This is a genomic window from Marinomonas gallaica (assembly GCF_001639745.1).
Classification (GTDB): Bacteria; Pseudomonadota; Gammaproteobacteria; order Pseudomonadales; family Marinomonadaceae; genus Marinomonas; species Marinomonas gallaica.
Genome location: NZ_LTAX01000007.1, coordinates 115,343 through 173,013, shown reverse-complemented (window position 1 = coordinate 173,013; position 57,671 = coordinate 115,343). Strand labels below are relative to the sequence as shown.

54 protein-coding genes (2 of these 54 running past the window's edge) are annotated in these 57,671 nt (G+C 44.3%); 25 read left to right on the top strand and 29 right to left on the bottom strand.

The features are described from left to right. On the bottom strand, window positions 1–575 hold the beginning of the coding sequence (gene aceE, locus AYW76_RS09150; RefSeq protein WP_067038228.1) for a pyruvate dehydrogenase (acetyl-transferring), homodimeric type. Its footprint begins 2,092 nt before the window's first position; the window shows 575 of its 2,667 coding nt (coding positions 1–575); its start codon is at window positions 573–575; its stop codon lies beyond the left edge, outside the window. Window positions 576–1,359: 784 nt separating this feature from the next. Between aceE and nadC the strand changes: the two genes are divergently transcribed. The 12 genes from nadC (at window position 1,360) to AYW76_RS09085 (ending at window position 12,369) form a co-directional block, all read left to right on the top strand. Next, window positions 1,360–2,214 (top strand): carboxylating nicotinate-nucleotide diphosphorylase, encoded by an 855-nt coding sequence (gene nadC, locus AYW76_RS09140; protein WP_067218807.1) that lies wholly within the window; start codon window positions 1,360–1,362, stop codon window positions 2,212–2,214. A 2-nt stretch (window positions 2,215–2,216) separates the two neighbouring features. Continuing rightward, window positions 2,217–3,416, top strand: coding sequence for an acetate/propionate family kinase (locus AYW76_RS09135; RefSeq protein WP_067218804.1), 1,200 nt, complete (start codon window positions 2,217–2,219; stop codon window positions 3,414–3,416). Between the two features lie 22 nt (window positions 3,417–3,438). After that, entirely contained in the window at window positions 3,439–5,535 is a 2,097-nt protein-coding gene (pta, locus tag AYW76_RS09130; protein WP_067218801.1) for a phosphate acetyltransferase, read from the top strand. A 77-nt stretch (window positions 5,536–5,612) separates the two neighbouring features. Then, window positions 5,613–6,365 carry a putative metalloprotease CJM1_0395 family protein gene (locus AYW76_RS09125; RefSeq protein ID WP_067218798.1) on the top strand — a complete coding sequence of 251 codons (753 nt, stop codon included), beginning with the start codon at window positions 5,613–5,615 and terminating at the stop codon, window positions 6,363–6,365. Between the two features lie 67 nt (window positions 6,366–6,432). Continuing rightward, a complete protein-coding gene (locus AYW76_RS09120) occupies window positions 6,433–6,882 on the top strand; it encodes a pilin (RefSeq protein ID WP_197467795.1) in 450 nt (149 codons plus the stop codon). Between the two features lie 9 nt (window positions 6,883–6,891). Beyond that, window positions 6,892–7,821, top strand: coding sequence for a GspE/PulE family protein (locus AYW76_RS09115; RefSeq protein WP_067218795.1), 930 nt, complete (start codon window positions 6,892–6,894; stop codon window positions 7,819–7,821). Then, window positions 7,818–8,858 carry a type II secretion system F family protein gene (locus AYW76_RS09110; protein ID WP_067218792.1) on the top strand — a complete coding sequence of 347 codons (1,041 nt, stop codon included), beginning with the start codon at window positions 7,818–7,820 and terminating at the stop codon, window positions 8,856–8,858. Before AYW76_RS09115 ends, AYW76_RS09110 begins: the two co-directional genes overlap by 4 nt. Continuing rightward, window positions 8,836–9,648 carry a prepilin peptidase gene (locus tag AYW76_RS09105; protein WP_082866173.1) on the top strand — a complete coding sequence of 271 codons (813 nt, stop codon included), beginning with the start codon at window positions 8,836–8,838 and terminating at the stop codon, window positions 9,646–9,648. The genes AYW76_RS09110 and AYW76_RS09105 overlap by 23 nt, the downstream gene beginning before the upstream one ends. Continuing rightward, window positions 9,645–10,250 (top strand): dephospho-CoA kinase, encoded by a 606-nt coding sequence (gene coaE / locus AYW76_RS09100; RefSeq protein ID WP_067218786.1) that lies wholly within the window; start codon window positions 9,645–9,647, stop codon window positions 10,248–10,250. Before AYW76_RS09105 ends, coaE begins: the two co-directional genes overlap by 4 nt. After that, window positions 10,250–10,465 carry a DNA gyrase inhibitor YacG gene (gene yacG / locus AYW76_RS09095; protein ID WP_067038238.1) on the top strand — a complete coding sequence of 72 codons (216 nt, stop codon included), beginning with the start codon at window positions 10,250–10,252 and terminating at the stop codon, window positions 10,463–10,465. Before coaE ends, yacG begins: the two co-directional genes overlap by 1 nt. A gap of 22 nt (window positions 10,466–10,487) precedes the next feature. Continuing rightward, window positions 10,488–11,705 (top strand): response regulator, encoded by a 1,218-nt coding sequence (locus AYW76_RS09090; protein ID WP_067218783.1) that lies wholly within the window; start codon window positions 10,488–10,490, stop codon window positions 11,703–11,705. Between the two features lie 4 nt (window positions 11,706–11,709). Continuing rightward, on the top strand, window positions 11,710–12,369 hold the full coding sequence (locus AYW76_RS09085; protein WP_067218780.1) for a sensor histidine kinase: 660 nt from the start codon (window positions 11,710–11,712) through the stop codon (window positions 12,367–12,369). A 27-nt stretch (window positions 12,370–12,396) separates the two neighbouring features. Here the strand turns inward: AYW76_RS09085 and AYW76_RS09080 are convergent, their stop codons facing one another. The 11 genes from AYW76_RS09080 to AYW76_RS09030 form a co-directional block, all read right to left on the bottom strand. After that, the gene (locus AYW76_RS09080) at window positions 12,397–13,080 is read right to left on the bottom strand and encodes an ATP-binding protein (protein ID WP_067218776.1); all 684 of its coding nucleotides are present in this window, start codon (window positions 13,078–13,080) and stop codon (window positions 12,397–12,399) included. Window positions 13,081–13,090: 10 nt separating this feature from the next. Continuing rightward, complete coding sequence (locus AYW76_RS09075) at window positions 13,091–14,761, bottom strand: tetratricopeptide repeat protein (RefSeq protein WP_067218773.1); 1,671 nt, start codon at window positions 14,759–14,761, stop codon at window positions 13,091–13,093. Window positions 14,762–14,785: 24 nt separating this feature from the next. Then, entirely contained in the window at window positions 14,786–15,409 is a 624-nt protein-coding gene (locus tag AYW76_RS09070; RefSeq protein WP_067218769.1) for a GntR family transcriptional regulator, read from the bottom strand. Between the two features lie 7 nt (window positions 15,410–15,416). Further along, window positions 15,417–16,589, bottom strand: a complete 1,173-nt coding sequence (locus AYW76_RS09065) for a benzoate/H(+) symporter BenE family transporter (RefSeq protein WP_067218766.1) — start codon at window positions 16,587–16,589, stop codon at window positions 15,417–15,419. A 71-nt stretch (window positions 16,590–16,660) separates the two neighbouring features. After that, a complete protein-coding gene (locus tag AYW76_RS09060) occupies window positions 16,661–17,374 on the bottom strand; it encodes a ZIP family metal transporter (protein WP_067218763.1) in 714 nt (237 codons plus the stop codon). A gap of 84 nt (window positions 17,375–17,458) precedes the next feature. After that, window positions 17,459–18,232 (bottom strand): ectoine/hydroxyectoine ABC transporter ATP-binding protein EhuA, encoded by a 774-nt coding sequence (ehuA, locus tag AYW76_RS09055; RefSeq protein WP_067218761.1) that lies wholly within the window; start codon window positions 18,230–18,232, stop codon window positions 17,459–17,461. Further along, window positions 18,229–18,906, bottom strand: a complete 678-nt coding sequence (gene ehuD / locus AYW76_RS09050) for an ectoine/hydroxyectoine ABC transporter permease subunit EhuD (RefSeq protein ID WP_082866172.1) — start codon at window positions 18,904–18,906, stop codon at window positions 18,229–18,231. The genes ehuA and ehuD overlap by 4 nt, the downstream gene beginning before the upstream one ends. Further along, window positions 18,906–19,565 carry an ectoine/hydroxyectoine ABC transporter permease subunit EhuC gene (gene ehuC, locus AYW76_RS09045; protein WP_067218758.1) on the bottom strand — a complete coding sequence of 220 codons (660 nt, stop codon included), beginning with the start codon at window positions 19,563–19,565 and terminating at the stop codon, window positions 18,906–18,908. Before ehuC ends, ehuD begins: the two co-directional genes overlap by 1 nt. A gap of 21 nt (window positions 19,566–19,586) precedes the next feature. After that, window positions 19,587–20,432 carry an ectoine/hydroxyectoine ABC transporter substrate-binding protein EhuB gene (ehuB, locus tag AYW76_RS09040; protein ID WP_231872581.1) on the bottom strand — a complete coding sequence of 282 codons (846 nt, stop codon included), beginning with the start codon at window positions 20,430–20,432 and terminating at the stop codon, window positions 19,587–19,589. A gap of 149 nt (window positions 20,433–20,581) precedes the next feature. Further along, window positions 20,582–21,976 carry an ATP-binding protein gene (locus AYW76_RS09035; protein ID WP_067218755.1) on the bottom strand — a complete coding sequence of 465 codons (1,395 nt, stop codon included), beginning with the start codon at window positions 21,974–21,976 and terminating at the stop codon, window positions 20,582–20,584. 2 nt (window positions 21,977–21,978) lie between these two features. Then, window positions 21,979–22,647: a response regulator gene (locus AYW76_RS09030; protein ID WP_067218753.1), complete on the bottom strand. Its 669-nt coding sequence runs from the start codon at window positions 22,645–22,647 to the stop codon at window positions 21,979–21,981. Window positions 22,648–22,861: 214 nt separating this feature from the next. Here AYW76_RS09030 and AYW76_RS09025 point away from each other — a divergent pair, with 214 nt between their 5' ends. Further along, on the top strand, window positions 22,862–23,659 hold the full coding sequence (locus tag AYW76_RS09025) for an ATP-grasp domain-containing protein (RefSeq protein ID WP_067038250.1): 798 nt from the start codon (window positions 22,862–22,864) through the stop codon (window positions 23,657–23,659). A gap of 86 nt (window positions 23,660–23,745) precedes the next feature. Here AYW76_RS09025 and cysB read toward each other — a convergent pair whose 3' ends face one another. Next, window positions 23,746–24,720, bottom strand: coding sequence for an HTH-type transcriptional regulator CysB (gene cysB / locus AYW76_RS09020; protein WP_067038251.1), 975 nt, complete (start codon window positions 24,718–24,720; stop codon window positions 23,746–23,748). 113 nt (window positions 24,721–24,833) lie between these two features. Between cysB and AYW76_RS09015 the strand changes: the two genes are divergently transcribed. Together AYW76_RS09015 and AYW76_RS09010 are read left to right on the top strand one after the other, a co-directional pair. Then, the gene (locus AYW76_RS09015; RefSeq protein ID WP_067038252.1) at window positions 24,834–25,595 is read left to right on the top strand and encodes a sulfite exporter TauE/SafE family protein; all 762 of its coding nucleotides are present in this window, start codon (window positions 24,834–24,836) and stop codon (window positions 25,593–25,595) included. A 184-nt stretch (window positions 25,596–25,779) separates the two neighbouring features. Beyond that, window positions 25,780–26,856, top strand: coding sequence for a 3-deoxy-7-phosphoheptulonate synthase (locus AYW76_RS09010; protein WP_067218750.1), 1,077 nt, complete (start codon window positions 25,780–25,782; stop codon window positions 26,854–26,856). Window positions 26,857–26,935: 79 nt separating this feature from the next. Here AYW76_RS09010 and nfuA read toward each other — a convergent pair whose 3' ends face one another. Further along, window positions 26,936–27,517 (bottom strand): Fe-S biogenesis protein NfuA, encoded by a 582-nt coding sequence (gene nfuA / locus AYW76_RS09005; RefSeq protein ID WP_067038254.1) that lies wholly within the window; start codon window positions 27,515–27,517, stop codon window positions 26,936–26,938. Between the two features lie 232 nt (window positions 27,518–27,749). Between nfuA and AYW76_RS09000 the strand changes: the two genes are divergently transcribed. Beyond that, window positions 27,750–29,411, top strand: a complete 1,662-nt coding sequence (locus tag AYW76_RS09000; RefSeq protein ID WP_067218747.1) for a nitrite/sulfite reductase — start codon at window positions 27,750–27,752, stop codon at window positions 29,409–29,411. Further along, entirely contained in the window at window positions 29,395–29,874 is a 480-nt protein-coding gene (locus AYW76_RS08995) for a DUF934 domain-containing protein (RefSeq protein WP_067218745.1), read from the top strand. The genes AYW76_RS09000 and AYW76_RS08995 overlap by 17 nt, the downstream gene beginning before the upstream one ends. A gap of 63 nt (window positions 29,875–29,937) precedes the next feature. Here AYW76_RS08995 and AYW76_RS08990 read toward each other — a convergent pair whose 3' ends face one another. Continuing rightward, on the bottom strand, window positions 29,938–31,032 hold the full coding sequence (locus AYW76_RS08990) for a DUF748 domain-containing protein (protein ID WP_067218741.1): 1,095 nt from the start codon (window positions 31,030–31,032) through the stop codon (window positions 29,938–29,940). Window positions 31,033–31,387: 355 nt separating this feature from the next. Here AYW76_RS08990 and AYW76_RS08985 point away from each other — a divergent pair, with 355 nt between their 5' ends. Next, entirely contained in the window at window positions 31,388–32,044 is a 657-nt protein-coding gene (locus AYW76_RS08985; protein ID WP_067218738.1) for an START domain-containing protein, read from the top strand. Between the two features lie 91 nt (window positions 32,045–32,135). On the opposite strand, the gene AYW76_RS08980 is transcribed toward AYW76_RS08985, so the two are convergent. Then, on the bottom strand, window positions 32,136–33,287 hold the full coding sequence (locus AYW76_RS08980; protein WP_067218735.1) for a M14 family metallopeptidase: 1,152 nt from the start codon (window positions 33,285–33,287) through the stop codon (window positions 32,136–32,138). A 36-nt stretch (window positions 33,288–33,323) separates the two neighbouring features. Here AYW76_RS08980 and AYW76_RS08975 point away from each other — a divergent pair, with 36 nt between their 5' ends. Both AYW76_RS08975 and AYW76_RS08970 read left to right on the top strand, forming a co-directional pair. Next, on the top strand, window positions 33,324–33,839 hold the full coding sequence (locus tag AYW76_RS08975; RefSeq protein ID WP_067218732.1) for a hypothetical protein: 516 nt from the start codon (window positions 33,324–33,326) through the stop codon (window positions 33,837–33,839). Window positions 33,840–33,936: 97 nt separating this feature from the next. After that, on the top strand, window positions 33,937–34,422 hold the full coding sequence (locus AYW76_RS08970) for a putative 4-hydroxy-4-methyl-2-oxoglutarate aldolase (protein WP_067218729.1): 486 nt from the start codon (window positions 33,937–33,939) through the stop codon (window positions 34,420–34,422). Between the two features lie 122 nt (window positions 34,423–34,544). Here the strand turns inward: AYW76_RS08970 and AYW76_RS08965 are convergent, their stop codons facing one another. The 4 genes from AYW76_RS08965 to AYW76_RS08950 are packed head-to-tail and all read right to left on the bottom strand — an operon-like array spanning window position 34,545 to window position 41,502. Further along, on the bottom strand, window positions 34,545–37,247 hold the full coding sequence (locus AYW76_RS08965) for a hsp70 family protein (RefSeq protein WP_067218726.1): 2,703 nt from the start codon (window positions 37,245–37,247) through the stop codon (window positions 34,545–34,547). Further along, on the bottom strand, window positions 37,247–38,995 hold the full coding sequence (locus AYW76_RS08960) for an Hsp70 family protein (protein ID WP_067218723.1): 1,749 nt from the start codon (window positions 38,993–38,995) through the stop codon (window positions 37,247–37,249). Before AYW76_RS08960 ends, AYW76_RS08965 begins: the two co-directional genes overlap by 1 nt. Then, on the bottom strand, window positions 38,996–39,589 hold the full coding sequence (locus tag AYW76_RS08955) for a DUF2760 domain-containing protein (protein ID WP_067218719.1): 594 nt from the start codon (window positions 39,587–39,589) through the stop codon (window positions 38,996–38,998). 5 nt (window positions 39,590–39,594) lie between these two features. After that, window positions 39,595–41,502, bottom strand: a complete 1,908-nt coding sequence (locus AYW76_RS08950; RefSeq protein ID WP_067218716.1) for an ATP-binding cassette domain-containing protein — start codon at window positions 41,500–41,502, stop codon at window positions 39,595–39,597. 253 nt (window positions 41,503–41,755) lie between these two features. Here AYW76_RS08950 and AYW76_RS08945 point away from each other — a divergent pair, with 253 nt between their 5' ends. The 5 genes from AYW76_RS08945 (at window position 41,756) to AYW76_RS08925 (ending at window position 48,088) form a co-directional block, all read left to right on the top strand. Continuing rightward, on the top strand, window positions 41,756–42,877 hold the full coding sequence (locus tag AYW76_RS08945) for an efflux RND transporter periplasmic adaptor subunit (RefSeq protein ID WP_067218713.1): 1,122 nt from the start codon (window positions 41,756–41,758) through the stop codon (window positions 42,875–42,877). A gap of 2 nt (window positions 42,878–42,879) precedes the next feature. Further along, window positions 42,880–45,981, top strand: a complete 3,102-nt coding sequence (locus AYW76_RS08940) for an efflux RND transporter permease subunit (RefSeq protein ID WP_067218710.1) — start codon at window positions 42,880–42,882, stop codon at window positions 45,979–45,981. A gap of 105 nt (window positions 45,982–46,086) precedes the next feature. Then, the gene (locus AYW76_RS08935) at window positions 46,087–46,857 is read left to right on the top strand and encodes a motility protein A (RefSeq protein WP_067038268.1); all 771 of its coding nucleotides are present in this window, start codon (window positions 46,087–46,089) and stop codon (window positions 46,855–46,857) included. A gap of 2 nt (window positions 46,858–46,859) precedes the next feature. Beyond that, the gene (locus AYW76_RS08930) at window positions 46,860–47,639 is read left to right on the top strand and encodes an OmpA/MotB family protein (protein WP_067038269.1); all 780 of its coding nucleotides are present in this window, start codon (window positions 46,860–46,862) and stop codon (window positions 47,637–47,639) included. Between the two features lie 38 nt (window positions 47,640–47,677). Further along, on the top strand, window positions 47,678–48,088 hold the full coding sequence (locus tag AYW76_RS08925; protein ID WP_067218706.1) for a PilZ domain-containing protein: 411 nt from the start codon (window positions 47,678–47,680) through the stop codon (window positions 48,086–48,088). A gap of 65 nt (window positions 48,089–48,153) precedes the next feature. Here the strand turns inward: AYW76_RS08925 and AYW76_RS08920 are convergent, their stop codons facing one another. The 9 genes from AYW76_RS08920 to AYW76_RS08880 all read right to left on the bottom strand — a co-directional run. After that, window positions 48,154–49,326, bottom strand: coding sequence for an O-succinylhomoserine sulfhydrylase (locus AYW76_RS08920; RefSeq protein ID WP_067218702.1), 1,173 nt, complete (start codon window positions 49,324–49,326; stop codon window positions 48,154–48,156). A 93-nt stretch (window positions 49,327–49,419) separates the two neighbouring features. Continuing rightward, window positions 49,420–50,928 (bottom strand): amidophosphoribosyltransferase, encoded by a 1,509-nt coding sequence (gene purF, locus AYW76_RS08915; protein WP_067218699.1) that lies wholly within the window; start codon window positions 50,926–50,928, stop codon window positions 49,420–49,422. 67 nt (window positions 50,929–50,995) lie between these two features. After that, window positions 50,996–51,529 carry a CvpA family protein gene (locus tag AYW76_RS08910; protein ID WP_067218696.1) on the bottom strand — a complete coding sequence of 178 codons (534 nt, stop codon included), beginning with the start codon at window positions 51,527–51,529 and terminating at the stop codon, window positions 50,996–50,998. A gap of 70 nt (window positions 51,530–51,599) precedes the next feature. Next, window positions 51,600–52,184 carry an SPOR domain-containing protein gene (locus AYW76_RS08905; RefSeq protein ID WP_231872580.1) on the bottom strand — a complete coding sequence of 195 codons (585 nt, stop codon included), beginning with the start codon at window positions 52,182–52,184 and terminating at the stop codon, window positions 51,600–51,602. A 15-nt stretch (window positions 52,185–52,199) separates the two neighbouring features. Next, window positions 52,200–53,420: a bifunctional tetrahydrofolate synthase/dihydrofolate synthase gene (gene folC / locus AYW76_RS08900; RefSeq protein WP_067218694.1), complete on the bottom strand. Its 1,221-nt coding sequence runs from the start codon at window positions 53,418–53,420 to the stop codon at window positions 52,200–52,202. A gap of 4 nt (window positions 53,421–53,424) precedes the next feature. Next, window positions 53,425–54,291: an acetyl-CoA carboxylase, carboxyltransferase subunit beta gene (gene accD, locus AYW76_RS08895; RefSeq protein ID WP_067038275.1), complete on the bottom strand. Its 867-nt coding sequence runs from the start codon at window positions 54,289–54,291 to the stop codon at window positions 53,425–53,427. A gap of 523 nt (window positions 54,292–54,814) precedes the next feature. Further along, window positions 54,815–55,444: a phosphoribosylanthranilate isomerase gene (locus AYW76_RS08890; protein ID WP_067218690.1), complete on the bottom strand. Its 630-nt coding sequence runs from the start codon at window positions 55,442–55,444 to the stop codon at window positions 54,815–54,817. Next, entirely contained in the window at window positions 55,428–56,255 is an 828-nt protein-coding gene (gene truA, locus AYW76_RS08885) for a tRNA pseudouridine(38-40) synthase TruA (protein ID WP_067038277.1), read from the bottom strand. Before truA ends, AYW76_RS08890 begins: the two co-directional genes overlap by 17 nt. Then, window positions 56,248–57,671: the 3' portion of a FimV/HubP family polar landmark protein gene (locus AYW76_RS08880; protein WP_067218688.1), read on the bottom strand. Its footprint extends 895 nt past the window's final position; the window shows 1,424 of its 2,319 coding nt (coding positions 896–2,319); its start codon lies beyond the right edge, outside the window; its stop codon occupies window positions 56,248–56,250. The genes truA and AYW76_RS08880 overlap by 8 nt, the downstream gene beginning before the upstream one ends.

Below are 57,671 nucleotides of genomic sequence, written 5' to 3'. Positions count from 1 at the left end.
GTTGGGAACTGCCAGTAGTCAGGCATCAGCCAAGGGTGTGGGTATGAAGAAAGCCCTTTGCCATCCACCTCACGGCGGAAGTTGTTCATTTGATCTTCAGTCAAGCGACCTTCAATAAACGAACGAGCATAAATACCAGGCGAAATATGGCCTTGGAAAAACACCATGTCGGCTTCTTGGGTTTCACTGGCGCCGCGGAAGAAATGGTTGAACGCGATGTCGTACAAAGTGGCTGCAGAAGAGAAACTTGTAATGTGGCCACCCAAAGTAGAATCTACTCGGTTAGCTTTCATTACCATCGCCAATGCGTTCCAGCGAATAATAGAACGAATGCGACGTTCCATGAACAAGTCACCAGGTAAAGGTTTCTCGTTTTGTGGCGCAATAGTATTACGGTAAGGCGTAGTAATTGAAGCAGGCATTGGAGTGCCCGATTTAACAGCTTCTTTACTTAAGCGATCCAGAATATACTGGGCACGTTCAGGACCTTCTTCTCGAAGGACAGACTCGAGAGCATCGACCCACTCTTTTGTTTCAGTTGGATCGATATCTTCAAGGATATGCTGCTCCGTCATAGTGTTTATAACCCCCGCTATTAGAACAGATCTCAAACCCTTAGGCACATTTGGTTGTTTAGTAGCCTAAGAGCAGTTTAAACAGACATTTCGAACTCGCATACTACGCGAGCCCAGCCGATACTTACATTTGATAGAGCTAACCTAATCTATGGTGCTCTATTAAATATACGCTTGATCGTGAACAAACTTTTTTATTCTAGTTAGATGTCTGTCGCAATCATATCGACCACTCATCATCTTGAGTTAGTCTATTTCCGTATGTAAAGTTTGATTAACAAACCTTTTGCCGAGTTCAATTTCTGCATACTGTTGTGTAATGCAGAGGATCAAACTTGGCGTTAACTGATGCCACTTTAACAGCTTCAGCAAAGCTGATGAATACTGAAGTTACCTGCTTCCATTGCCCGATCTGCATGCCTAAGCCTGCGTCGCAGTGGCCGTTATTCCCGTGAGTTGGTACAAAAATCGAAGGTAAGATTATCATCTAATGCCACCAAGGAATAGATACTGATGTAAAGATACCGTCCATATCCCCTTGCACGACCTATCAAAGTGATTGTTTTTTGTACAAAAAAGAGGCATTCACAGCAACAACAACAAGTATTTAAGAGCCACACAGAGGACTATTTACGCTGCAAATACCAACCATAAACAATATTTATTATGATTGGTATCACTTCATCTTTTAACAAATGTTACAAAACCTATTTCTAAACTGACTAAAGCCTTGATACTCGTTACAATCGTATCAAAATTACAAGCGCACTAACTGGACATTGAAATGACACCCCTTTCAGAGCAACTTAAAAAACATATCCAACAACACGTAAAAATCGCTTTAGAGGAAGACATTGGCTCAGGCGATATCACAGCACAACTCATTCCTGAAACAAACACTTTAGTCGCGCAAGTGCTTACACGTGAGCCGGCTGTACTTTGTGGCCAAGCTTGGGCAAATGAAGTCTTTGAACAACTTGACCCCAGTGTTGAAGTCCAATGGTTGGCAGAAGAAGGCGCTGACCTAGAACCCAATCAAGCCTTCCTTAAGTTGAAAGGCAATGCGCGAAGTATCTTAACCGGTGAACGCACAGCCCTTAATTACATTCAAATGCTGTCTTATACCGCCACAGTCTCTCGTCGCTATGCGCAGTTAGTAGAAAACCAGCCATTGACAATCCTTGATACCCGTAAAACGATCCCTAGTTTTCGATTAGCACAAAAATACGCCATTGCTGTAGGAGGCTCATCTAATCATCGGGTTGGCTTATATGATGCTTTCTTGATTAAGGAAAATCATATCATGGCCGCTGGCTCTATTACGGCCGCAGTTGAACAAGCCAAGCAAGTTGCACCTGGCAAACCGATTGAGGTTGAAACAGAAAATCTTCAGGAAGTTGAGCAAGCCGTAATCGCTGGGGCCGACATCATCATGCTAGACAACTTCTCTTTACAGGACATGAGAACAGCCGTAGACACTTACTCACCTAAAGTGAAGTTTGAAGCATCTGGCAACATGACTGATCAACACATAAAAGATGTCTCACAGACTGGCGTCGACTATATTTCAGTGGGTGCGCTTACCAAGCATATTCAAGCCATTGATTTATCCCTTCGAGTTATTGAGGAAAACATTTAAGCATGCCACAAATATTAGTCGTCAATTGCGGCAGTTCCTCTCTTAAATTCGCCATAATGGACGGCACTGATAACCCGCCTATTTTAGAAGGTATTGCCGAGCGCCTAGGGTCAGAGCACAGCGCGATCACTTTTAAATATGCAGGTAATAAAACGGTGCAGCCGCTACATGACAATGATCATCGAGGCGCAGTCACCGCTATCAAACACTGGATTAATTCGAACAGCACTTTACCTATCAATTTAGTAGGCATTGGTCATCGTGTTGTTCATGGCGGTGAAACCTTCAGCCAATCTGTTGTTATCAATCCTACTGTATTAGAGGGCATTATAGACTGTGCTCGCTTCGCTCCGTTGCATAACCCTGCTCATACCAAGGGAATCGAAGTCGCACAAGCACTCTTCGGCGATCTTCCTCATGTGGCTGTGTTCGATACGGCCTTTCACCAAACACTGGATGCTGATCAGTATTTATACCCTATTCCAATGCGCCTATACCGTGAGCACAACTTTAGGAAATATGGCTTCCATGGCACCAGCTACCGTTATATAGCACAAAAACTAGCAACTCTTGGCCTGGATTTTGCGTCGCAAAATACGCTGGTTGCGCATCTTGGCAATGGTGCCAGTGTCTGCGCGATCAAAGCAGGTAAATCAGTTGACACAAGCATGGGGATTACGCCTTTGGAAGGCCTTATGATGGGCACCCGAAGTGGCAGCCTAGACCCCAGCTTATTAGCATTTATTAGTGATGCTGAAAACATATCCATGAAGGATGCGCTGGATATTTTAAACAAAGAAAGTGGCCTGAAGGGCATTTCTGAGATTTCAAATGATTGCCGTTCAATTGAGACAGCTCAAGCAGCAGGAGATGATCGAGCGGAATTAGCTCTAAACATGTTTGCGTCAAGAGCAGCGAAACACTTAGCCTCCGTCGCCACCAATCTTGAGTCTGTTGACCATATCGTTTTCACGGGCGGTATCGGAGAAAACTCTCCAGTAATACGCGAAAAGATTTGCCGACGATTAGCTATGATGGGGGTTTGGCTAGATTTACACGCGAACCAAATAAGTCCACGCGGTGAAGTATCGATGATTAGCGACAATCGTTCCAATACAAGTATATGGGTCATTCCTACCAATGAGGAGCTACTCATTGCGCAAGACACTTTATCTTTGATTGCCGACACAGCCCCTGAATAACGCCGAAAAGGAAAACGTACTCATGTCTACCAATGTTTTAATGACTGTACCTACTGGCCCAGGCGTCGGTCTAACATCCGTATCCGTTGGACTCGTCCGAGCACTAGAACAACAAGGACTAAAGGCCAGCTTTTTTAAACCAATCGCTCAGCCACACCCCGGTGACAACGGCCCAGATCGATCAACAGCCATGGTCGCACAAGGATCTTCATTGCGACCTGCTGACCCGATCCCTCTCTATGAAGCGGAACGATACTTATATAACGACGCAATCGATGAGCTAATGGAAGAGGTAGTCGGCCGATTCCAAGCGAGCATTGAACCTGACTCAACAGTGATTGTAGAGGGGCTAGCTCAAATTCCAGGTCATCCTTATGCAACACGTTTAAACAAAGCCATCGCTCGTACTCTTGACGCTGGTATAGTCTTGGTGACAGCGCCAAATGAGATGCGCGTCACGGAACTCGAACACCACGTTGAGATTGCGGCCGGCTCATATGGCGGCATCAAAGCCGATGACGTCATCGGCTGCATCCTAAATAAAACCCAACCCGGATCTTTAGGCATGAAATCGTATGGCGACTCGTTCGCTAAACGCCCTATTTTCAAGCGCAATTTTAGTTTGCTGGGTCAAATCCCTATTTCGGAAGAGCTAACATTACCCCGCGTAAAAGATGTGGCTGACTTTTTGACCGCCAGTGTTATCAACGCGGGTGAAATGGAGTCTCGCCGTATTCACTCATACACCTTATGTGCTCGTGGCGTTGAAAACATGCTAGAAGCGCTTCGCCCTGGCGTTTTGGTTTTTACACCTGGCGACAGAACTGATGTCATTATGGCTACAGCGATCGCAGCGCTGAATGACACAAAAATCGCTGCATTGGTTCTCACCGGCGGCTATCAACCCAGTGATGCACTGATGGCGCTTTGCGGTAAAGCAATGGCGAAAGGGTTACCTATACTGTCAGTGGACAGCAACAGTTGGGAAACGGCGATTAAGATGCAATCCTTTAATCAAGAGATCCCTTTGGATGATAAAGAGCGCATTTTAACAGTAAAAGAGCACATCGCTCGTTGTATTGATCATGACTGGATCAATACCTTTGCCCTGAATGACGAAGAGCGCAAACTTTCTCCTCCTGCTTTCCGCTACCGTTTAATCGAGCAAGCTCGAGCGTTAAATAAACGCATTATCTTACCCGAAGGCGAAGAAATCCGCACGATTCAAGCCGCCTCTATATGTGCTGAACGTGGAATCGCGCGCTGCACTTTGCTGGGCAATCCGGATGAAATTCAACGCATTGCTCAAAACAATGGTATTGACCTTAATTTTGGTGTTGAAATCATTGATCCAGATACGATACGTGACCATTATGTCGTACCTATGGTCGCCATTCGCAAACATCGTGGTTTAACAGATATCGTGGCTCGCGAGCAACTGGAAGACAATGTAGTGCTAGGCACCATGATGCTGCAGCAGGATGATGTAGATGGGCTGGTATCCGGTGCGGTGCATACAACGGCAAATACAATTCGCCCGTCACTGCAATTGATTAAAACGTCGCCAGACTCCAGTCTCGTCTCTTCTGTTTTCTTTATGTGCTTGCCAGACCAAGTGCTTGTCTACGGTGACTGTGCGATAAACCCTGATCCGAGTGCGGAACAGCTAGCAGAAATCGCGATTGAAAGTGCCATGTCCGCTAAAGCATTTGGTATCACACCACGGGTGGCAATGATCAGTTATAGTACTGGCGGCTCGGGTTCCGGGAATGATGTTGACAAAGTTCGTGAAGCCACTCGTATTGCCCAAGAACGTCGCCCTGATATTTTGATTGATGGCCCCCTTCAGTATGATGCCGCGATCATGGAGAAAGTGGCCAGCCAAAAAGCGCCAAATAGTAAAGTGGCAGGTAAAGCCACCGTCTTTATCTTTCCAGACTTGAACACCGGCAACACAACCTATAAAGCGGTTCAACGAAGTGCTGAAGTGGTCAGTATTGGGCCGATGCTACAAGGAATTAGAAAGCCGGTTAATGACCTTTCTCGTGGTGCGCTAGTAGATGACATTGTCTACACCATTGCGATTACCGCGATTCAAGCAGGTCAAAAACAAAATTAATCGGTTTTTATTGATCAGAATCTAGACAAAATAAGGCTGTTTGATTAAATTTAAAGTACTACTCAAATGGTCTTATCATGTCTGGCAGCATTCAACACTCAATTGAGGCTCAACGCTTCACTTCAGATCGCTCGAATTCGAGTGGCAATGTTTACGCCTCCACTGTGCCTACTGAACGTTCTCCGGAATCCGCTTCGCTCGTTCGTGCGAATTCTGATTACACCGTTAATGTTTCAGAAGATGCGCAAGCGCTTTTTGCTCAAGACCAAGAAGACCAATCATCGTCATCCGCTGCTGATGAAACTCAATCAAAAGACGATTCTGACAATACTGATACACCTGCAGACGAAAAGTCAGATGAAACTTTAACAGAGGAAGAGCAACAAGAAGTTGATCGCCTGAAAGCTCGTGATGAAGAAGTCCGTATCCATGAGCAAGCTCATGCATCAACTGGTGGACAATACGCTGGTAGCCCTTCATACAGTTATGAACAAGGCCCTGACGGGAAACGCTATATAACGGATGGTGAAGTTTCTATTGACGTAAGTCCAATAGCAAATGACCCGCAAGCTACCATTGATAAAATGCGTCAAGTATATCGCGCCGCATTAGCGCCAGCTGAACCTTCAAGTGCGGACCGCTCTGTCGCAAATGAAGCACAACAGCAAATGTCTGAAGCCACGGCCGATCTTTCGAAAGAAGCGCGTGGTGACGATGTCGATGCTAGTAACAATAATGCTTCAGCATTTAATCGATCAACACTCGCATCCGCCTATAATGCTACAAAGGAGGTTAATACATCAGGCTCGAACATTGATTTAGTCGCTTAAAAAACAAAACCAACAACCACTTACAGGATGTAAGTGAACAAAACCATTATTGTTCATGGAGGAACTTATGATGCAAAACGCACACACTTATCGATCTGGATTTACATTAATTGAACTTATGGTCGTGATCGCGATCATTTCGATTTTGGCTTCGTTCGCCGCCCCTTCTTTTGAAAAACATATTGCTAAAGCCAACTTAGTTGATGTTCAGCTTTACGGCAATACTGTCACCAGCAGTGTGGATGAACACTTACTGGTCCATTCTGAATTTCCTGATACTTCTACATTTAACACATTCAAACCTGATCACTCGTCAGTTGAGCTGATAAAAAGTGTATCCCTGACTAAAGTCGATAATTTACAAGGCACGATAACCATCAGCCTAAATGACGATATTGGCATACAAGAAAACCAGTTCATTCGATTTTCTCGCGCCAATACTGGTCAGTGGTTATGCGACTCCACACTCACTGATAGCTTGATCCCCAGCCAATGCAACGCCTTCTCTCAAGATTAGGGACTAACAATGAATTTAGATCACTTAATGTCTATCTCTATAGAGAAACAAGCTTCGGACGTACATGTATTAATCCAAGATGGCGTTGCCTGCATTCGGTGGCGTTGCTTTGGCTTATTAAGCGAAATGGAGTCATTCATTAATGGTGCGTCACTTGCCAATAGGATCAAGATTGCAGCCGAACTAAATATTGCAGAAACCAGGCGAGTCCAAGAAGGTCAATTTAATCACCTTTACCAAAGTAATGAATACTGCATCCGTGTCAGCATTATGAATTCCGAGCATGGTGAAAAGTTTGCGCTAAGAATCCTAACGCCGTTTGTCAACCGCTCCCTTGATACGCTTGGAATGAATCCGCACTCTCTAAGTGCCTTGAAGCAGAACATTACTCAACCCTATGGTTTGATACTTGTGTGTGGTGCCACAGGGTCCGGTAAAACAACCACTTTGTATTCCTGCCTTAGTTATATAAATGATGGTTCACGCACGATATACACAATAGAAGACCCAGTAGAACAACCAATGGCTTCTTTGTATCAATTTGAGCCTGATCCGTCTTTAAATATCAGCACGCATGATTTGCTAAAAGCCTTCATGCGACAAGATCCCGACGTTATTATGGTCGGAGAAATACGGGACGCAAAAACAGCGGACTTAGCCATTTCCGCCGCCTTAACAGGTCATCTTGTTATGGCAACACTGCACACCAACAGCGCCCTCAATATAGTCCATCGCTGTAAAAACTGGAATGTAGATTTTTTTGCTTTGGTTAGCACCTTGAAACTCGTCATTCATCAATCTATGCAGTACATACATGGACAACAAATGCCTATTTTTAACTGCTTACAACCTCGGTGGGATGAACGGCTTCCCACATGTTACGAAGCACTTATAGAGCAACCAACTCTATGGGAACATTTAGAGGGTAACGCACCATGAAATGGTTCTTCATTTCTGAACAATGTATTTTACCGTTCCAGTATAAATCCGAAGCTTACGAATTTGCCGTTGTTAACCAAATCTCTACCAAAGCTATTAGAGAAATCAATCTTAGACCCTTTAAAGCATCATCTTGTCTGCATTGGTTAAATCAAGTCATCCGCTTATGTGAGAATGGTCACAGCCTTCAAAGCGCCTTAATGACTCAAGAGCAGTCTCACTTTAATGCAACTTCGCAGCAACAGATTACTGCGATCAGAAGCTTGCTTCAACAGGGGGAAAGTGTCTCTATCGCCCTTAGTTTTTTTCTGCCTAAAAGTATACGACTGATTGCAGCCCATATCCCTAATGAAGGGACGGAAGAAAGCAAATTGGCCGCACTTATTGTTAGTCGAGAGGTTTTAACGAACCAAATCCTACTGAGCCAAAAATTACTGAAATCACTTAACTACCCAGCAGCCATTATCCAAGCAGCACTGATTTTAGCGGTGGTCAATAAACTATTGACCCATGAATCTATTATTCAGATATCAACTGTTTGGGCTGGTATAACGTGTACGATATTAGTATTTTATTACTGGATCGGATTTGGTTACGCTTATCCTTTTTTATGCAAACATATCGCCAGCTTTCGAAAGTACAATACCTTAACCATGTTACTTGCTTTACTAAAAAGCGGTGAACCCTTGCAAAATGCCATTTCGAAGCTGTGCAGTGGAAGTGTTGGGAAAGACCAACTGCAGCTATACAGGTGCATGCTGCTGCTTCGTTCAGGGGCCGCAGCGGATGAAGCCTTACCAAGCTGTTGGTTTATGAAAACAGATTTACTACAGTTAAAACAGCTCGCAAGTAGCGGCGATCTTTATACACCGATTGAGAAAGCGATTCGATCTTGGAAAGATCGCAATGAATCAATTCTCAAACGTCTCTCCCAAGCATTTCCAATCTTAGGTATAGTGATCGCTGCGATATTCGTTACCCATACGCTAATTGCCCTTTACGCCCCTTTAATGGATGTTAATACCCTTGGCTTTTGATATTAATTTATTGCTGTATATCGTAATGATTCTTTGCATAGGCAGCACATTGTCTGCTTTAACATATCGCTGGCAACGCCGCGCAGCGGCAGAGTGGAGAAAAGAAGCCCACGAGTTTCTTGAGCTTCCCTACTATGAACCTGACCCTTTGAAATTCAGTCAAGGCCGCTCTATTTGCTCTAAATGTAAGCGAAAAATTAAATGTATCCATTTAATTCCACTGCTTAGCTATGCATTACTTCGCGGGCGCTGTAGCCATTGCCAGCAAAACATCTCAATTCGTTACCCCCTAATAGAATTGTCTACGGCCGCATTACTATTGCCTTTGTATTGGATGTACCCAATTTCAACTGAATTTGGCGTCACTTTGATATTAGTCTGTGCATTGATCTGTGCTTTGATCATAGATGCTGAAGATTATTGGCTACCTGACGAGTGCAGCTTTGTTGTTCTATGCTGTGCCACTCTCCTTTTTCAATTGAGAGAACACTCAGAAGTATTGCCCAACATCAGTGCAGCTCTATTTGCCTACTTTTTTATTTTTTCCCTGCGCTATGTATTTTTAAAGTTACGAAACGTAGAAGCCATTGGTTTAGGCGATGCCAAGTTGTTGGCCGTTTTGGTATATTGGCTCGGTTTTTCAGCCTTTACTCCCATTCTGCTACTTGCTTCTGTGTTAGGACTGATAAGTGCGTTAGTCATGAGAAAAAGTCTAAGTAGCAAAATTCCATTTGGCCCTTACTTAATTACCGCAGCTCTTGGCTATTTTTATTTAGGATATTTTTTGTGAAAACAACGTTAATTGGCTTAACTGGTGGAATTGGCTCGGGCAAAAGTACTGCAGCTCTCCTATTTGCAGAGCTCGGTATTGAGTTTGTCGATGCTGATAACGTAGCAAGGGAGGTGGTTAAACCAGGTGAGCACTGTCTAAAACAGATACACGATCATTTTGGTTCTCAAATTTTACACAACGACGGCAGTCTAAATCGTAGTGCATTGCGCGATATCATATTTCAAAATCCCGACGAACGAATTTGGTTAGAATCCATTACACACCCAGCCATTCGTAAGCGCCTAATTCACTACATTGACTCAATGAAAGGCACTTACGCGCTCTTAGTTCATCCTCTACTATTTGAAACATCCCAACATACCCTTTGCCAATACACCATCGCACTGAATGTCCCTCGTAGTCTACAATTAGATAGGGTCGTAGCACGTGACAACAACAGCAAAACTCAAGTTGAACGTATTTTAGATACGCAGCTAAGCAACGAAGATCGTTGCAGTAGAGCCGATTTTATCTTGGAAAACACTGGTAACAGCGCAGATTTGAGTGTTAAAGTCAGTATGTTGCACAATAAATTAATCACATTACTAACAAGAACTTAATGGAAACAAAAACACTAATTGCTTGCCCAACATGTGGCAAAAAATCACCTTGGTCGACTGAGAACAAAGATCGTCCCTTTTGCAGCTCGCGATGCAAACTCATAGACTTAGGTGAATGGGCCAACGAAAGTTACACGATTCCGCAACAGACCTCCGATGAAGATGAAATCTTCTCTGATGACCTAGTTGCTAACCCTAATAAGTCCTTCTTATAAGTAGCAGAGAGATTCAATCGGGATGAGTAAGCCAAACTTTTCAGATAAAACAGCATTACTGATAGAAGATATGGCTGAAGCTAGAATCATGCAGAAAAAAATGCTTAATGATTTTGGCTTTAAATCCATTGAAATAGCAATGAAAGCTGAAAGTGCAATTGAGCTATTACGCAGTCGATCCTATGACGTGATTCTCTCTGATTACAATTTAGGGAACGGTAAAGACGGTCAGCAACTGCTTGAGGAAGTCCGTCACTCGCATCTTATCCCTAATACCTCTACTTATTTGATGGTGACCGCTGAAACATCTACAGAGATGGTTATGGGCGCCATTGAGTATGCTCCTGATGGCTACATCACGAAGCCTTTCTCTCAAGCTATGCTAGAGCGGCGCCTATTAAAGCTTCTTGAGAACAAAGAGCTGCTTTTAAAGGTTAACAAAGCCTTAGATAAGAGTGACTATGAAACCGCAATAAACGAAGCGAAAATTGTTTCTGAAAAACACCCTGCGTTAATAAGTCGATGCAACAGAATAGTAGGTGATTCGCTTATTAGCTTAGAGCGGTATAAAGAAGCATTAACCGTTTTTAGAACCTGCCGAAAAGAGTCGCGCATGCCTTGGGCTGCATTTGGCGAAGCAAAATGCCATTACTTTATTGGTAATATAGATAAAGCTGAAAGTAAATTTCGACAACTTACGTTAGACAACAAGTTTTTTGTAAGTGCTTACGACTGGCTTGCAAAAACACTGGTCAAGAAAGGCGAACATGAAGAAGCGCAAGCTATATTAGTCGATGCTGTTGGGCGCTCGCCAAAGAATTTAATGCGTCAAATAGAGCTAGGTAAGCTGAGCCTTGAGGTTCGCGATAATTTAATGGCAGAGATGTCATTTCGACGAGCCGTATTTCTTGCGAAGCACTCCTGCTTTAATGACGCAGAGGTGTACATTCAACATATGGCCTCGATTGTTGCTCTGGCACGTGAGGGTGACATCCCCTCCCGACAAATTGATAACTTTCAAACAACATTAAACAAAGTCCATCAGAATTTTTTCAAATCTCCAGAAGTCCGCACCGAGGCATATTTGCTTGAGATGGAACTCTACTCCGCTCTTGGGGATAACAAAACAATGAATCAAATAGAAGAAGTTTGGAATCATGAGATTGAAGCAGGTCAGGCATCTGCTCCAAGTGCAACTGCACAAAAACGCGTTGACCACCTAAAAAGCTTGAAGTCATAATTCTATGGATAAAATCGATATCAGCACTATTTTAGCCAGCGCCATTCATGAAAGTAAAAATCATCTTGGCACAATCCTGTATCAGCTTGAATCGTTGAAACGACTAAACCTAGACCAAGAAGGTCAAAAGTCTTTACGTAAAGTCGAAGAAGGCATGAAGCAGCTTAATGACGAGTGGGTTGAATACCTTTATTTATACCGTCTCGCGTCAGATGGATACGAAGTTCTTTATGATTGTCATGCTCTAGAGGAGTTTTTAGACGATCAGGTCTTTGCTCTTACCCCATCCGCTACAGCGAAAAACCTCTTATTGGAGTTTAATGCCGATCAGTCTTTGACTGCTGTCTTCGATGAAAGGCTTATGACTTCGGTTGTCAGCACTGGGGTTTATAACGCCTTACGATTTGCTAAGACTACCATCCAAATTAGCGCGTATCTTGAAAATGATTACTTAGTTATAGCAATCGAAGATGATGGCAAAGGTTTCGCACAAACAGCAGAGGAAGAGGATGAACTGCTGTTTCAAACCAATACGGGGTTAGGTCTGTATTTTGCTGATCTGTCTGCACAGGCCCATAGTGTTGAGGATCGCAAAGGATTTATTAGTAAAGCATCCTCAGAAGCATTAGGTGGCGCTAAGCTGGCCATATACTTGCCACAATAACAAGCCTCACTATAGCGAGGCCTTTGACTATGGAAGCAACAAGTCGATGCGCCCACCACCAGTGTCAGAATCATTACTTAATCGAGTATGGCCTTGAAGAGCGTTGTTCTTATGCAGCAACGCAACTTTCTCACAGTACAACCAGCTAGTGTTTTGGCTGGATACATTTGCAACGGACTCCCCTGCTACCAACGACTGAAAACTATCAAGTACAGACTGCGGATACCCTTTACCATTGTCGATTACTGAAATCAGCAATCCATCTTCGCTTTGATTAAGCACCAATGAAATTTTATTCTCAGTGTAGCGTATCGCATTCAGTAGGATAATCTGCAAAACATTGGCAATTAAATGAGGGTCTACATACCAACTAATATCATCAGCATCCAACTCTACCTCTATTTGCTTATGCTTTAGCAATGTTTCAAGCCCCGCTAAAGAATCTTCCACAAGTTCAAGAACATACGTTTCTTGCATTTGAACGGTTAGCGTATCACTTTCAAGTAAATACAAACCATGCAATTGATTGATCACATTTTGCATGCGTACCATTTCATACTGCGCATCAGAAAGCTCTGAAAGCTCCTTGGCGTCGGTTTGCTCGGCCATTAAAGTATCGAGCTTATATTGAACCTGGCCTAGAGAATTGCGCATGTCTTTGACTGATGCGCCTATCACTTTTTTAAATGACAATTGATTTTGTGCGGACACTTCATATCTCCTAAAACGCAACATTATAATGTTTAGCGAGGTACTCTCTTAAAGCCGTCAACCGTTTGTACTGTTTATGAGCCGGTGTCACATGCCTAAGGCGCTGCACAGCTTCGGTGCACTCTGACACCATGTGCGGATTTTTCCCGTTTTCTTCCATAAGCTTTAAGCAGGTCTGTACAAGATTAAGGTTCAAACCGGGATGACGCGGAGAATGCTCCAATGCGGTTTTAAATTGTTTAATGGCAATCACATAATCTTTTTTAGAATAACTACTTAAACCTTCTTTATTCAATTCTTTCGCTTGCGCTTTGGCTGAAGAGCTCACTGGCTCATCTAGGAAGTCAGCAGCTTGTTGCTTCAAATGATCACTAATCGTATGGTCATTCACTAAAGAAGCCAACATGATTTCAGCTTGCTCATGTTCGCCTGCACCATAAAGCGTCTTTCCATATTCGACCACAAGATCTTGCGGCAAACCATCAACAAGTTCTGAGGCAATCTGCTTAGCAGACGCCAAAGCTTTTTCAGCCTCACGCTGTTGACCTTGTGAAGCAAGAAATCGACTTTCCGCCAAACTTTTTCGAAATTTAACCGTATCGTCATCGGCAAAGCGCTTGCCAATAACCGTAAGTGCTTGGCTGGCCTCGCTCAACAATCGCTTGCGGTCTACACTGCTTTCAACAGAATCTACGGACTCCGTCACAATGTCGACCAACTGAATATAATCGTCAGGGTTTTCGTGTATCGAGTTAATACCCAAACGTACGGTTTGCTGGCTAGCTTTTAAAGCGGTCTGGGCATCACCATTTGCCATACTCACTGTGGCCATATGTTTTTGACGCTTGTGAATACGTGGCGATATCTTAATCGCATCCCCTAAAACCGATTGCGCTTCTTCCAGCCGCCCTGATTTCTCAAGACATTCAGCAAGTAAATCGTAAGCACTGATTGTTTGTGGGAACAATCTTAAAAGCTTTTCAAGCATCGCTATCGCGGCTTCGAGGTTGTCTTTTTTAGCTTCCATTTTCGCCAAACCGAGCAGTGCCCAATCTAAGTCACGAACGTTCAACTCAGCCTGACAAAGTTGCTCTAATACGGTAAATTTGCCTGTTTCTAAATAAGCCTCAACCAGCGTCCGCTTACACCACGGAGAGTAACGTCCTTCTTGCTTAATATGGTTAGTACATTCGGGGATCAATTCAACATATCGTTTTTTAGACAGCATGCCTTTCATTTTGGATAACGCTTGCGACTGTTGAAACTGCCTTTCTAGTCGTCGAGCTAAAACCGCTTGAGTAAAGGGCTTTGAAAGATACTCGTCTGGTTGGGACTCCATGATCCCCATGACCACATCTCGGCTGGTTTCAGCCGACACAATGATAAAAATATTGGTTGGCTTTAAAAGCTCTAACTGACGTAATTCTTCGAGTACTTGCTGACCGTTTTTATTACCTGTTAATCGGAAGTCACAAAGGATGATGTCATACGGTCTTGCACGACACGACTCGATAACCCCTTTGCCGCTGGAGGTTTGGTCTACATGTTGAATGCCTAAGCCCTGAAGCATCTGACGAATGGAAACACGTGAATTCTCAAATTCATCAGCAACCAATGCCTGTAATCCACTATAAATAGAGGAATTCTGAGCGGCTTTATTTTGAAAGAGAGCTCTGTCCACTAAACTATATCCTTGATAATACGTTTAACTGGTTGCTTTTAAATACTCAACCAATTGCTGCCCCGCCACTTCAATATGCTGACGAAGTAACCTGATGGCTTGTTCCGGTTGCTCTTGCGTTAAAAGATCCAACAATTCTTCATGTTCATTTTGACTGATCTCGCGATATTGCAATGGCCCATATTGGAACCCCATATACCGCCCAACCTGTTCATTTAGTATAGCCACTACATTGAAAATGGTCGGTCTATTCGCGACTTCGTATAACGTTGCGTGTAGCTTCCAATTTAAACGACCGCGCTCAAGCAATGAAAGATCGCTGCCATTTAAGCTTCGATTAATATCACGTGCTTTCCCTAATGTCTCGTACGTTATATTAGGGAACGCATATTCTAGTAGCTGGCATTCGAGCAGAGACCGCATTTGATATAAATCTTCTGCTTCCATCCAGTTTAATTCAGGTACCATCACCCCCGCTTTACCATGGGCGACAAGCCAACCTTGATTGCGAAGCACTGATATCGCATCCCTAATCGGAATACGACTGACGTTATAACGCTCTGATAGCTCTTGTTGACGCAATGGACGACCTCGTTCTAGGCACCCATTGATAATATCTGCTTTCAATTGATCCAATAATTCAAGCATATGTTTTTTACGACGCTTTCTTGATTGTTTGAATCATTAATACCAACAAACCAAAACAAATCCCCCAAAATGCTGACGCAACACCAAAAAAAGAGACACCTGACACCGTCGTTAAGAAAGTAATCAGTGCCGGCTCTCGGTATCTCTCATCGTCAAACGCTGCTTTTAAATTAGCCCCAATTGTACCTAACAAAGCAATACCTGCTAAAGCCGCGATCATGCTTGCAGGGAATACCGAGAATAGCCCGACCACGGTGGCACCAGCAAAGCCAGCAATAGCATAAAAAACACCTGCAGATAAGCCTGCAATATAGCGCTTCGATGGATCCCTATGGCACTCATTACCGCTGCAAATTGCCGCGGTAATGGCCGCTAAATTAAATGCAAACCCGCCAAACGGAGCCAAAAGAACAGTGCTTACACCTGTCCAAGAGATGATATTTGAGACCGGTGTTTCATAATTGCTAGCGCGCATTACAGCAACGCCTGGAATATTTTGAGATGTTAAAGTCACAATAAACAAAGGTACCCCTACCCCTAAAATTAAAGAGGTATTCCATTCAGGTGTCACCCACTCAAGTGCGCCGATGGATAAAGGAATGTCGGCAAAGTTTGTATGAGGCTGAAACAAAACCATTATGACACCCGCCATTAAAACAACGATTACCGCATAGCGAGGTAAGATAACTTTACTAATAAGATAGGCCAGCAACATCACCAATACAACAACAGGACTGGCTTCTAGGGACGTGAAGATGGCAATGCCAAAGTTAAATAAAACGCCTACGAGCATTGCACATGCAATCGGTAAAGGAATCCAACGCATCAATCGGTCAAATAAACCAGACACACCTAATATCAACGCAAGCGCACCTGCAAAGATAAACACAGCGATAGACTCCGCGTAACTTGCACCGTTTAAACTCGTAGCCAGTAGTGCTGCGCCAGGTGTAGACCATGCTGTAATAACGGGTGCTTTGTACCATAAAGATAAAAAGAAACAGGTAGCCCCCATACCAATACCTAGGGCCATAATCCATGAGACTTTCATTGCATCTGTCGCACCCGCAGCATCGGCTGCCTGAAACACAATCGCTACTGAACTGGCGAACCCTATTAAAACCGCCACAAAACCCGCGACGACTGCACTTAAGCTAATGTCAGAAAATACGTTTCTCATGATTTACTCCCTTTTAGAAAAGCAAGCATATCAGAATATATTTTTGTATACATTTTTATTTTTGTATCGCTTTAGTGAAGCAACATGTATCCAACTAAGCCCAACACAAAACCAAGAACCGCACCTAGCGGCGGCGCCCAGTGTTTATCTAAACGAACCTGAGGCGCAATATCCTGGAACACTGCATACAAAATACCGCCGGCAGCAACCAGCATAATGCCCGAGATTACAGAGCTATAACTAGATAACCAGTAGTAAGCTACCAGACCCGCAGCAGGGCCAATAAGCGCCAATATAGTAAAAAGCCACAGTATTTTACGGCTACTGTAATGTCTGGATTCCCTTAACTCTCTAAATGCATTAAACCCTTCGGGGAGGTTTTGCATTGCAATCAAACTGGCGAGCAACAATGACGACCCTTTACCAAGTGCCAAAGAAGCACCTAATGCAATAGATTCAGGAATAAAGTCAGATACCATGGCCACCAGTTGTCCGCCAGAAGTATTATGTCGATACAGCCAAATATCCACCCACATAAAAAGCAAACCACCCACTAAAAACAGTAACGCACTGGTGATTACAGAAAACGATTCAATGCCCTCGGGTACCAAAACCAGTGCAATGGCGGACAAAAGTGCTCCGCCGCCAAATGCTGTAATACTGTGCCGTAGCTCTTCATCCAGCCAGTTGGGGCGAATAGAATCTACCGTCGCCAACAACCCTCCCAGAGGAATCGCAGCGCCGGCCAATAACGTTAACAGCAATATATATATCCACTCCGGCATTCCAATGTTCCTTGTTACAAAATAAAACACCGCCATTTGGCGGTGTTAAGAGAGCGTAAACGCTCGTTGATATTACAACAATAGTTATTGGCTCATATAGGCCTTTAGAAATGCTTTTGTGCGCTCTTCATTAGGATGAATAAACAGCCTTTCAGGCTCACCCTCTTCTACGATTGCGCCCTGATCAAAGAAACATACCCGATCACTAATTTCACGTGCAAAGTACATTTCATGTGTCACTAAAAGCATCGTAAAACTATGTTTCAACGCAAGATTACGAATAACATCAAGAACCTCCTCAACCAGCTCAGGATCAAGCGCTGAAGTAATCTCATCTAACAACAATATAGCGGGCTGCATTGCTAAGGCCCGCGCAATGCCGACACGTTGCTTTTGTCCACCAGACAAAGAATTTGGATACATATCCGCTTTATCCGATAAACCAACGAGCTCCAGCAATTCGTCTGCTATCTTATTTGCTTCTATTTCTGTTTTACCCTGAACGCGCATTGGCGCTTCGGTGATATTACGCTTAACCGTCATATGTGGAAATAAATTGAAGTGCTGAAACACCATCCCTAGATGATTCCGCATTTCATGCAAGTGCTTCTCATCAGCGAGCACCAAGCCCTTATCGGTTTCTTTATGCCACAGCGGTTTGCCTGCCACCCTGACGACACCACCTTCAATGCCCTCAAGCGTCATCAAGATTCTCAGCAAGGTACTTTTACCTGATCCACTTGGTCCTATTATCGAAACAATCTCACCTTCTTCGACAGAGAAATTAAAATCCCTAAATATCACTGTATCGCCAAAACGTTTTTCGACATTTTTAAACTCAATGAGTGGTTGCTTCATCGTAACGTGAACCCTTCTTTTGGAAAGCGTCGCTCAATACAATGAATGCCATATGCAGCGACTAAACTGAACACAAGGTATAAAATACCCACCAGAGTAAATGGCTCTAAATATCGGAAATTTTCTGAGCCAATTATTTTGGCAACTTGCAGCATTTCCAGCAATGTAATCGCCGAAAGTTGAGGCGTTTCCTTAAACATGGCAATGATGTAATTGCCCGTTGCAGGTATCATCGGACGGATTGCTTGAGGTAAAACAATATCCTTGTAAGTATCGTAAGTTGTTAGATTCAACGCTCTCGCTGCTTCCCATTGGCCTTTCTCAATACCATCGATACCACTTCGAAAGACTTCGGATAAGTAAGCACCATAATGTAGCCCTAATGCCAAAACCCCTGTTAGCAATGGCGACATACTGATACCGAACTCCGGTAAAACGTAATACAAAAAGAAAATCTGGACCAATAACGGAGTACTGCGCACGAACTCGACGACCCAATAGGTCACCACTCTTAAAAGCACTAGCTTGCTTCGGCGCAGTAGAGCAAAACTTAATCCAACAAGAATTGCCAGAATGCTCCCTAACAACGTTGCCAACAAAGTCACTTTGGCAGCACTCAAGATCATGGGCAATATTTCCAACACAAATGCCCATTCCCAATCAAAGCTAATCATTAGTCCAGCCCTCCACGCCCAAGCCCACGACTCAAACGTTTCTCGATGCCTTTAAAAGAAAACGCTAACACTTGTGCTATAACAAAATACAGCACCAACACAACGGCGAAGATCTCCGTCACTTGAAGTGTCATATCTGCTAAAGACTTTGCTCGATACGTTAAGTCAGCAATCGTAATCAGAGACACCAGAGAAGTTGCTTTCACTAGTTCTATTGCGAGGTTTCCAAACGGAGGAATCATATTGACCAAGGCTTGTGGCATAAGAATACGCCACAATCGTTGACTGGAGGTAAAGTTCAGCGCGACAGACGCCTCATATTGTCCTTTGGGAACAGACTGCATGGCCCCTCGAACCACTTCTGTTCCGTAAGCCCCAATATTAAGACCTATTGCAAGAACGCCCGCCGTCATGGCATCGATAGACACCCCAAAGAAAGGCAAGACAAAATATATCCAATACAACTGGATTAACGCAGAGGTACCACGAAAAAATTCAATATACGCCACAGACACATACTTAATAGGCTTCGGTGCATACATTCGCAATAAACCAAATGTAAATGCCATAATAGCCGCCAGAGGAAGAGCAAAGGCCACGATTTTAAGCGTGACCCAAGTACCCTCAAGTAAGATCGAGACAATTTCGCCAAAAGGCATAAATGCTATCTCCTGATTACTTTAGGGCTGACACAACTGCTCGGCGGTCATATTTCCTGGCAAAGTATGTTGGCCAAAACCATATTCTGTTACCAGATCAATATGCTCTGGTGTGGCTATAAAGCTAGCGAGCTCTTTATTAAAGGCATCGCGAAGGCTCTCGTCACCCTGACGAAACCCATAAGCGCCGTAGCCTTTTACTGACTTGCCATCAATAATTAATTCGTCGAATGGCTGCGCCAAGCTCACTCGATCATCTTTCTGCGCTAAAGTGGCCATTGTCAAAGATGTGCCAGCTAATGCGTCTATACGCCCAGCCTTGAGTGCTGCAACGCCGGAAGGGTAATCCGGTAGAGTTACAATTTTATTCATAGAAATACCAAAATCTTTGGCATAACCGTACTCTACAGCACCAGACATAACCCCCATTTTCACATCATTCGCTTGAACATCGGCATAGCCATGAAGATCTTTTGGGTTACCATTCTTAACCAAAAAACCCTCTCCGATACTGTAAGTAGGATTAGAAAACAATACCTGCTTACAACGCTTGGGAGTGATATACATGCCTGCAGCAATGACGTCAAACCGACCCGCTTTTAGGCCTGGAATCAACGCACCAAACTCAGTGACAACTACGTTGACATCCTCGACACCTAATTTATTAAGCACATGTAGGGCAATACTCGGTGATTCACCCGCAGGCTCACCACTTGGCGTCGTGTAACCATAAGGCACTTCATTCGCAACACCGATCGTAATATCGCCTGACTTTTTGATATCTGCCAGCGTATCAGCTGATGCCACACTTGAAATAGTCGCAGCAGCCATAGACAGCGCCACCATATTTAACGTTTTAAAACTCATAATTCCTCCGTAATTTATTTAGAGCTCAAACCATAAAGCGCTAATTACTTTAGTGAATATCAGAAAAACAATCAAATACATTTGAGCTCTAATGATTTATTTCGATCAATGGAGATGCTCTATTAGGTTTAAATGGCGATAAAAAAATATTAGAGAGGAAATTTAAGCTGCACGATAAGCCCACTAGGCTCGTTTCTTAGAAAGGTCAAGTTGCACGAATAATGCTTTGTTAATGAAGATACAATAGACAAACCAAGGCCTGCGCCTGATACATCGCTACCACGATAAAACCGCTCTGTTAATCTAGACAAGTCAGATTCATTGATACCTGAACCATTATCTTTAAAGATTAAATTTAGACCTGCATCATCCATCGACCAGTCAATAGAAACCAATCCATTTTGAGGTGTAAACTTCGCTGAATTTGATATTAAGTTTTGAAGAATAATTTCAAGATGTGACTCTTCAATTGGATACAACAGAAGGTCTTCGCTGCTATTCGTCTCAATCGCAATGCGTTTTTCCCAGAGCATTGGATAAAGCTCTGCAACGACGCGCCGCGTCACCTTCATTACATCAATGCTCAACAAAGGCGTGTTTTGTTTTATTTGGCTTTCAACGCGTGCATAGGAAAGCAACTGTGCAACGATCCGCGTACTTCTATCAACACCACTCTGTAGCTGCTTTAAGGCGTGCTCACGCTCTTCGGTAGTTAGCGCCGATTCCGCATTTTGAGCATGCAGCCGTAGCACCGCTAAAGGCGTTCTAAGCTCATGCGCCGCGTCTGCAATCCAGCGTTTTTCCCGGCCAATTAATTGCTCAATAGACAACAAAAGACTGTTTATAGCTTGCTGAACTGGCACCAATTCTTGAGGCACATTCTCTAGATTTACTGGCTTCAATTGTGAGGGTTCAATTAATTTGATGCGACTGGTTAATTGCTTCAAAGGCTCTAAGCCGACACCAACGGCCATCCATACAAAAACAGCGATCAAAGGCCAACCAATCAATTCTGGTAACACTGAATTAAGTACTATTTCTGTCACCATTTCATCACGCACATCAGATCGCTCAGCCACCACAATACGTGAGTTTTCACCCTCATTTAGGCTCGTTTTCAATTCAAATGTACGCCACTCAAATGCGCCATTATCGGCATAACCAAAGCCATTTCCATCATCAACTTCTGGCTTAATAGAGAGACTGTCTGACGCAACAACCACTTTTCCATTACGCCATATGCTGAAATGTACCTTACTTTCATAATTATGGCCTGCCTCTGAAACGTCATACTGCTCAAAGTCACTGATGACACTTGGATAAACGAACGTTGGGGCGTCTTTTCCCGCGTTAATGTCATCATTAGTAAGATGCAACAATAAACGCGCCTGCTGTGCTAATCGGGCATCAAATAGCTCCTCAACTTCATGATTAGCGGCAATCACACCCACAATACCCAACAAAATACTGGTGAAAGCAAATACCGACATGACCAATACAAGGGTTCTTTTTTTTATCGAGTTAGGTAACTTATTCTGAAACAAACCTACTCTCCAACTGGCTTCTCTATTACATACCCGACACCACGAATAGTGCGTATCAGCTCAGAATAGAATTTTTTACGTAAATGATGGATATGGACTTCTAAAGCATTACTTTCTACTTCTTCGCCCCAACCGTAGAGGGACTGCACTAACGCATCGCGGGTAAAGACATGACCAGGCCGAGAAAGCAGTTCAGACAGTAATACATATTCTCTGCGCGTCAGAGTGACGCCCTTTCCTTGATACGTCACTTGCATGCTATCAGGCGAAAGTTCAATGTCATTATGTGTAATTAAGGAAACAGCCCTGCCTTTTGAACGCCGTACAATCGCACGGATGCGCGCCATTATTTCGACCAGATCAAAGGGCTTTACGACATAATCGTCTGCGCCCGCATCGAGACCACCCACTCGATCATCAATGCCATCACGGGCCGTTAACACCAAAACAGGGACGGCGATGGCTTTTTCGCGGATTTTGGTTAAAATCGACATACCATCCATTCTCGGCAAACCAAGGTCAAGAATCACCAAGTCAAAGGTTTCTTGCTCAATCGCCTGCATGGCTTGCAAGCCATCCGTTAGCCAATCCGCTGTAAACCCTTCCCTTTTTAAAGCCACACAAAGCCCATCACCCAATGACGTATCATCTTCAACCACTAATATTCTCATGCTACGACTGCCTTAACGTATTCAATATTTAATACTCTTACGCTACATTACTATTCTTAAGTATGCCTTAACACCGGTTTTGTAAGCGCATTTCTGTTTTATTATGGCACTTCAATGTCCTGAGTCGTTTCTGACAAAACAATCAAAAATAATACTTTGAGATTTATCTAATTGGTCTTACTATCGCGTCCTCTTAACTCGCAGGTTGGCTAAATTGAAAATTATTTCTTTTGACGCACTTAGGTCATTACACCTTCCTAATGTCCACTACATTAAGCCTGAAAACATGTATGCGCATCTTGATGCCATTCGTGCAGCAGACTGGATTCTCTTTCCAGAGTATTGGCAATTAAATGCGCTTGTTCATGGCCTTAAAAAACAAATTTTCCCAAGTTTGTCTTCTTACATGATAGGTCATGACAAAATAGAAATGACACGGACATTTATGGCGATCATTCCCATGAATCACCCATATACAGAAATTGTTTCGAACACCCCCTACGAAGCCGATCGTATATGGGACATTATGCCAACACCATTTGTGGCAAAAATCCCCCGAAGCAGCATGGGAAATGGCGTGTTTTTAATCGACAACTCTACCCAATGGCGAGAATACACCGAAAAATCTTCGGTTATTTATGCTCAGGAATATCTTCCCATTGACCGTGATTTACGTATCGTCTGGGTTGGCAATAAAGTTGTTGCTGGATATTGGCGGTTACAGGCCGAGCAAGGGTTTTACAATAATATTAGCCAAGGCGGTAAAGTCGAAGTTGCACTGATTCCAAAAGAAGCACTAGAGCTTGTAGAGTATGTTGCCAGTACTTTGGGAATCGATCATGGTGGATTTGACGTTGCCATGGTCGGCGCTACCCCTTATCTGATCGAATACAACCGTATGTTTGGCAACCAAGGTGTAAAAGACTTACAAAAAAGCGTGGATACTGGAATTATGGAGTATTTGCATTCAAATATCCTACCGACAGTCATCACCACAGACCAAGCGGTTTAGCAAGTTCGCCATAACTGAAAAGAGAGCCTAGGCTCTCTTTCTTACTAGGCTATCTTTCTTAAAAGTGTTTTGATTCACTCAACGTCTTAGTAACGCGGCAGTTCAATATGCTCAAAAAGCACTTCGACATCTTGACGCGTTGGCGCCTCCATTGCCTGCATCACAAGGTCCTGAGTTAAATGTGGCGCAAACGACTGAATGAACTTATACATATAGCCACGAATGAAAGTGTTATTTCGGATACCGATTTTAGTCGTGCTGTCCGCAAACAAGTGCGACGCATCTAATGCCACTAGATCACTGTCTGCCGCTTCATCGTACGCCATCGTTGCCACGATACCGACACCCAATCCCAAGCGAACATAGGTCTTGATGACATCAGAGTCAGCCGCCGTAAAAACAACATTGGGTTCAAGTTCCGCCGTTTGGAAAGCATCATCAAGCTGCGAGCGCCCCGTAAAACCAAAGACATACGTCACAATAGGATGCTTAGCTAAAGCTTGAAGCGTTAGCTTTTCAACGCTTGCTAAAGGATGATCTTTTGGCACTACAACGGATCTATTCCAAGTATAGCAAGGCAGCATAACAAGATTACCAAACATCTCTAGAGCTTCTGTTGCGATTGCAAAGTCCACAACACCGTCGTTTGCCATTTCGGCAATTTGCATTGGTGTACCTTGATGCATATGCAGTGTCACATCAGGATAGCCATCAATAAAGTCATGAATAATATTAGGTAAAGCATAACGAGCCTGAGTATGCGTGGTCGCAATATCAAGAGACCCTTTACGCTCGTCACTAAATTCTTTCGCGACTTTTTTTATATTTTGCGTTTGGTTAAGAATCTCACCCGCCAACGCTATAATGCGCTCACCCGCGGGCGTAACATGTGTTAAATGCTTGCCACTGCGAGCAAACACTTCAATGCCTAATTCATCTTCTAATAAGCGAATTTGCTTACTCACGCCAGGCTGAGAAGTAAAAAGACTTTGAGCTGTAGCGGAGACGTTCAAGTCATGTCGAGCGACTTCCCAAATGTACCTTAGCTGCTGTAGCTTCATTCGCCGATTATCCTTATTCTAAAAAGAGTTAAAAACATAAAAAAATATTACTTTATAGAATAGTAAAAAAGCTCTATGGTTGCCAACACTAAATCTGACAAAGATAGAAAACGATGGATTTCATTTGGTACATATTGGCTGGCGTTGGCGTTGGCTTAGCAGTTGGTATTACAGGTGTTGGTGGCGGATCATTGATGACCCCTCTTCTACTCATGTTTGGCTTTCCTCCACACATAGCAATAGGTACAGACTTATTGTATGCCGGTATCGCTAAATGCACGGGAGTTGTCATGCATGCTAAACGCGGCAATGTGAATTGGCGCATTATGGGTGCAATGGCGGCTGGCAGTTTACCTGCTTCACTCCTAACCGTATGGGCCTTATCAAACTTCGAGCATCCTGAACATTATCAACACCTTTTAACCAGCACGTTAGGTGTCATGCTAATCATTACTGCGGCCGTTATCATATTCCGAAAACGCCTAAGTGGGCTCTTTAAACCTAATATGACCGAGAAAGACGGTACGGCTGCTATTTTCGTATGTGGCTTAGTACTTGGGGTGTTTGTAACGCTAACGTCTGTCGGGGCAGGCGCTTTGGGTACCGCCATGATGATGCTGCTGTTCCCTGCAATGCAAGCTCGTAATGTGGTAGGAACCGATTTGGCGCACGCGGTACCGTTAACTTTAGTAGCGGGCCTTGGGCACGTATTGCTTGGCAATGTCGACTATAATCTATTAGCAGGACTGCTAATCGGCTCTATACCCGCTATCTACATTGGTACCAAGGCTGCTTCATTCGTTCCCAATAAGGTCTTGCAGCCCATACTAGCAACAGCGCTGGCTAGCTTTGGCGTGAAATACCTGTTCTTTTAATCTACCCATAGAACGGTAATTTCTAAAAGGCACTCAAATTGAGTGCCTTTTTCATTTCAACGCGAATTTATCGTACTTTTCTTACCAAACAGGCTTCATTCTTAAAAAGAAAAAAGGTACTGTACTTGTCACATAAAAAAACAAGCAATCGTATTGCACAAAAAGTTATATTAGGAATTTAGAGATGAGTGATTCGCGCCTTGAGGATTTAAACATTGCCTCATTCAGTTCTTTAGTTACCCCTCAAGAACTAAAAAAAGAACTACCGCTAAACAATGACATTCGTGAACAGATTGCCAGTTCACGTGATGTCATTAAAAACATTATGGATGGTAAAGACCACCGCTTGGCGATTGTGATTGGCCCTTGCTCCATCCATGACCCAGATGCCGCTTTAGATTACGCCCGTCGTCTTAAAGCACTATCGGAAAAAGTAAGTGATTCTTTGTACATTGTTATGCGTACTTACTTTGAAAAGCCGCGCACGACGGTTGGCTGGAAAGGCCTGATTAACGATCCAAACCTTGATGGTACATTTGACATCAATAAAGGTATGCGCATCGCTCGTAAATTGCTGGTAGACCTTTCTGAAATGGGCTTGCCACTCGCAACCGAAGCGTTGGACCCTATTTCTCCGCAATACTACCAAGACTTGATTAGCTGGTCTGCAATTGGAGCTCGTACTACGGAGTCACAAACACACCGTGAAATGGCATCCGGTCTATCTGGTCCGGTCGGCTTCAAAAATGGCACCGATGGCTCAATGACCGTTGCTGTTAATGCCATGCAGTCTGTATCGCACCCACACTCTTTCTTAGGCATTGATGAAGGTGGCCAAGTCACCATTGTAAACACAAAAGGCAACGAATACGGCCACCTTGTATTGCGTGGTGGCAATGGCTTACCGAACTACAGCACTGAACACGTAGCGCAAAGCGAAGCTGAATTGACCAAAGCAAGTCTCAAACACAACATCATGATTGATTGCTCGCACGAAAACTCAGCTAAGAAACCTGAACGCCAACCAGAAGTCGCGTTGGATGCAACGCGTCAAATCGTTAACGGCAACAACTCGATCATGGGCCTAATGATTGAAAGTAACATCGGCTGGGGCAATCAAAAAGTACCTGCAAATTTAGCTGATTTGAATTACGGCGTATCCATTACCGATGCGTGTATCGACTGGGAAGCCACAGAGAAAACTCTGCTAGAAATGGCGGAGACTTTAAAAGACGTGTTGCCTAAGCGCTCTCGTTCGTAACAAGAAACAAAATACAGAAATAAAAATGGAGCCAACTAAAGGCTCCATTTTTTTGTATCTTAAAAGCGAATAACTTACATTACATGAATGCGTTATCTGTCACCGTATGATCGGTTTCGTCTTTCACAGCTTTAAGACCCGGCACTTTTTCGATCAGCGTTTTCTCAACACCTTCTTTCAGCGTTAGGTCTACCGCACTACAACCTTGGCAACCACCGCCAAATTGAAGTACTGCCACTTCTCCGTCAATCACTTCTACCAACTTAACTTCGCCGCCATGTGCAGCAAGACCTGGGTTGATATCAGAATAAAGAACGTAATTGATTTGATCTTCAATCGGGCTGTCTGGGCTTACTTTAGGCATTTTAGCATTCGGTGCTTTGATCGTAAGCTGACCGCCCATTTTTTCTGTAGCGTAATCTACAAAGGCCTCGTCTAGGAAAGGAACAGAGTTCACCTCCAAGTAAACACGAAGTTTTGGTAGATCTACAAGTTCATCCGTTTCTACTACTTCATCTGGTCGGCAGTATGCAAGACAAGTCTCAGCATACGGTGTTCCTGGTTGTTGAATAAACATGCGCACAGCCATGCCATCTATACCTTGCTTATCAAGTAGGCCTGATAAGTACTCTTGTGCGCTGTCAGTAATTGTAATGTTCATGCTCACCCTTATTGAAACGTGTGATGTGTCTATGGGGCTATGTTACCGCACTCTCAAGGTAAAACAGAAGACCTAGTAAACAACTAAGGTATTTTTTCCTAATTGAATAAGCTGCATCCAGCTGTTAGTCCATTTATTTTTAAAGATATAGAGAAATATTCATTTTAGGAATAACGGAATTTTGGTAGATTTAGCATACCTAAGAATTTATACAACAACGGTTCAGTCTTTTATGTATCAATACGACGCAATTGACCAGCAGCTAGTGGAAGAGCGTGTTGCGCAGTTTCGCGACCAAACTCGCCGCTATCTGAATAATGAGCTTAAAGAAGAAGAATTTCTTCCTCTACGCTTACAAAATGGCTTATACATCCAACGCTACGCGCCGATGTTACGTATCGCCATTCCTTATGGCATGGTCTCTAGCAAGCAGCTACGACTTCTTGCGGACATCACTCGTCGCTACGATCGTGGTTACGGCCACTTTAGTACGCGCCAAAATCTGCAATTAAACTGGCCCAAGCTTGAGGATGTGCCAGACATTCTGGAAGAGCTTGCAACAGTTGAAATGCATGCCGTGCAAACGAGCGGCAACTGTATTCGTAATACGACAACAGACCAGTACTCAGGCGTTATTGCTGATGAAGTAGCTGATCCTCGACCCTACTGTGAACTGATCCGTCAATGGTCTACGTTCCATCCTGAATTTGCATTCTTACCACGTAAATTCAAGATTGCTGTGTGTGCGACTGAGTCAGCGGACCGTGCGGCAGTACAAGTACATGATATCGGCCTTCAATTGAAGAAAAACGATGCCGGTGAAGTAGGTTTCAAAGTCCTTGTTGGTGGTGGTTTAGGCCGTACACCAATGATTGCGGAAACCATTAGTGACTTTATTCCTCGCACAGATTTGTTGACTTACCTAGATGCGATCATTCGTGTTTACAACCAACAAGGTCGTCGTGACAACAAATACAAAGCGCGTATTAAGATCCTTGTAAAAGCACTGGGTATTGACGAGTTCCGTAAGCGTGTTGATGCGGAATGGGAGCACTTGCGCGGTACAGAAAGCACAGTGCCTATGAGCGAGTTTGACCGCTTAGCGAGCTTTTTTACTGAGCCAGCTTACGAAACACTAGAAGAGCAGCCTTCTATACTGACTGAAAAATTAGCAGACAGCAGCGCTTTTGCTCGTTGGTATGAGCGTAATACCTTTGACCACAAAAAAGCGGGATACCGTATTGTTACGCTATCGCTTAAAAAGCCCGGTCAAGCACCCGGTGATGCGACAGCTGATCAAATGGAAAAAGCCGCGAATCTTGCAGACCAGTACAGCTTTGGTGAGCTACGTGTCAGTCACGAGCAAAACCTTGTATTAGCTGATGTTCGCCAAGATCAGTTGGTGGAACTTTGGGAAGCAGCCAAAGAAAATGGTTTTGCCACGCCTACTCTAGGATTACTAACAGACATGATCTGTTGTCCTGGTGGTGATTACTGCGGTCTTGCTAACGCGAAATCCATTCCGATCGCTGAGCAAATCCAAGAAACGTTTGATAACCTTGACTACTTATACGACATCGGCGAAGTAGACTTAAACATCTCTGGTTGTATGAATGCTTGTGGTCACCACCACGTCGGCAATATCGGTATTCTAGGCGTTGATAAGAAAGGCGCAGAATTCTACCAAGTATCTCTTGGTGGTGCTTCAGGTCATGATGCGTCCATCGGTAAGATTCTTGGCCCATCCTTTGCCCAAGAAGAAGTTGGCGGCGTAATTCAGAAAGTTATTAATGTTTACGTTGATAACCGAACCGAAGAAGAGCGCTTCATCGATACCTTCCGCCGTATCGGTATCAAACCATTCAAAGAGGCCGCTTATGCCAAAGCTAATTAAGAACGGCGAGATCGTCGATAATACTTATGTATGGCAACAAGACGTTGATGCGTCAGCATCCGACACCACCATTGTTCCAATGCAAAAATGGTTAGATAACCAAGACAGCATTGGAAATGTTGCCGGTATCTGGATTGATGCAGGTGAAGGTGTAGAACCTCTTGCCGGTGTTGACCTTAGCCAGTTCGAAGTGATCGGCATTAACTTCCCAAGCTTCATGGATGGACGTGGCTTTAGTTACGCCCGCCTGCTACGCGAACGTTTGAACTACACAGGTGAAATTCGCGCTCTGGGTAGCTTTATGGCCGACCAACAAGGTTATCTAATTCGTTGTGGCTTTAACAGCTTCGAGTTTGCCGAAGACGTTAACCTCGATATCGCCCTAACACTGAACAAACCGTTCAATGTGGCTTACCAAGGCGATGTCGCTGATCCTCGTCCTATTTTCTTACGCCGCGGTTAAACCGAGTTATTCAGAAATTAAAAAGCCGAGCAGTTAGCTCGGCTTTTTTGTGCCATTTTAGAATTATGTATCAACGCTTGTAGGCGATTCATTCGTTACTTTTTTGAACAAACCCTCAAATCCATTATTGTAAGCATCGAAAAAGGCATTGCTCACCGTATTTACAATCGCTTGCCAAGTACTGATATCTGGCTCGTTTAAACTGCCCGAAAAGTTTAACTGAGTCGCCAATCGGTCAGAATCTGAGTTCGTAAAAAGCTCAGCTAAACCACCTGTAATACCCTCCCAAGCTATGCGGAAAGGGTTTTCACTCTGTTCGACGACATCTTGTTCCCAGTCAAATATATCAACATTTTTAAACAACGGCTTAACATAGCCAGTCAACTGACCATCTTTGGCCTCAAGCTCAGACACTACCTCGCCTGTTCCACCGTTGAAATCAACGCCGGCGTACGCTTTAGCAAGATCGTTCAACATAGGCAGACTGATTTCTTCACAATGCAGCGCCGCTACGAAGTTGGCTTTTGCAAGAGGATCAAATTCGGCATTTATTGTCATAAGTGCATCATTTAATGCATTGGCTTTGACATCTAAACTAGCAACACGACCCGAGCCATTACCCACATTAGTAAGATTGGTAACAGTAGCATCTATATTATTTAGTTGAACATTCACAGGGGGGGTTGATTCAAAATTTCGGAATGCAACAGTGCCCTTCTCTATTTCAACACGGTTAATTGTTATAGGTGAAAGTTCAGCTACCGTTTTGCGCCAATCATTTCCTACACCAGACTGGTCATTTTGATCGCTTTTACTGTCCACAAAGTTCAATTCTGGTTCATGAAACACTAAATCGGCAACAATTGCGCCTTTAAATAAAGCAGACCAACTTAAGCCTATGTCTATCTCTTTTGTTCGAAAGAAAGGCACTTGTTTTGTGCCGTCTACCTTAACCACATCAAGATCGTGTATTTGATAAGCGCCGCGAAATAGAGACAAACTTACATGATCAATACGACCACTGTAGTCTCCGATACGTTCAAGACGATTATTTAAAAAGCTTGTCACCCAATAAGGCAACGTAAGGTGAACAACGATGATTAAGGTTGCCAGCGTTACTAACACCGCAATCCATGTGTATTTAGCTTTATTAGTCATAAGCAGACTTCCTATCTAAGACAACATACTTTAGGCAGCTTTGAGCATGATCAGCAAACCTTTGGACACAAAAGACTGAACAATGATGCATTGTTTACACACTCAGTCCAGATTTTCACACACAAAATCGCTGTCAGGAGACGGCTCGTATGACACATAGCATCTCGTACCAGCGTCAGAGTTCGTTCGCAGCAAGCGGATTGATGTCGACCCTAAACCTCTAAACGGAATAAACCGTTCTTAGAACTCTGCAAACTATTTGTAAGATTCGCACCAAACTATTGGTAATCACTATTATTTAGTTTAGATTCTGCATCGCAATAAGGAATGCACAACACCACGGATGACGATACTGATGAAACTATTAACACACTTGACCACCACGGCCTTTATTTTTACGGCGACAAGCTCCTTCGCGCATTCCCTCAATGACTGGACGCTAGAGACTGAAGGCCCGTCCTTTGAAGTGTACTCCAAAGAATCTCAAGACAAACGATACGAAATATTAGCTCGCGCAGATGTTCAGACATCACTTGGTGCATTCTTAGCTCTAATGCAAGATGCCGAACGCGCGCCAGATTGGGTGGCTAATTGCAAGAAGATCATGGTACAGACAAGCTCATCAGGGCTCGATGCCATCGTACATAGCTACTATGATGCGCCTTGGCCTGTCAAAGATCGCGATATGGTTACTAAAACTCACATTCATCTTGATGATGACCAACAAGGTTACACAGTAAGCGTCTCGGATCTTGGCCAAGATATACCTAAGAGCGTTGGTTATATTCGGATACAGAATGTAGAAGGTGCTTGGGACGTGCGTCAGCTAGAGGGTGGCTTTGTCAGAGTTACCTACCAAGGCTCGGGTAACCCCGCGGGTAACCTGCCTCAATGGGTTACAAACGATCTATTAGTACAATCAACCAGCGAAACATTTGAACAGATGGCACAACTGCTTCGCGAAGATCAATACCGCAACGCCTCCACACTCGCCTTATTACAGCACCCCTAAACATGACTCGTACGACCCGATTGCATCGGGGACTCAGCAGCCTAAATCGCCATCGGGAGATGGCTCGTACGACTCAGTTTTTAGCAGAATTTTAATCGCCTTTCATATGCTCACTATTGATCACATGATAAATCGGATACAAGACGTCGGCACCGAGAATTTTAGAGCGCTCTGGTGACCACCCCACCACATCGTCTGGTAGATTTTGATTGTCTTTGAATGGCATTTCCAATGTTAGCGATAAACAACGATAGGTATTGCCAACCCACTTTGAAGCAACCGTTAAGGTCTCTTCTCCATAACGTACTTTCTCGTAGCCAATTTCACTTTGGAAATCAGGACTTACTTCCGTAAAAATATCGTCAAAGATGGCTTCCATGTCAGCCATACGCTGATCAAAATTAGGCACACCTTCACAACCGTCGACAAAATTCACCGGCAATGTTTCATCACCATGAATGTCTAAAAACAAATCAACACCCGTTTCAGACATCTTCTTTTGTACGGCTAAGACTTCAGGGCTTCGGTCTTCTGTTGCACGTTTCCATTCTCGGTTAAGATTGACACCTTTACTGTTTACCCGCAGGTTGCCATGCGCAGCACCATCTGGATTCATATTTGGCACGACATAGAAACGACATTGATCCAACAATGCACGAGCCATCGGGTGTGACTCATCAAACAGACGCTCTAACAAACCTTCAATAAACCATTCAGCCATCGTTTCACCGGGATGCTGGCGGGCAATAATCCAGATGTTCTTAGCTAACCCCTGTGTCTTACTTATCTCTAACATAGTGATATCACGACCTTCGGCCGTTTCACCAATATGATGTGTAATACAGTCTTCGTAACTTGCCGCCCAAGCCACCATATCTAAATGTCGCTCATAACTATATGGCGCAAAGTAGGCGTAATAAACACTGTCTTGCTCAGGCGTATGAGTAATTTCTAACACACCATTAATGTACTCAGTTGGCACACGAAACCAGTTCTCGCGATCATAAGATGCAACCGCTTGATACCCCTCCCAACCTTCAGCAAAAGCAGCATCAGCGGCATTCTCAAAACGAATGACACATTGCTCACCCATGCCGCCTTGAAGGCGAAAATAGAACCACTGGTAGAAATCAGAGTGTGTATCTTTGGGGATATTTACTCTAATATTGTCCGGCTCCGTGGCGTCGATTACATCAATATTACCGCCATCAAAGAAACTGCTGATTTTGAGTCGGCTAGTCATTCATTCTTCCTTAACGCTAGGCTGTTAAATTACATTATGGCAAGTTTACCGATATTCATAAGCGCTGTCGCTAACTCAACAGACGAACCGCACTTTCCAATACTAATTACTTGGTCGACACACGATGGGCAAGTGAAAGAAGTATTGGTTACACCCGATGACGAATGGCTTCATAGTCATGCCATTGAACCTAATATACAAAATTTAGATGAACAACAACTCTACGAATTCGGCTACGAAGCTCAAGATATTTTGACCGAATGGGCAACCGAACTCGATACAGACACAATGTATGCTGTCGATGCTGAAACCGTTGAAATCTTAATCGAGACCTTATATGACACAAAAGGACTAGAACCTTCCTTTGAAATTAACTCAATTGAGCAATGGTTTAGCGAACGTGACGTCAATATTCATCAAGCACGTGAAGAGCAAGGCGAACATACGCCGCTACAATTACTGAGCCCCGATGAACAAATTATGAGCCTACTGCAAATTGCCGCCAACCATGATCTACTTGATTTGAGCGCATTAGAAACTGACAACTCGTAAAACTGCGCTTAAAATAACGAACATAAACGGGGTGCTATAGCGCCCCGTCGCGTATGTCTCTAGAGTGAAGTCAGTTTTAATTATTCTAGGAATCGTAATGAAAGACATTCTTCCAGACCTATGTGACCTTTACCCTAACCACATTCAAATTGCCGAGCCTATTTTTCAGGATTATGGTGGTCGCGACCATTTCCACGGTGAAGCGGTAACCGTTTATTGTTTTGAAGATAACAGCCGTGTCCGTGAACTTGTGCAAACATCAGGCAAGGGCAAAGTTCTTGTCGTCGATGGCGGCGGAAGTAAGCGTCGCGCCTTGCTTGGAGACATGCTCGCTGAGAAAGCGGCGAGTAATGGCTGGGAAGGCATTGTCATTCATGGAGCGATTCGCGATGTGGTTGCGCAGTCCCAAGTCCCGTTAGGCCTTAAAGCCATTTGCGCCAACCCAATGCCCACTGAAAAAAAAGGCCTTGGGGAAGTAGGTAAAACTCTTTCATTTGCGGGTATTACGATTTCCAATGGCGACCACATCTACTGTGATCGCAATGGTATTGTGGTTGCTAAACAACCTCTAGCCCTTCCCTAATTGAACTCAAAACACTATCTAACGGTCGCAATATTTTTTGCGTCGACAAACAACAAAAAAGGGGAAGCATAGGCTTCCCCTTTAACCATCACACTAGGTGAAAAGCTCTGCTGAACAGCAGACTACCCTAAAGATAGTCCAATAGGTAGGGTTTCGCCAACCAACTTAGACAGCTCGAAATCACTAAACTCAGAGGAAGACGCCTCTAGCCGTTGTAGCCATTGAGCTGGGCATTTATCCTTTCTAAGTTTGTCAGACACTTTTTTACGTAAAGCGCTCAGCTCTTGCGAGGACGCTTCATCTGCCGTCAGCTGAACCATCAGCACAGCCGCCAATCCAGCTTGCTTACGCTTTTTCCAGTCTTCTTTTAATGCTTCTTGGGTAAGCTTGATTGCCACTTTTTCATCAAGTCGATTCTGCTCATCATGGATCAACAGACGTCGTGAAGCCAAACGACCTACCGACCACCAAGCCGTATCTGGCTCCGATGACTTTTTAAGACGCTTAGACAGCCAATCAATACTTTCAAGCTTACGCTCGGTCGGTAATTTCTCTAGGGCGCCAACCATCCGAATCATGTCATCACTTGATTTTGTTGCTAACGCTTTTTGCTTATCTCGTGATCGCTGACCTGAGGGCGAATAGTATTGCGCAAACTGTTTATAAAGGCTCTCTTGGGTTGCAACAGACAATCCGCCCGCAATACGCCGATAAAGCGTCCAGTGCTGCCCCCAAACAGGAGCTTGATCATGCTTAGGGCCTTGTTTAGTCGCATTAAATGTCTGTTCAACACGTGCCTCGTCCCCCATTGCGCCATAACCTGGACGCAAACAAAACCCGATAAGTTGCAACCACTGGCGCTCATGCTGAGGCGACTTTGTACGACCACCTTTAACCGCCAACAATTTATCCACCAAGCGGCGAGATGTCGCTAAGCTCCACTCATCACGGTCACCTAACAAGCGATCAAGGTCTTGTTTAAGCGCTTTAACCAAGTCTGGATACTCTTTTTGGCCAGCGGCAGAAAAACACTTCACTAAATGCTCTTCCGCTTGCCCCATACTCTGGTGCAGTTGACCTTCTTGATCATTTTCAGATTGCTCTTGTGCGGCCTTAGCAACGCCAAAATGCAACGTCCATTGATCGTTCAACTTTGCTGAGCGCAACGATACCTCAAGCACACCGACTTCAGTCATGGTCGCGGCAAGATTTACTTCGACTGACAACGAATCACTCGAACCGTCCAGCTCAGTCACCAAATTAGAAACAAAGTGCAAACCTGCTTCATCCGATTTTAGCTCACCTACGTCACAACTTAGGTGGTCATCACAGCGATAAAGCGGAAACTGAACCTGTTCCCCCATCTTTACGCTAAATGTTTGATCAAGCTCTATCAACTCTTCTTTCGATGTGCCTTTTGGGAGCAAACCTAAAAATTGTCCATCCGCAAGCTTTAGCAACAAACTGTGCGGCACCCCACTTTCAATGCGCTCTGATTCACCAGCCAGTGCTCGCAAATACTGAGCCGCACCTTTTGCGACCGCATCATTCGGCTCAGAAGCATCGCATATCACTAGCGGCTGCTCTGACCAATTGTTCAATTGTCTCAATACGCGCTGCTTTAACAACGGGCTGTTAAACAAACCGCCATTAAACAACACCACATCAGGCATTGCAGAACCTGTCGCGTTGCGAATCTCATTTTCATGGGCACGCAAAAAAGCCGCTAAGTGTCGTGTAAAAGCGGCATCATTCTCATAGGGCAAACCTAATGTATGTACGGCATAGTCACTTTTTAGAACCTCTGCAGTGATGGCCTCCATCGGCAAGAAACCTGATTCCACTTGCTCCACTAGCTGAGCGCGCTCAACCATGAATTTCTGAGAACCACCAATCAGTCGACTACCGCCACCCAATACCGTTAAAGTGACCGATTCAGGCGCATCCTCGCTGAGCAGAGACTCTTTGGCTTTACGGGTTTGTTGCACCAATGCCGCTAAACGAGACGCTGACAAGGCTGAAATTTGACGAGGATCGAGTTGATAAGCCAACGCTTGATCTAAGTTATCCCCTCCTAACAGCAAATGATTGCCTACCGCAACACGCTTAAGCGTGGTTTTCCCACGACTCGTTTGACCGATACGTACCAAACTAAAATCCGTCGTTCCTCCACCGATATCAACGACAAGCAGCATCTTTCCTCGCGCCAAGACATCTAAGTTGTCCTGATTGCGAATAAAGTGATAACACGCTGCTTGCGGCTCTTCTAACAGATATAAATCACCGTAATTGGCATTTCTAGCAGCTTCTAACGTTAATGCACGAGCGTCCTCATCGAATGACGCTGGCAAGGTCAATGCAACATCTTGATGCTCTAATAAACTTTTCGGAAAAGCGTGATTCCACGCTTTACGGATATGCTCCAGCAACAAAGTGCTTGCTTGCAAAGGACTAATCTGACGAGCAGAATCTGTCCCCCATGGCAAAATCGCTTGACGGCGATCCACTTGCCGGTGACTCAACCAACTTTTAGCACTCTGAATCAACTGTCCAGAGCGTCGTTGACCAAGCTCTAAAGCGCCATGACCCACAATCAAGTCCGTGGCTTGCCCTCGCCAAGGCAAAACAGGCTCGATCTTGCCTACTTCGTCTTTGGCGAGTAAGTAAATAGCGCTAGGAAGCCGCGTAGAAGGACGAACTGTACCATCCGCCATAAATTGCGGTATGTCCAAAAGTTTGGGCTCTGTCTCGCCCGCCGCAAGGTAGGAAACCACACAGTTCGTGGTTCCCAAATCAATACCAATACGATATCGAGCGTTTGACATTAAGACTCCCTAACTTGGAATTCGATGGTCCATACCAAATCTGATTTCACATCATGAGCTTGCAGTAATAACAGCCCAAGCTCTGTCACACGAGAAGATAAACAGACACGCACCATATCACCTTCTTGGTAATGACCCGCATCCAACGCAATCGATAACGGACTCAATTCACGCAACGCAGGCACAGAGAACGAAGGCGTCACTTTGCCTAATGTATCGACTTCTGCATTTTGCGATTGGAAAAAGCGAAAGATCACCGACTCACCCACGACTAATGAGAACTCATTAGGCAGCATTTGCTCATCAGAGCCTTCTTCAAGACCAAAAGGTGCGATACATAATGCGTCAACAGGAGGTGCCATGCCTGGAATAGCAGGCATTGGGCTAGCAACGCCAATGTAATAATTGGCCGCTAAACCACTTTTAACTTTAACGCCGCCTTCTTGTTGCACTTTCTCATAGAAAGCAGCACCTTTGGCCACAGCATAGTCAAGGTGTGCAGGCGTGAGCATAGTCAGCTCAGTATGCTCACCTAACATTTCCTGTAAACGCTGCTCCAGCAAATCGCGAATAGGTTTAGCATTAAACACACCACCGTTCAGCAGTATCTTATTAGGAACCACTTCAACCGTTGCTAAAAATTCTGAAATATGACGCGTAATTGCAGGATCGGCTTCGTAATCTAGGTTAATCGCTGCAAAACCTGAGCGCTGACCAGGTTGAGCGCGCTCACCTAAAGTGACCGCAGGAAAAAAGCCCTCAAGCAATTGCTGCTGTACGTCCGCTTGCGTCAGGGTCGCTTTGATACTGTTATTAAACAAACTGCGGCCACGACTCGGAACAACAACGGAGGCTTCAGCAATCTCTTGATTACCGAGCAAGCGCTCCTTGGCTTCGCGACAGGCTTGCGTCAAACCAGAGATCTGCCATGGCTCCAATTGAGTGCCTTGCTGCGCTAATTGCCCTGCTAGGCGGTAAGTTAGCGTCATGTCCATGTTGTCACCACCCAACAGGATGTGGCGCCCCACGGCAACACGCTCAAGACCTAAACTGCCGTCTTGGTCGACCGCTTGAATCAAAGATAAGTCGGTTGTGCCCCCACCTACGTCCACAACTAAAATGTGATCATCAACATTTAACGAGTCAGTCCATTTTGGCTGATCCGCTAACCAAGCATAAAACGCGGCCAAAGGTTCTTCGATTAAACGCGCACGCAAGCCTGCATTTTGAGCGGCATTTTCCGTAATGGTTCGAGCCGCAGGATCAAACGATGCAGGCACGGTAATGACCACATCTTGATCTGCCATCGGCGCATTCGGGAATGCGTAATTCCAAGCATTAACAAGGTGCTCTATATACCATTGAGTGACTTGCGCTGGAGAGACTTTGTCAACTTCTTCAAGTGCATCCACCGGTAAAACGTGTTCATCCGCGTTCACGCGCGTGTGGCACAACCAGCTTTTCGCACTTTGCGCCATACGTCCCTGAGACTTAGCACCCAATTCACGAGCTAGTGCTCCGATCACCACATCGACATTGCCCCATGGTAACTGTCGATCACTCTCTAAAAATTCTGTTGCATGTGGAAAATAGGCAAAAGATGGCAGCAGAGCCAACTCTTCAACACGACCAGCCGCCGTAAGCTGAGGAATATTAAGTTGCTTTAACGTTGCATCATCACCCTGTTCAGCATAGAAAATCGCAGAGTGTGTTGTTCCTAAATCGATACCAATAAAATATTGTGACACTTAAACCTCCACTTCCGCAGGCGCCAAAATGTGTAGGCTCTCGGTATTGGTAACTTTGGGTAAATTGGTTGCAGTGACTTGCCAGCCCGGGTGAATCAATGTTCCTGCGTAAGGGCCATCACCTTGCACTCGTCCTTCTAGCTTGATCGACTTTGGATCATAGTCCGCAGCCACTTCCACGCGACTGTTTTCTGGCGAACCATTAACAACATCGACAGTGAAATATTGACTAACCACTTTTGCGCAACCGGCATGAATTTGACGTGCAGCCGCACCGACGTCTTCATCGCTGTAGCCATCCACACTTTCTTTCACAAAATCGATGAAACGCGCTTCTTGTTGCAACAACTGTAGGAGTTGCAACGCACCGTCTTCATTTACGCTATCAAGTTTAGGCGCCTGCACTTCTACTTCTTTGATGACTTCAACTGTTTTATTCACCACCTGTGGTTCAACTTCTGAAGCAAACTTATGACCATCACTTACGGCTGAGCATCGTGCTGCGTATTGACCATTACCCATGTACTTAAAAAATTGGCCGAACGCGCCAAAAAAACGCGTTACAAAGCCTATTGATTTAATTTCATCTGCCATTTTGTTTATCCGTTTTGCATTTCTTCTAACTCGACCCAGCGCTCCATCGCATTTTCGAGTGCTTGTTCTGTTTCGGTCAGCTTAGCAAGCGTCGCTTGAACCTTTTCAGGGTCGCCAGCATAAAAATCTGCAGACGCAGTTGTGTCAGACAACGTTTCAAGCTGCTGCTCTAATTGCGCAATCTGTTCAGGCATTCCCTCTAATTCACGCTGTAATTTATAACTAAGCTTATTCTTTGGCTTAGCTGGCTCAGGCGCTTTTTTAAGAGTTTCAACTTTCTTCTCAACTTTCACCGGTTTCTCTACTTCAGCACTGGACTCATCAGGGAACTTGCCTCCTTGACGAATCCAATCTTCGTAGCCACCGACGTATTCTTGCACCACACCATCCCCTTCGAAGGCGATCGTACTGGTAACAACGTTATCCAAAAAGGCACGATCATGGCTCACTAACAGCAATGTGCCGTCGTAGCTCATGAGCAATTCTTCTAAAAGCTCAAGTGTTTCAACATCCAAATCGTTGGTTGGCTCATCCATTACCAACAAGTTCGCAGGACGTGTAAACAGCTTGGCTAATAAGACACGATTCCGTTCTCCACCAGACAAAGCCTTAACAGGTGTTCGAGCGCGCTCAGGTGGGAATAAGAAATCTTGAAGGTAACCAATGATGTGTCGATTTTGACCATTGATTTCAATCGTGTCTTTGCCTTCACCGACATTGTCCGCAACTGTTTTCTCTGGGTCTAATTGATCACGAAGTTGATCAAAGTACGCAATATCAAGCTTAGTGCCTTGACGCACCGAACCGGAATCCGGCGATAGCTGACCTAATAAGATTTTTAAGAAGGTACTTTTACCGCAACCATTAGGGCCAATCAGACCAATACGGTCGCCACGGTTCACGATCAGATCCATCGGACGCAAAATAACTTTATCAGCAAAAGAGTGCGCTACCTGAGTAAACTCGGCCACCAATTTACCGGATTTGTCTTTGCTTTCCAGCGCCATTTTAGCCGCACCTTGGCGATTGATACGCTCTTTACGCTCTTCGCGTAAAGCTTTCAAAGCTCGTACGCGCCCTTCATTACGGGTACGACGTGCTTTGATCCCTTGGCGAATCCATGTTTCTTCTTCCGCTAATCGCTTATCAAATAACGCATTCGCACGCTCTTCTTCTTCCAATAGCTTTTCTTTGAAATCCAAAAAGCCGGAAAGCGTGCCAGAAAATGACAACATATTACCGCGGTCTAATTCGATGATGCGGTTAGCCAAATTCTCTAGGAAGCGACGGTCATGGGTAATAAATAAGATCAAACCCCGAAACTGCTTCAGTTGTCCTTCCATCCACTCGATAGTTGGCACATCCAAATGGTTAGTTGGCTCATCCAGTAGCAATACATCCGGATTAGAGAGCAATGCTTGAGCAAGGATAACTCGGCGACGCCAGCCACCCGACAACTCAGACATCAATTTGTCAGCGGGTAACGCTAAGCGCTGGATCATGTGGTTTACACGTTGATCAAGATCCCAACCTTGACGTTTATCCAGCTCGTTTTGAATGTGCGCCATTTCGTCATGGTGCGCATCATCGTAATTCTCCAGCAGTTCATTGTAACGTTGCATTAGAGCATGCAAATCGCCACCGCCTTCGCTGACAATTTCACGAACCGTTTTATTGTTTGCCGCAGGCAATTCTTGAGGAAGCTGAGCGACACGCATGCCGCCTTCAACACGAATCACACCTTCATCCGGGATCACTTCACCGGCAATGATTTTTAAAAATGTGGATTTACCAGCGCCATTGCGACCAATAATGGCCACGCGCTCTCCAGCTTCCGCCGAAAAGCTGACTTTATTCAGTAACGGATTGTGGCCAAAAGCCACACTTACTTGGTCGAGTGTTAATAAACTCATAGAATTCCGTAAATACAGGGTCAATTTAGTGGCATCATGTTATCACTGTTCGCCTTGGAGTTTTAACAAAAGCCGCGTTTTTACGTTGATTTTTAATCAATTTCCTAAAATCAAGATGACTAATTTAAACCGCAATATAGGTTCCTTTGACGTCACCTATATTTTTTAGTCATAAAAGTCTGTCAGAATCCCATATAAGCCGCTTATAATTTGCACAATAATAATAGCCATAGCTTATTTGATGGAGTTCAGCATGACGAGCAAACTAAAACAGGGGCCTATTTTAGCGTTAGGTATTGCTGCAATAGCTATTATATGGATGTTTGCAGGGGGTCATGGCATCACACATGCTCAATCAAGCCAAGATAAAGAACCTCAAAAAGTTGAAAAGAGCCCGATCAATGAGTCTAAAAAGTCTGTTACTTCAACCTTATTTAAAGTACAGACAAAAATAAGCCATGCTCAAATGGTACAGGACACATTGCAATTGAGTGGTCAAACAGAAGCAAATCAAACTCTCTCAATTACCGCACAAAGCGCCGGTCGCGTTACCTCAGTAAATGCCAGACAAGGCGACATTATTCAATCAGGCACTACCCTAGTGACCATAGATGACCGAGCTCTTCGTTCTAAAATTCAATATGCTAAGGCATTGATCAAACAAAATACATTAGAGCTTGAAGGTATACGACGCCTGACCTCACAAAAGCTCTCTTCAGACGTCAGCGCTGCTTCTGCTGAAGCAAAGCTAGCGGACGCAAAAGCGAATTTAACCGCACTTCAGGTGGATCTTGAGAATCGTCACATTACAGCGCCATTCTCCGGCTCTATTAATGAAATGTCGATTCAAACAGATCAATGGTTAAATGCAGGCGAGCACGTGGCAGACATCATCGATTTATCACCCTTAAAGGTCACCGCGAATGTACCGCAAATCCATTTAACAGATATCGGATTAGATCGTGCCGTGACCATTGAAATTAATAGCGATCAACGTGCGCTAGGCAACATTAGCTTTATCAGCAAACTGGCCGACACCCGTACACGAACTATCCCCATAGAAGTTGAAATCCCTAATTCTGATGGCCGTATCTCAGCAGGTCTTAGCGCGACCCTACTCATACCATTGTCCGAAACCTTAGCCCATAAACTTTCCCCTGCCTTACTGAGCATAAACAAAGACGGCCAAATGTCCGTTAAAACGGTTTCAGAAAACAACCTTGTTGAATCTCATGAGGTGATTGTGGTTCGCTCCGATCGGGATCATGTTTATGTAAAAGGCCTGCCTAACACCGTGACGCTTATTACGACTGGACAAGGGTTTGTCAGCGCAGGTGATACAGTCGCAACACAACCTGTAGAGGGTAATGAGTAGTCATGAATGCCATCATTAATGCCGCCCTCTCTCGTTCACGAACAGTCTTATTATTGTTCGCTCTGATTATTATATCGGGGACCGTTTCTTACATTGAGATTCCAAAAGAAAGCACACCTGACATCACCATACCTATGGCCTATGTCTCTGTTTCTCTAGAAGGTATCTCACCAGAAGACTCCGATAGCCTTTTAGTTCATCCTCTTGAACAAGAACTGCGCGGCGTAGAAGGCTTAAAGGAGATTCGATCAACGGCTTCTGAAGGCCACGCATCGCTTATTTTAGAATTTCTCTCCGGTGTCGACATCGATCAGGCCATTATAGACACCAAAGACAAAGTAGATCGAGCCAAAAGCGAACTCCCTACCGATGCAGAGGAACCCACCGTTACAGAGATCAATTTATCGACTTTCCCGGTTATTCGGATCAACCTATATGGCAACCTAGAGTTTGCCACCTTAAGCCGTATTGCTAACCGTCTTCAGGACGACATTGAATCCGTTGAAGGTGTATTAGAGGCGAAAATAAGTGGCGATCGTGACCAACAAGCGGAAATCATTATTGATCAGGAAAAGATCGATAGTTATGAATTGTCTTTAAGCGAAGTGGCAACCTTACTTTCTTCGAACAACCGTTTGGTGGCAGCCGGTAATTTGGACACAGGTGCAGGACGATTTCCTATCAAAGTCCCAGGACTACTGAAAACCGAGCAAGATATCATGAATCTGCCGGTTAAAGTTTCTGAGCAACAAATTGTACAATTGAAAGACATCGCCGTTGGTGAGTTGACCTTTGAAGACGCCCACAGCTATGCACGAGCAAATGGTCAACCCAGCATTACACTCGCGGTATCCAAACGTGTAGGCGCCAACATTATCGATACCATTGATGCGGTTAAACACGTCGTGGAGCAGAGCCAATCTAACTGGCCTAGCGAGTTACAATACAGCATCACTCAAGACCAATCTGAAGAAATCGAAACCTCGCTGAATGATCTGTTTAATAACGTTTTAGCCGCGACTTTATTAGTGATGATTGTCATCGTTTGGGCACTTGGGCTGCGCTCCGCTATTCTTGTTGGCCTCGCTATTCCCGGCGCATTCTTAACAGGTATTCTGTTACTCAACATACAGGGCTTCACTATTAACATGGTGGTTCTGTTTGCGCTTATCCTCAGCGTCGGCATGCTGGTAGACGGTGCCATTGTCGTCATAGAGTATGCTGACAGAAAGTTAGCGGAAGGCCGCACTAAGCAACAAGCGTATGGTGAAGCCGCCAAGCGCATGGCATGGCCTATTATCGCATCCACAGCTACAACCATCGCGGTCTTTATGCCACTAATGTTTTGGCCCGACATTGTCGGCGAGTTTATGCGTTACCTACCTATCACTGTGATTGCTACATTAGCGGCTTCACTTTTGATGGCGCTTATTCTCCTTCCTACCTTGGGCGCAATTATTGGTAGGAGCAATCCTAACAATCAATCGCTTATGGCCGCTCCCGAGATTCATGAAAGAAGCGACTTAAAAAAGTTGACTGGCCTCGCAGGCATGTACGGCCGCTTGCTAACACGTTTAGTAGAGCACCCCATTTTAGTACTTTTAACCGCGATTATTATGCTCATCGCGGCCGTCTTTCTATATATAAGCTTCGGCAAGGGCGTTGAATTCTTTCCCAACGTTGAACCCGAAGTTGCCAACTTGGAGGTACGTGCCAGAGGTGATTTAGCGTTAGCTGAAAAAGATGCCTTAGTTCGCCAAGTGGAACTTAAAGTACTTCCATTTAAAGAATTAAAAAGCGTCGTCAGTACCACCTACAGCACACCACCAGATAATGGTTCAGCCGATGCCATTGGCACCATTACCATGGAATTCATTGACTGGCACGAACGCCGCCCTGCCAGCGAGATTTTAGAAGATGTACGTCAACAGGCTCAGTCTATAGCAGGTATTAAAGTCACCACAGTAGTTGAGCAAGGCGGACCACAGTCCGGTTCAGATATTGAGCTGCAGCTATCTTCTAATTTTAGCTCTGTCCTTAATGCTTCCGCTGATCGAATCGTGTCAGAGCTTCAAGCTCAGCCCGAAATCATTTCGGTTAGCGATGACCGTTCTCTTCCTGGAATAGAGTGGCGTTTAGAAATCGACCGAGCGGAAGCCAGTAAATACAATGTCAGCGTTGATATGCTTGGCAATGTGGTTAAGCTGGTAACCACTGGCATCACTCTTGGAGATTTCCTTCCAGATGGCGCGCAGGACAAAATCGATATCGTACTTCGATTCCCAAAAAATGAGCGAACGTTAGATCAACTTGATCAACTGCACATTACAACTGCGCTTGGTATCGTTCCGATCAGTAATTTTGTCAAGCGTGTTGCGGCGCCTAAACAAGGCTACATTCATCGAGTGGATGGTAAACGCGCCATCAAAATATCTGCCGACGTTAAAGATGGACTGGTTGTTGATCAAGTTATCCAAGGCTTTAAACGTAAACTTGAACAGGCCAATTTGCCAGAAGACCTTACTTACGAATTTCGAGGCAATACAGAAGAGCAAGAAAAAGCAGGCGTATTCTTAACTAAGGCCTTTGGGGTAGCATTTTTCATAATGGCCATCATTCTTGTCACCCAGTTTAATAATTTCTTTCAGTGTTTGTTGATTTTAAGTGCCGTAGTATTTTCAACCATGGGTGTTTTTCTAGGGCTATTAATCAAGAGTGAGCCATTTGGTATTGTAATGAGTGGCGTGGGCACCATTGCATTGGCTGGGGTCGTTGTGAACAATAATATCGTTTTAATAGATACGTTTAATGGCCTAAAAGCGTTAGGGCTATCCGCCAAAGAGGCCGCCATTCGTACCGGTGTACAACGCTTAAGGCCAGTATTGTTAACCACCATCACGACTGTACTCGGTCTGCTGCCGATGGTTTTTCAACTAAACATTGATTTCATTCATCAAGAGCTGAGTATCGGCGCACCCTCTTCACAATGGTGGACACAACTTTCAACAGCCATTGCTGGTGGGCTTGCTTTCGCTACGCCGCTAACACTTTTATTAACGCCATGTTTGCTGGTACTTGGTGCACGAAAACTCAATAAGCCTTGATTATGTAAACAATATGTACAAAAAACTTACATTTTACACTTGTGGTGTGTTTATGCCCTATACATAATGGGATTATTCTTTCGTAAAAATTAGGCAGTTACATCGATGGATTTTGCATCATTTATAGGAATAATATCTGGTATTGCTTTAATCGTGTCCGCCATTTTCCTTGGCAGTAGCGATTTCACAATATTCATCAACGTACCAGGCATCATGATTGTTATTGGAGGCACCATAGCGGCCACACTGCTTACCTTCCAATTTAAAGACACAATGGCAGCCCTAAGAGCAATGTTCATTGTCTTTGCTCAAGATAAGCAAGACCCTCAAGCGATGATTCAAACCATGCTGCAGTTGACAAAGGTAGCACGCCGCGAAGGCTTGATTGCCTTAAGTCGTGTCGATGCTGATTCACCCTTTTTAAAACGTGCTCTTGCCATGGCGTCCGATGCCTCAGACGAAGACTACATTCGCAACACCCTTCAAGCAGACATTGATTCACTTAAAATGCGTCATTACGTTGTCCAAGATGTTTTTAAAAAAATGGGCACCTACGCGCCCGCCTTCGGTATGCTCGGTACATTGATCGGCTTGATTCAAATGCTTTCTCAACTGGACAACCCTGAAAGTATCGGCCCCTCTATGGCTGTTGCACTACTTACTACATTTTATGGTTCGCTTTTAGCAACGGTAATTTTTAACCCTATTGCCGGTAAACTTAAGGCCCGGACCATTCTCGAAATTCAAACGCTAGAGATTATTCGTGATGGTACGGTCAGCTTATTAGGCAGTAACAATTACCTTGCCGTATACGAACGACTTTCTTCTTACATCCCAGCGCACCAGCGCAAACCTGCGGGAATGGGCGGAGATTAGCCATGTCTGACCCTTTATTTGAAGATGATGAAACCGCTGGCTGGATATTTACCTTTGCAGATTTAATGTCATTGCTACTGGTGTTTTTCATCTTGCTTTACAGTTTATCAAGAATGACAGAAACCACCCTAGTGGCCGCACTTTCGTCTATTCAGATCGCTCTGAATAGTAATGGCGCTCTCGTTCGCCAAGAGCCGCTTAAGTATTCTGGTGGTGGCACTGAAACCATCAAACCGGCTGAACCTCAAATGGCGACCAATGAACAACTCACTTACGCCAAGGACCCTATTGATGAGGAAGTTCGTGAAGAGGTAAACGAAATTGCCAATGACGTTATGAGTAAATTTGTCGCGAACAACCTAGAAAACCAAGTCGCCGTATTCGAAGATGGTGAAAAAATCACCATCCGCATCGATGGACACTCTTTATTTGAATCAGGTGAATCAGACATTCTTTACAGTGCTGAACCTATCTACGAAACACTGCTTGGTATTTTTAATCGGTACCCTGATTACAATATCAATATCAAAGGGCATACTGATAATATCCCTATTCGTACTGCTCGGTTCCCGAGTAACTGGGAATTATCTGCGATTCGAGCCACCACAACTTTACGATACTTTTTGGAGAACGGTATTCCGCCAGAAAGAATGACAGCCACTGGTTATGCTGACAGCATTCCATTAGTTCGCAATGATACCGAAGAACATCGAGCACTGAATCGTCGTGTCGAGTTTGTCTTACAACGTGATAAAGACAAACCCATAAATGGTGATAATTAGAATATGCAAAACTACATCGGTTTAATGAGAGCGCCTAGATGAGTGGCGATCAAAACTTTGAATATCAATCCAGCGAACGTCGCAATGCTGTTAGGGTCATTCCAAAAGGACATACACTAACATTTGATGGTGGTATATATAAGCTTGACTGCGTTGACATCAGCGTGGATGGTGTCGCCCTAGCAAGTGATCTAGATTTAGCCATTGAAGCCGGAGAGCAAATCGCGTTTATTATGGACGAAAATGATCGTGTCATCGGCCAGGTTAAGGCAAAACTTATTTATAAGAAGCCTGGTCGTTCTGGCTGGATGTTTACTGCCATAGAAGAGCAAGTCTCCGAATTTATCGACGAGTTAGTGCTTGAAACTCAAAAATCAGTACTACGTACAGCAGCATCTACAAGGCGAGAAGAACAAGAAAAAATTATTTTAGATCAAGAAGACGAATAACAAACAACTTGATCACAAAAAAGAGCAGACTGAGCTGCTCTTTTTTATTCGCTAAAACCTTTGCTTTATACTTGTGCCAAAGCTTGTTCAACATCAGCAATAATATCGTCGATATCTTCAAGACCTACAGAAAGACGAACAAGCCCCTCTTTGATACCTGCTTTGTCTTTTTCGTCATCCGTCAAACGACCATGTGTTGTGGTCGCTGGATGCGTTACAAGCGTTTTAGTATCACCTAAGTTACCGGTAATTGACATCAACTTAACATTATCGATAAAGGTCCAGGCAGCCTCTCGCCCACCTTCCAACTCAAATGACATAACGCCACCAAAGTCTTTTTGCTGCAATTTGGCCAGCTCATGGTATTTGTGAGAGGGTAAACCACCATAGTTCACTTTAGTTACTTTAGGATGCTTCTCTAGGTGCTCAGCTAACGCCATCGCATTACCTGAATGGGCCTTCATGCGTAAACTCAATGTCTCCAAGCCATTCAGCAATACCCAAGCATTAAACGGGCTCATCGTCGGCCCTGCACTGCGCATGAAAGCAACAAACTGAGCAACAATTTCTTTTGACGCTATCAGTGCTCCACCTAAGCAACGACCCTGCCCATCAATAAACTTCGTCGCCGATTGCATAACAATATCAGCGCCCTGAGTCAGTGGGTTTTGTAACGCTGGAGTCGCCAATACGGTATCAACACAAAGTAGAGCGCCTTTTTCGTGAGCAAGCTCAGATACTTTAGCAACATCGACGACTTCATAAAGAGGATTAGATGGTGTTTCGAAGTAGCATAGGCGGGTATTTTCGTTGATCTCACGTTCCCAAGCTTCATAATCTGTGGCATCTACATAGGCAATTTCAACGTTGTATTTAGCCATGTAAGCATTAAAAAACTTCACGGTGGAACCAAAAATATTACGCGAGCAAACCACCTTGTCACCAGCTTTCAGTAGCGAGTAACCCAACGTCATTAGTGCCGCCATACCAGATGAAGTCGCAACCGCAGCCTCACCTTTCTCTAGAGCCGCCAAGCGCTTTTCAAACATCTCAACGGTTGGATTAGTAAAGCGTGAATAGACATTACCCTCTAGTTCACCGCAAAACTTTCCTGCCGCTTCCGCCGCACTAGAATACGCAAAGCTAGAGGTCATAAAAATCGCTTCGCTATTTTCTTGCTCTTGGGTTTGACGAATACCCGCTCGAATTGCGAGCGTCGCATCTTTATATTCAGACATGGGTCACTCCAAGTTGACTCTTTATAAACAACTAAGCCAGGTATTATACCTGGCTTAGTATCAGCAAAAACAAACGATCACTAAGCCAATGAATTACATTGGGTGCATTAGATCATTATTTGTCGCATTCTCAGCAGATGATTTGCTTGAATCACTTCGAGCATCTGCAAGATTTTGAAGATACGCGGCATCAATATTGCCAGTAATGTAACGGCCGTCAAATACAGATGTATCGAATTCACGAACATCAGAGTGTTTCTCATCAATACATGCCGCAATCAGATCATCCAAATCTTGGAATATCAAACGGTCTGCACCAATCAATTCACAGATTTCATCGACGTTACGATTATAAGCAATCAATTCTGTAGCAGCGGGCATATCAATACCATAAACATTCGGGTATCGAACTTCTGGCGCTGCAGACGCTAAATACACTTTTTTAGCTCCCGCTTCACGAGCCATTTCAATGATTTCTTGGCTGGTTGTACCACGAACAATTGAATCATCAACCAGCAAAACATTTTTGTCTTTAAACTCAAATGGTACTGGATTCAGCTTTTGACGGACGGACTTCTTGCGAATCGTCTGCCCTGGCATAATGAAAGTACGGCCAATGTAACGATTCTTGACCAAGCCCTCACGGAATGGAATATCCAATTCTTGCGCAATCTGCAATGCTGCAGTACGGCTAGTGTCAGGAATTGGAATAACAACATCAATATCATGATCCGCCCATTCACGCTTAATTTTGGCTGCTAGACGATCACCTTGGTTAATACGAGCTTTGTAAACCGAAATATTGTCGATCACAGTGTCTGGACGAGCAAAATATACGTACTCAAACAGACATGGACGTGGCACCTTAGCTTCCGTGCACTGACGTTGATGTACTTTATGCTTGATATCAAAGAAAAGCGCTTCGCCTGGGCGAATATCACGTTCAATTTTGAAACCTGCTGCATCCAGCGCAACGCTTTCAGAGGCAACCATGTACTCAGTACCGTTTTCAGTTTCTTTTGATCCGTAGATAAGTGGGCGAATACCATCAGGATCGCGAAACGCAAGAATACCGTATCCAGTGATCAAAGCAACAACGGCATAACCACCTTCAATACGCTTATAGACGCGCTCTAAAGCATTAAAGATATCTTCTGGTGTTGGAACCAGCTTTCCTTCTTCATGTAACTCATGAGCCAAGACATTTACCAGCACTTCTGAATCAGACGTTGTGTTGACATGACGTAGGTCTGACTCAAACACTTCACGCTTAAGTTTAGCCGTGTTGGTCAAGTTACCATTATGAGCAAGAGAAATACCATATGGAGAGTTCACATAAAACGGTTGGGCTTCAGCTGAACTCGACGTACCAGCAGTCGGATAACGTGCGTGGCCAATACCAATATTGCCATGAAGTTTCTTCATGTGTCGTGTGCGAAACACTTCACTTACTGGACCGTTATCTTTGCGCAAGCATAATAATCCATTATGGCTTGTAACCATTCCCGCAGCGTCCTGACCGCGATGCTGAAGAACCGTAAGAGCGTCAAAGATGGCTTGATTAACCATCGACGTGGCTACTACACCAACGATACCACACATGTATATATACCTCGTGATTTGGGGAAACGACTTTGCCGTCTATTTAAAACTTCACACAAACGTGTGATTAACTATTCAAAGCACGATCGATAAGAGAAGAGTCAAATACCTCACTCCCTCTGCCTAACATCTCACGTAGCCAATCTTTTAATACAACGAGCTGCGGAACAAGCTGAGAAGATTTCCACATATCAGACTTCTCGATGGCAGGACTTAAACTCAAAAGAGAGATAAATGCCACTACAATCAACGCACCTCGAACAAAACCAAATAACATACCAATCACACGATCAGTACTGCTTAAACCAGTGGCTTGCACTAGTGAACCTAAAATAAGGCTGACCAATGCACCAATAACTAATGTTGCGATAAATAATCCAATAAACGCGACGATGTAGCGTATTTGATCATTTTGGACCTGATCAATTAACAAGGTCTGCAAGGGCGTTGTGAACTTTACCGCAACGATAAAGGCTACTACCCAAGTTACCAAAGACATGACTTCTTTAATAAAACCGCGTTTTAAGCTCAGAAGAGACGACAACACCACTACCGCAATGATTAACCAATCAAGCGTTGAAATCGATTGTATATGTTCCACGCTTACCTCTTACTAATGCTGCGCAGTTTACCAAAAGTTCACGTTAATCCAAGCAACCAACGAGTAACTATTACGAATTTGGAGAATATTTGACAACAATTCCGCTGAGCTTAAATTCCTTAAGAACTTTGCTTTTCATTTTCTCTGAAGCTTCACGCTTTAATTCGGGTCCGACAAATACTTTAAATAAAGAATTACTGGTCATGACATAAGCAGGATAACCAGCGTCCTGTAAACGCTTTAGCGTTCGTGATGCATTATCTTTTTTACCAAAGGTCGCTACCTGCAACGTCCACCGCTCGCCAATAGGCGCCACCTCCTTCTTCACCGTCGCAGGTTTCTCTACCGGAGCCACTTGCTTAACTTCAGGAATTGGTTCTGCCTGCTGTACCACCTTGGGAGTCTCTTCAGGCTCAGAGATCAACTGGATAGTATTTGGGTCAGGGAATTCTTCGGTATCATCCGTCAATTCATCAACTGGCTCTACAGGCGCAATCACAACCTCTGGAAATGAAGGCTTCTCTGGCACAGTGATCTGTACGTCCAAAGACGTAGGGCGTTCACCATCAAGCACAAGCGGTAATAACACCGCCGCAGATACCATTAACAGGCCAGCACCGATTAAGCGATATTTTGACTTAGCATCTAGCATCATGAGCTTCCCCTTTGTTTACAGAGTCGATAAATACTCAGAAACGGTGACAAAAGAACCAAATACAATCACAGTTGCCCCTTGCTGACGCGCTGAGTCTTTTGCCACAGTCAACGCGGACAAAATATCATGGTAACTGTTTGAGTGATTTACATAGGGCGCAAGCTCTGCCGCCTTCGCACCGCGGACTCCAGGCAAATCCAAGAAGTGCCACTCTGAAAAACTGTCCTTTAATGTTCCTAATACACTGCTAATATCTTTATCTTTAAGCATGCCACAAACAGCAATAACAGGCGTGTTCAAACGCGCCACTTGCTGCTTAAGTTGCTGCGCAGCCTCGGGATTATGAGCAACATCGATGTAAAGCGCGGGGCTCGACTCGACTTGCTGAAAACGTCCTAGCAAGCTTGCTTCTGTAAACATTTGAGTAAGTGACTCAACGTCTACGTCAATATCAAGCTGCAGCAAAACAGCAATGACAGTCGCTGCATTTTCAAGCGGCAACTTAGGCAGCGGTAGGCTTTCAAATGAACGACCAAAGCCACTCCAATTCCATACATTATCAAATTGAGTGAACGTAAAGTCTTTGTGCTTTTGAAAAAGAGGCGCGCCAGTTTCTTCTGCCACTGCAGCAATAGATGTTGGTGGATTGACTACACCACTGATAACAGGTTTGCCCGCACGCGCAATTCCGGTCTTTTCACGACCAATAACGTCGATAGAATCACCTAACCAATCAATGTGATCAAGCGCAATAGAGGTAACAACCGCGATATCTGTATCGACCATATTCACCGAGTCAAGACGTCCACCGAGTCCAACCTCGAGCACCCAATAATCTAGCTCTAGGCGATCAAACACCCAAAGTGCAGCGATCGTTGAAAACTCAAAGTAAGTTAAAGGTGTATCACCGCGCGCAGCTTCGATAACAGAAAAGGCTTCACACAAAAGCTCGTCAGGACATTCCTGTTCATTAATTGCTACACGCTCATTGAATCGCAAAAAATGCGGCGATGTGTACGTTCCTACTTTGAAACCGGCATCACATAAATACCGAGTCAACATCGTACAGGTTGAGCCTTTACCATTCGTACCAGCAACGGTGATGACTTTTGCCTTAGGTCGACCTAGTTGTAGTTTATCTAGAACGGACTGGCCTCGGGCAAGGCCAAGTTCGATTTCAGAAGGGTGTTGGCTCTCGATATATGAGAGCCAACCTTCAAGAGATGTTGATGACATTCAGTTAAGCTGCTTTATGAGTCAAAATCGATAGGATGTTATACAAACGATCACGCAAGTCTTCACGCTTTATGATCATATCCAAAGCGCCCTTATCCAAAAGAAATTCAGAGCGCTGGAAGCCTTCCGGCAATTTTTCGCGAACAGTTTGCTCTATCACTCGAGGCCCAGCAAAACCAATTAATGCATTTGGTTCAGCAACATTTAAGTCGCCTAGCATAGCCAATGATGCGGATACACCTCCAAAAACAGGGTCTGTCATTGCAGAAATGTAAGGAATACCTTGTTGCTTCATGCGCTCAAGTGCCGCACTTGTTTTAGCCATTTGCATCAAAGAAATAAGTGCTTCTTGCATACGAGCACCACCCGAGGCAGAGAAACAAACCAACGGTATATTTTTCTCAAGACAAACATTCGCCGCCTGAACAAACTTCTCGCCAACAATCGCACCCATAGAGCCACCTAAGAAGTTAAACTCAAACGCAACCGCGACAACAGGCATGCCATTCAAAGTACCTTCCATTGCAACTAAAGCATCCTTTTCACCTGTTGCTTTTTGTGCGGCAACTAAACGATCTTTGTAGCGCTTAGAATCTTTAAACTTCAATTTATCTTCAGGTTCAAGCTGAGCAGCGATTTCTGTACGGCCTTCTTTATCCAAGAAAATATCTAAACGGCGTCGGGCACTGACACGCATGTGATGCTCACATTTAGGACAAACATCTAAGTTCTTTTCAAGCTCTGGACGATATAAAACGTTGTCGCACTTTGGGCACTTCTTCCAAAGACCTTCAGGCACACTGCCTTGTTGTGCACGCTTCGTTTCATTACGCATGATCGAAGGAACAAATTTATCTAGCCAACTGCTCATTTAACTCTCCAAAATATTAACAAACTGATGCCTATTGCTTATTTATCCAGTTCCGAACGCATCGGGGAAAAATAGCCTGCAAGGCAACAGCATCCTGATTTTGTGTGCGACGTTTGGCTTTCGCAATGACGCTTACCAAACACTACCGACGATTATACCGCCTAAACATTGACTTGATGCACACGCTATTTTCGTATTACGAACATCAACGCCAATATCAATCGGTAGGCCTATATTTTTTTGCAAAGATTAGACATTCATATCTGCGCCGCTTGCATTCAAAGATGCAAACATAGCATTCCTTTAATGGAGACACTTTAACACTGTCTTTATACCTGTAAGCAAATTCTCGTTGCTCAATAAACGATGTCATAGGCATTAAAGGCAAATCAAATCAATGCAGTTAATTTAAACGCATTCTACTACATCTATCGTCCATTCTGGAGTCATATTGACGAATAAAATGCTATCAAACGCAACCTTCCGGTCATCAATGAATGCTCAATAACAACACCGTCTTTTTTTAAAGCACAGGAAGAAGACCTTTTGCTCGTTTTATAAACAGGACCACTTTATCTGGATCTTTAAGCCCTTTTTCTTTCTCCACACCGCCACTTACATCTACAGCATAGGGACGAACGGCTTGAACCGCTTCTGCAACATTATCAACTGTCAAACCGCCTGCCAAAATAACAGGTTTTGCCAAGTTTTCAGGAATCAAATGCCAATCAAATGTTTCACCAGTGCCGCCTGGAACGCCCGGTTTATAAGCATCCAAAAGTATCGCTAATGCCTCAGAGTAACGCTCAACCTCAACCTGCAAGTCTACCTCAGGCTTCATGCGAATGGCTTTATAGAAAGGTACAGCGTATTTAGCACAACTCTCTGGAGATTCATCACCGTGAAACTGAATAATCCATCGCTTACTGCCTGATATTAACGCATTAACAAGAGATTCATCTGCATTAACGAACAACGCAATTGGCACTACAAAGGGAGGCAGAAGCGCAATAATAGCATTAGCTGCTTCAGGCGAAATATACCTAGGACTCTTGTCATAAAAAACAAAACCTAATGCATCAGCGCCCGCATTCACGGCATGCAGCGCATCCTCTAAACTCGTAATACCACAAATTTTAACGCGGCAATTCATACTCTGGCTCCTCTTTGAACGGTAAAAAATGAGGACCTAATGGTGGTTTAGGGACATTAAAATGACTCGGGTATTCAGCATCAACAAAGTAAAGACCATAAGGCGGCGCTGTCACACCCCCTTTAGAGCGGTCTTTTGCGTCCAATACCTGCTTAGCCCATTCAACCGGCTGCTCACCTGCACCAATCGTCATTAATACGCCGGCAAAATTACGAATCATATGATGCAAAAACGCATTCGCTCTGACATCTAAAACGATGTATTGACCAAACTGATCGACTGAGAAATTCAGGATAGTACGCACTGGACTGTTTGCTTGGCACCCTACCGCTCGATAAGAGGTAAAATCATGCGTACCTTTGAAGTACTCACACGCACGCTGCATCGCAACAACATCTAAGGCTTTATGAGTCCAAGTGACACCTTTACCTATAACTGCTGGGCGGAATTCAGACTGATATATGACATAGCGATAGCGACGGCTTTGCGCACTGAAACGAGCATGAAACTCTGAATCAACAACACGTGCCGCCTTAACTGAAATATCGGGAGGGAGGTTGGTATTAACTCCTAGCGTCCAAGCACGGATAGGTCGCTCGGATTCTGTTTCAAAGTGCACAACCTGCGCACTTGCATGAACACCTGCATCCGTTCTACCCGCACAAATCACGGTAACTGGATGATTTGCTATTTTGCTTAGGGCTTCTTCTAGACATTCTTGAACGGTAGCAACATCAAACTTTTGAGCCTGCCACCCCTTATACACTGCCCCATCGTATTCTACGACAAGGACTACTTTTTGTTTACTCACTTGGGAACATGCGCTCCATCATACTACTGGCTTCGGCAACCTGGCTTTCATTACCAGAATTAATCACATCATCCAGTATAACACGCGCACCCTCTTCATCACCCATATCCATGTAAGCTCGCGCTAAATCAAGCTTTGTTGCCACTTCATCACCGCTAGCGTCGAAGAAATCAATCTCTTCTTCGTCATCATCATCCTCAGACGCAGCATCTTCAGCCGCTTGCTCAGTGCCAAATTCAGGCACATCAAGACCACCAAAGTCGTCTTCTTGCTGAGCTTCAGCCAGCACTTCATCAATACTGTCCGCTAAAGCTGTATCAGGCTCCACATCAAAAACTGCCGACTCATCCACATCGCTCTGCTCATCGTCGGTCAAAAGACTATTGACGAAAGACTCTTCCTCAGAAAAATCTTCTGGAACATCTAAGCTTTCCTCAGCGTCTTCAGCAGGTAAGTCAAGCTCAGCAAGAGTATCTTCTAAATCAAAGCCATTATCTTCAGCATCAAGCACATCATCTTCTACTTCCTCAGTTGACGCATCTCTCTCGAGCACTTCATCAAATGGGTCATCTTCAGGAGCAATCTCAGCGGTTTCTTCTACCTCAAACTCTGCAAACGGGTCATCAGCGGCAGCATCTTCATCTGCCAGCTCATCCATCTCCGCCCCCAGCGCATCCTCAAAATCATCAACTTCTGCACTATCGTCTAACTCGGGGATATCAAATTCATCAAACGCGTCCGTTTCGTCTTCTGTTTCGGGCATCACTTCTGACGATGCAACGGATTCATCAAAACCATCAAAACTATCTTCTTCAGGAACATCTACTTCAAAATCAAAAGCGAACGGATCTTCCTCTTCGATTGGTTCTTCTGCATCTTCAATCGGATCAGGCGTTGCAGCAGGCGCAACAGCTGCCGCAGCCACAGCAGGCGCAACAGCGGCCACAGGGGCCAAATCAAACTCTTGCGTATCGTCTTTTTTCTCTTTATCCGCTTTATTTCGACCGGATCGTTTCATTAACATACCGATCAACAGGCCTATCAACAACAGGACCACACCTGCAATAGACATAATGATAGGATTTCCAAAAATTTTATTCATCCAAGAGGCATCTTCAGCCGCCGCTTGCTCACGACGCAGTTGATCTGCCTCCAGCAGTTGATCAACGGTATTTTTTTGCTCTTGCATAGCCTGCTGAGCGCTGGCGAACTGTCGCTGCAACTCCGCCATTTGCTGGTCTTTCAATGAAATTAGACGTTCCAGTGTCGCTAACTGCTCATTCAATTCACCAAGCTTATCGTTCAATTCAGCTTTTTCACGAGTTTCCTTATCAAGCAACTCATTCGTAGCAGACAACTCGGTTTCTAGTTCACTAATGCGCTGAACATCCGCTTCATTTGAGCTTGCATTTTCTT

Coding starts and splice junctions, on each gene's coding strand:
- AYW76_RS09065 (WP_067218766.1), bottom strand. CDS start 16,589: ATGAGAAACGTATTTTCTGACATTAGCTTAAGTGCAGTCGTCGCGGGT.
- AYW76_RS09115 (WP_067218795.1), top strand. CDS start 6,892: ATGAATTTAGATCACTTAATGTCTATCTCTATAGAGAAACAAGCTTCG.
- AYW76_RS09090 (WP_067218783.1), top strand. CDS start 10,488: ATGAGTAAGCCAAACTTTTCAGATAAAACAGCATTACTGATAGAAGAT.
- AYW76_RS09125 (WP_067218798.1), top strand. CDS start 5,613: ATGTCTGGCAGCATTCAACACTCAATTGAGGCTCAACGCTTCACTTCA.
- AYW76_RS08905 (WP_231872580.1), bottom strand. CDS start 52,184: ATGATGCTAGATGCTAAGTCAAAATATCGCTTAATCGGTGCTGGCCTG.
- cysB (WP_067038251.1), bottom strand. CDS start 24,720: ATGAAGCTACAGCAGCTAAGGTACATTTGGGAAGTCGCTCGACATGAC.
- AYW76_RS09030 (WP_067218753.1), bottom strand. CDS start 22,647: ATGAGAATATTAGTGGTTGAAGATGATACGTCATTGGGTGATGGGCTT.
- AYW76_RS08930 (WP_067038269.1), top strand. CDS start 46,860: ATGTCTGACCCTTTATTTGAAGATGATGAAACCGCTGGCTGGATATTT.
- AYW76_RS08980 (WP_067218735.1), bottom strand. CDS start 33,287: ATGACTAGCCGACTCAAAATCAGCAGTTTCTTTGATGGCGGTAATATT.
- nadC (WP_067218807.1), top strand. CDS start 1,360: ATGACACCCCTTTCAGAGCAACTTAAAAAACATATCCAACAACACGTA.
- pta (WP_067218801.1), top strand. CDS start 3,439: ATGTCTACCAATGTTTTAATGACTGTACCTACTGGCCCAGGCGTCGGT.
- AYW76_RS08890 (WP_067218690.1), bottom strand. CDS start 55,444: ATGAATTGCCGCGTTAAAATTTGTGGTATTACGAGTTTAGAGGATGCG.
- AYW76_RS08985 (WP_067218738.1), top strand. CDS start 31,388: ATGAAACTATTAACACACTTGACCACCACGGCCTTTATTTTTACGGCG.
- AYW76_RS08975 (WP_067218732.1), top strand. CDS start 33,324: ATGGCAAGTTTACCGATATTCATAAGCGCTGTCGCTAACTCAACAGAC.
- AYW76_RS08990 (WP_067218741.1), bottom strand. CDS start 31,032: ATGACTAATAAAGCTAAATACACATGGATTGCGGTGTTAGTAACGCTG.
- ehuD (WP_082866172.1), bottom strand. CDS start 18,906: ATGATTAGCTTTGATTGGGAATGGGCATTTGTGTTGGAAATATTGCCC.
- ehuC (WP_067218758.1), bottom strand. CDS start 19,565: ATGCCTTTTGGCGAAATTGTCTCGATCTTACTTGAGGGTACTTGGGTC.
- AYW76_RS08970 (WP_067218729.1), top strand. CDS start 33,937: ATGAAAGACATTCTTCCAGACCTATGTGACCTTTACCCTAACCACATT.
- nfuA (WP_067038254.1), bottom strand. CDS start 27,517: ATGAACATTACAATTACTGACAGCGCACAAGAGTACTTATCAGGCCTA.
- AYW76_RS09105 (WP_082866173.1), top strand. CDS start 8,836: ATGTTAATACCCTTGGCTTTTGATATTAATTTATTGCTGTATATCGTA.
- AYW76_RS08925 (WP_067218706.1), top strand. CDS start 47,678: ATGAGTGGCGATCAAAACTTTGAATATCAATCCAGCGAACGTCGCAAT.
- AYW76_RS08955 (WP_067218719.1), bottom strand. CDS start 39,589: ATGGCAGATGAAATTAAATCAATAGGCTTTGTAACGCGTTTTTTTGGC.
- AYW76_RS09060 (WP_067218763.1), bottom strand. CDS start 17,374: ATGCCGGAGTGGATATATATATTGCTGTTAACGTTATTGGCCGGCGCT.
- AYW76_RS09000 (WP_067218747.1), top strand. CDS start 27,750: ATGTATCAATACGACGCAATTGACCAGCAGCTAGTGGAAGAGCGTGTT.
- AYW76_RS09085 (WP_067218780.1), top strand. CDS start 11,710: ATGGATAAAATCGATATCAGCACTATTTTAGCCAGCGCCATTCATGAA.
- AYW76_RS08965 (WP_067218726.1), bottom strand. CDS start 37,247: ATGTCAAACGCTCGATATCGTATTGGTATTGATTTGGGAACCACGAAC.
- ehuB (WP_231872581.1), bottom strand. CDS start 20,432: ATGAGTTTTAAAACGTTAAATATGGTGGCGCTGTCTATGGCTGCTGCG.
- accD (WP_067038275.1), bottom strand. CDS start 54,291: ATGAGCAGTTGGCTAGATAAATTTGTTCCTTCGATCATGCGTAATGAA.
- purF (WP_067218699.1), bottom strand. CDS start 50,928: ATGTGTGGTATCGTTGGTGTAGTAGCCACGTCGATGGTTAATCAAGCC.
- folC (WP_067218694.1), bottom strand. CDS start 53,420: ATGTCATCAACATCTCTTGAAGGTTGGCTCTCATATATCGAGAGCCAA.
- AYW76_RS08920 (WP_067218702.1), bottom strand. CDS start 49,326: ATGTCTGAATATAAAGATGCGACGCTCGCAATTCGAGCGGGTATTCGT.
- AYW76_RS09135 (WP_067218804.1), top strand. CDS start 2,217: ATGCCACAAATATTAGTCGTCAATTGCGGCAGTTCCTCTCTTAAATTC.
- AYW76_RS08995 (WP_067218745.1), top strand. CDS start 29,395: ATGCCAAAGCTAATTAAGAACGGCGAGATCGTCGATAATACTTATGTA.
- AYW76_RS09110 (WP_067218792.1), top strand. CDS start 7,818: ATGAAATGGTTCTTCATTTCTGAACAATGTATTTTACCGTTCCAGTAT.
- AYW76_RS09120 (WP_197467795.1), top strand. CDS start 6,433: ATGATGCAAAACGCACACACTTATCGATCTGGATTTACATTAATTGAA.
- AYW76_RS08945 (WP_067218713.1), top strand. CDS start 41,756: ATGACGAGCAAACTAAAACAGGGGCCTATTTTAGCGTTAGGTATTGCT.
- AYW76_RS09010 (WP_067218750.1), top strand. CDS start 25,780: ATGAGTGATTCGCGCCTTGAGGATTTAAACATTGCCTCATTCAGTTCT.
- yacG (WP_067038238.1), top strand. CDS start 10,250: ATGGAAACAAAAACACTAATTGCTTGCCCAACATGTGGCAAAAAATCA.
- ehuA (WP_067218761.1), bottom strand. CDS start 18,232: ATGAAGCAACCACTCATTGAGTTTAAAAATGTCGAAAAACGTTTTGGC.
- AYW76_RS08940 (WP_067218710.1), top strand. CDS start 42,880: ATGAATGCCATCATTAATGCCGCCCTCTCTCGTTCACGAACAGTCTTA.
- AYW76_RS09015 (WP_067038252.1), top strand. CDS start 24,834: ATGGATTTCATTTGGTACATATTGGCTGGCGTTGGCGTTGGCTTAGCA.
- AYW76_RS08935 (WP_067038268.1), top strand. CDS start 46,087: ATGGATTTTGCATCATTTATAGGAATAATATCTGGTATTGCTTTAATC.
- AYW76_RS09070 (WP_067218769.1), bottom strand. CDS start 15,409: ATGCTTGAATTATTGGATCAATTGAAAGCAGATATTATCAATGGGTGC.
- AYW76_RS08950 (WP_067218716.1), bottom strand. CDS start 41,502: ATGAGTTTATTAACACTCGACCAAGTAAGTGTGGCTTTTGGCCACAAT.